This is a genomic window from Streptococcus sp. zg-86 (assembly GCF_017639855.1).
Classification (GTDB): domain Bacteria; phylum Bacillota; class Bacilli; order Lactobacillales; family Streptococcaceae; genus Streptococcus; species Streptococcus zhangguiae.
In genome coordinates this window covers 519,043-574,823 of sequence record NZ_CP072115.1, presented here as the reverse complement: position 1 = coordinate 574,823, position 55,781 = coordinate 519,043, and the positions used below count along the sequence as shown (strand labels likewise).

Genomic DNA, 55,781 nt, shown 5'->3' with positions numbered 1-55,781 from the left:
TTTATACCTTATCAGAAGAAGCTGCGGCTACTTTACGAGAAGTAAAATCATCTGGTCACCGAATCATTGCAGTAGGTACAACTTCGATTCGCACCCTAGAGACGATTGGAAATAAATTTGATGGAGAGATTCAAGCAGACTCAGGCTGGACCAACATTTTTATCAAACCAGGCTATCAATTCAAACTGGTCGATGCCTTTTCAACCAACTTCCATCTACCGAAATCAACCTTGGTTATGCTAGTATCTGCCTTTGCTGGACGTGAATTTGTTCTTGAAGCATATCACCATGCTATTTTAGAAGAATACCGCTTCTTTAGCTTTGGCGATGCTATGTTTATCAAATAAGCAAAATCTCCCTCGCACATTTGCAAGGGAGGTTCATTTTTTCTTATCAACTAGCTAACTTAGAACGCTAATCATATTGTCGTAAGAAATCTGATAATAGAGCTAGACCTGTTTTCAAGGTACTAGCTTGTGTACAGTAGCCTAAGCGAGCATAGCCAGGCCGATCAAAGCGGTTGCCAGGTACTAATAAGACACCTTTTTCCTGCAATAAGCGCAGACAGAACGATTCGATTTCCTCAGGAATATCCAGCTTAATAAAGGATACTGGAACAGCACTTGGATATACCAAACTGACACGTGGCTCTTCTTCCACCCAATCTCTGACTAGCTGTAAGTTTTCTGCTACAATGGCTTGATTTCTCGCTAATACTGCATCTTTATTCTGTAGCACATAGCTTGCAAGAGCATCATCCACCATCCCTGCACAAATCATGGTATAATCACGGTATTTTCGAAACAAATTGGACAGGTCATCATTTGCCACAATCCAACCAACTCGTACCCCAGCCACAGAATAAGTCTTTGACATGCTGTTAACTGAGATACCTTTTTCATATAAATCCACAATGGCTGGCACATCATAACGCGAATCCAAGGGTTTATAGACTTCATCAGACAAAATATAAGCTCCCACTTCTTGAGCAATGGATACCAGCTCCTCTAAAAATGGGCGTTCCATGACAGCACCAGTTGGATTATTGGCATTATTGATGCAAATCATCTTGGTATTTGGACGAATCATGCTACGTAGCTCATCCAAAGAGGGTAACCAGCCTTCCTCCTCATGAATCTGCCAAAGAGAAACTTCTGCCCCTAGCGATTTCGGAATATCATACAACTGCTGATAACTAGGATACAGCGAAATGACATGGTCCCCTTTTTCAATCAAGGCGTAAAGGGCCAAATGATTGGCTCCTGTTGCTCCATTTGTCTGAAGAATTTGGCTCGTTGCTACACGTTGATAGAGTTTTGCAACCTCCTCCTTAAAGGTAGGCGAACCCTCAATCCAGCCATAATTCAACTTCTTCTGTAACAATTCTCTCAAAAATTCTTCCTGAGAACGTCCGCCCAAGGCTAGAACTTCTGTGACTGTCAGCGAGTCAATCGAACTCCCAGCAATATCATAGACCGCCTGATTTTCCCAATCATTTAACCATTCTTCTACACCAAATGCTGCAATCTCCATACGAACTCTCCTCTCCAAAAGACTTACCATTCTAGTGTATCATATTTATGCAAAAAATGATTAAAAAAACAGTCCAGCGGACTGTTTTTTGATCGTTCTCATCTTATTTTGCTGCTTGGTACAATTCGTTGACCTTGTTCCAGTTGATGATTTCAAAGAATGCTTTGATATAATTTGGACGAACATTGCGGTAGTTTAAGTAGTAAGCATGTTCCCATACATCAAGCGCCAAGATTGGTGTCAAACCATTCATGATTGGTGTATCTTGGTTTGCAGTTGAAACAATTTCTAATTTACCTTCTTTATTGACAACCAAGAAAGCCCAACCTGATCCAAAACGAGTTGTTGCTGCTGTTGTAAAGGCTGCTTGGAAATCGTCAAATGAACCAAATGTAGTGGCAATCTCTGCTGCTAATTCAGCTGGAACTTCTGTTTTGTCTGGTGACAATAATTCCCAGAAAAGAGCATGGTTCAAATGACCTCCACCATTGTTAATCAAGGCTTGGCGAATATCTGCTGGGATGTTTTCTACATTTGACAGCAAGGCTACCAAATCTTCACCAATTTCTGGGTGTTTTTCAAGGGCTGCATTTGCATTCGCAACATAGGTTGCATGGTGCTTATCATGGTGCAATGTCATTGTTTCTGCATCAATATGCGGTTCAAGAGCATCATAAGCGTATGGTAAATCTGGTAAAATAATTGCCATATTCGGCCTCCTTTAATCTTCTATACTAATCATTTTACCGCAATTTGAGAGCCTTTTCAATTTTTTTGTCTGAAATCATGTACTGGCAATTTTTAATAAAGCAAGATCAAATAGGTAATCCTTCTCAAATAGTCCTTGCTTGATTTGATAGTCCGTTTCAATCAAAACTTGCATTACTTTTTTGAGAAAAGAAAGAGTGAGCGAACGCGAATCGCGCAGGGCAAATTTCACTTGAAAAGGATTGATTTTCCGGCCTGCTATCTCTGATAATGTTGCAACAATCTGCTGTTCTCCTTGTCCTTCTTTTTGCAATAACTGTACCTGCAAAAAAAGCCGAAATTGATTGAGCAAGATCGCAATTAATTTAATTTCATCTTCGCCTTGTAAGCGCAAATCACGAACTAATTGCCTAGCTGGATCAATCTTACCTTGCAGAAGAAGTTGGCTCATATCAAATATATTATCCTGTAAGGTCTTAGGAATAGCTTGCTCAATATCATCTAAACCAATCTGACTACTGCCCTTATAGGACTGCAAAAAAGCGAGATTCTTGTGCATCTCAGCAAAATCAAGATTTGACTTCATCAGGAGCTGTTCAAAAACGTGATTCTCCATGCTAAGACCCATTTCTTTCGTTTTTTGCATGAAAAATTGTCGAAATTCTACTTCTTTGAGAGCCGTTGCTTCCAACACAAGACCATCTCGTTTTAAGAGTTTTACTAGACGGCGTTTGCTATCTAATTTTCCTGTGGCAATAATAATCAAGCGGGTTGTTTCAACTGGCTGAACAAGATACGCCTCAAATTGCTTGAGTTCTTCATCACTTAAATAGCGTTTCTTATCTGTCGTTACGTCTGCAAAATAATCTAATATGACAATTTTTTCATCCGAGAAAAAAGGCAAGGATACCAAATCAAGTTCCACCTGAGGATAGGCTATCTCTGACATATCAAAATAAGCATAGCTCAAATCACTACTGTCAAAACCAATTTGTTTCAGTAGCGCTTCTTTGGCCAATTGAAACTGGCCAACATCTTCTCCCGTTAGGACTGTCACTAAACCCAATCTTTCCTTGCTTAATTTCTGAATCTCATCAATAATGGTCATGGCTTCCTCACATTTCTTTTCTTTATTATATCAGAAAAACAAAACAGGTGCTATATTAGGCTTAAGGGGACTTCTCCCCGATTTTTCCCCGACCTTCTGGACAAGGTCTTTTCTTCTGCAAAAAAAAGAAGCTGGGCAAAAACTAGCTGCTCATATATAAAAAACGAGCAATTCCAATTAGGAGTTGCTCGTTTTCCATTTCATGCTTTATAATTATAATAACCACAAAACAACTAGAAAGGCATGAAAATGTATAAACAGTATAACACAAATCAGCTTAGTTTGGAATTAAATATTGCTTGGGACTTACCTGCTACGCATGAGGCACGTCTGATTAGTCAGTTTGTGGATACTATTCCTCAATCCGTTCTCCTAGAAGAAACTTCCCACACAGGTCGTCCTGCCTTTCATCCAGCTATGTTGCTCAAAATGACCCTATTCGCCTATGCTCGCCAAGTTTTCTCTGGTAGAAAAATCCTCCAAATGAATGAGGAAGTCATTCCTATGAAATGGCTGAGTCAGGATACCTACGTCTGTTATCGAACCATAAATAGTTTTCGGGCCTCTACACACGCCAACCAGCTTATCAAAACTGCTTTCATCTACTTCACTCTCCTCCTCAGAGAGAATGGATTGATTGAAGATAAAGCTCTCTTCATTGACGGGACTAAGGTAGAAGCTGATGCCAACAAGTACTCCTTCACGTGGAAAAAGGCCGTTGAGCGCTATGAAGATGCCTTGAATGGAAACATTTCTGCCCTCTATGACAAGCTAGTCCAAGAAGGGGTGAATACTGCCTTGTCCAAGGAAGAATGTCTCACTAGCGAGGGACTAAACCAACTCCTACAAGAGACCGAACAAGTACTAGATGAGTTGGAAAATGCTATCTCACAAGAGCCTAAAGTCATTAAAGGTGGATCGACCAACAGACAGAAACGAAGAAGAATTAAGAAACTTAAGAGAAAGTTGAAAGAGGATTTTCTTGTTCGGAAACAAAAGTACGAACGAGATAAACAGATTTTACAAGAGCGAAATTCCTATTCTAAAACAGATCCTGATGCGACGTTTATGAGGATGAAAGAGGATCATATGAGGAATGGTCAGCTCAAACCTGCTTACAACCTTCAACTTGGTACAAATAGCCAGTTTGCCTTAGCTTACGGATTGTATCCGAATCCAACTGACACTCGTACACTCAAACCTTTTCTTCAATCCATCCAAACCTTAGAACTCTTTCAACACATTGTCGCGGATGCAGGTTATGGTAGTGAAGAAAATTACAGCTTTATCGTTGATGATCTGGAGAAAACGCCTCTAATTCCCTACGGAACATATCAGAAAGAGCAGAAGAAAAGCTACAAGAAGAGTGATGCCAATCCTGAAAACTGGACTTACCTAGAAGATTCTGACCAGTGGATAAAACCAGCTGGAGTTGTCTACTCGTTTAAGAATTATTCACGAAGAACGGAAAAGTATGGATTTGAGAAAGATAGTAAGATTTACGAAGCTGATCCTGTACAAGCTAGTGAAGAGTTAGACCAATTAGCACGGACAGAGAAAGGAAACCTCAAACAAATTCAGTATAATCCTACGTGGAACTATTTCAAGAACTTAGTCAAAGAGGAATTGACAAGTAAAGAGGGAGCCCGCATTTATGCCAAACGCAAGGTGGATGTCGAACCTGTATTTGGTAGGATGAAGGGTGTTTTTGGCGTGCGCAGAGTGCATGTCAGAGGTCAAAAAGTGGTTGAAACTGAGATAGGATTCCTCCTAATGAGCATGAATCTCACGAAATTGGCTAAGAAATTAGTCCAAGATAATAGAGATAAAAATAAAAACACAAATAGTTCGGCTGGATTTCATCAAAATCAGCTTGAAGCTATCTGTGTTTTTTATTTACTGGCTAGTTTTTGCCCAGCCTCCTCCGTCTTCTGAAATCCCCTCTTGGTGTACCGTGACGGTAATCGGTGTCTTACAAAATTGGGGTAAAACAAGCTGTGGAAAATTCATCAGATTGCCCTCCCCGTTAATCCTGTCTGTCGCAACAGTTCGTAGGTACTGCGGTTCATAGCGATACCGTTCATAGTCACTACGTTCCAACTATCTCCGAATTGCATTGACACACCGTTGATACTATAGCTAGAAACTGCGGTCGCAAGCAAATCCGCATTCTCGACCTCAAAATCAAGCAATTGACAACAGACCTTTTGAATCACCGACTGTTGAAAAGGCGTAAGATTCTCAAATCCTACGCCCTTAATTCGGTTGAAAGTCAGGCTGTCAACCTTGTCTGCCACTTGAGCCAGTCGCTTTTTTAGGTCGTCACCTTGATAAGTGCCAAGGTATTCCGTGGTGTAGTAAGTCGCATTTGCATACATCCTACTCACCAGCTTTATCAACTTTATCTGCTTTATCAACTTTATCTGCTTTGTCGGCTTGCTTTAGTTTCTTGATTTCAGATTTCAATTTCTTATTTTCTTCAACAACCTTGTCATATTCTTCAGCGCTGATAGCCTTACCAGCGCCCGATTTTACGACTTTACCGTCTTCCAAAATATCAAATCCTTGTGCTACGTACACTTCAATTTGACTTTTATCAATGTCATAGACCTTGTTTCCTTTTTCAGCTACATATGCCATATACTATACCTCCTTTACGCTTTTGCGTTGATATAAATACCTGTCGCTTTGTTTTTGATAAGGAAGGCATCCATGTAGAAGCGAGATTGCAAGAGGTAGTTATCCGCAGTACGTGAATCATGACCAGGTGTGAAGACCTTGATGTAAGAATATTTCTCACGAGCAATGACACAAGACGGATGAATCAAGATGAAGTTCATCTGTTTCGCATCTGAAGCAGGTACACAACCGTCTGTGTAGTTGTATTTGGTCTTCATACGTGCAGACGGTACAACCTTGATTGTCACATCGTCAATGTCGTAGATAGAGCGATTCACACTTCCGTTTCCACCTGTCACGCCCAAGACACGCTGTAAGTCTTTGGCTTGCTTGAAGAGCTTGTTCACGGCTGGAGTCACATAAAGCACACGGCCTTCTGCTGGTACAGAAGCCTCATCCATTTTTTCCATGGCGTCGTCAAAGAGCGTCAAGATGTTTTCAGCTGTCAACTCATCAGTTGCGACTGTCGCACCGTTAGAAGCATAAGTCGTTGCTTCTTGATAGAGCTTAGAGTAGATATAGCTGTCTTTTTCAGGGATACCTTGTTCTGTCTCGAGCGTATTTTGAATGTTTGCCATAGCTAAAATCAAGTTAGTTTCATCCACGTCCATTGGGTCAATCGCAAATTCAATATCACGGTCGTGTTCGAGTTTCTTTGGCTCCCATTCGTTGCTTAGGTTACCTGAGTTGTAGCCTGTCGTAGCTCGTGAGTGATCCTTATAGCCAGATACCGTAATGCTTGGCAATTTAATGGTCTGTGCGTTCATAAAAGTGACTTGCGGGTTTGATAAGAACAAGTCATGAGAGGTCAACTCTCGTGCATATTTTTGTTGTAGTTCAGTACGGAACTGTTCAACGTAGTTGTAAACTGTCATGTATTTTCCTCATTTCTATTTGTTTCCAAAAGCGGCACTTAATAAGTCCGATGTGGTCGTTTGTTGGGCATTTCCTGTAGACCCAACTTGGTGAAAGCCGGTTGATTCTGACTTTTCAGGTTTCAGCGCGGGAACGTCTTCCAGCACTTTTGCGATAGCTGCCTTGAAGTCCTCTGCTTGTGATTCAAGCGTTAGGTTCGTTGTATCTGCGAGCTTGAGCACATAAGGCAGACTAGATGTTGGCAGTCCAGCTTCAACCGCTGCTAGTTGTAAGCTCTTTTCTAAAGTGGCTTGCAAGGCAAGTGATTCAGCTTGTTGGACTTGTTTCTGAAGGCTTGCGACATCTGGCATTGAGTTAGCTTTCTGCGTCTTAAAAGCCGTGATAGCTTCTGCGACTTCTTCACCACTCAAGCCCTGTTGTTTGAAGTAGTTCTTCAGAACTGTATCTTCTGCAACCTTCTGCTTGCCTTCGACAATGCTTGCGATTTTGTCATAATCAATCTCAGGAGTGCTAGCGGGTTGAGATTGAGCTGACGAGTCTTGACCACCGCTAGACCCTGTGTCTGTTGGTGCGTCGTAGAAAAATAATGGTTTTGCGAACATAGCGTTCTCCTTTCAGTTTTCAGGGTGTCTCCCTATTTCAGTTATTGGCACTGGTGTCTCCACGTAGTTTTACGCCTTCGGGCAAAAGAAAAACCGCATGAGCTTCATACGGTTCGATTATTTCCGTTTGTACCACGGTTTTTTCATGCGTTTCATCTCATTTTGAAGAAAATCCTGATTATCCGAAAGCATTTTCGTCACCTCACGAAAATGGTCTAACTCCTTATTCGTTCCCTCAGCATTTTTAGAAACCTGCACCTCCAGCCGTTCGGCACGACTAACCATCTGCTTTTGCGCCGCTTCAAGCAAGGTCTGCCGAGCTAGTAACTCTGCGTTTTTGCGTTCTAGTTCTGCCACTCTCTTTTCAAGAGCTGGCAATAGATATTTCTTTTTCATCCGTTTATTCATTTTGAATCTCCAAATGTTTCATATATGTATTTAGCCAAGGCTATAATAAAAACAACTATAAGTCCTATCAGAATTACAATCCAAGCAATTCCTAATAAAAAGCCAATAAATTGCCAAAGTGTGTATAACATTTCTCCTCCTTTTGACCACAAGAAAAGCACCTAGATTGTTCTAAGTGCTTGGCTATTATAACAATACTAATTCTTTTCCAACTATATCAGGAAAATTTTTATACTGAACAGATAAATCCTGTCGGAGATTTTTCCCGGAAGGCATTGTCACAAGAGCATCCGAAAAAACAACACCATCTACAGATACATCTGAATGGTTTCTGAAATCGTCAGGAAGACTGCTGTCCAAACTAATGACTAAACGTTTGCCTAGCTTGAGCACTTTAGTGATTTTCATCTTGTAACCTCCTTATCTCTTGTTCATAGTAAGCAATATCTTTTTTGACTTGCTCAATTTCAATATTTGGCAGTTTATAACGCTCTGCTTCTTGAATAGATTTTCTTTTGGCAGAAACTTCATTCAAAGCAACACTAAGAGCGGAACCATCATTTTCTCCTCGAAGATACTGCTCTGCATGCTCCAATTCTTCGAGTAAAGCAGAAATAGAGATATTTTCTCTCATAACGATAGTATAGGCATCTAATGTGACAGCCTCAGCGTTTTTCTCGTTTAGATAAATAATCGCATCCTCATCAAAAAGAAATTCTCCACCCCTTTTTCTAAACTTCCGAGACAAACGATTCATCTGTTCTTTGGAAGCTATTGACATTTTCGTGTGGTCAATAGCCTTCTTACGCATCATGCCATCCATATTTTTATTATACACCTCATCATCAAGGTTATCAAGCGATTTATCAAGATTATAGCCCTTTTCTTTCTCGAAGGCTTCCAACTTCTTACGAGCTAAAACCGTCTGCTTTTTCCACACTTCTTCCCTAGCGGAATAATGACGGACATTGTCGGGGTCTAAACTATGCCTAGCCAGTCTGCCAAAACGCCCTTTCTGCCGTTCCGCATACTGCGCCTTATTTTCTAAACGCTGTCTCTCTTTGATGTCTTCTAATTCAGAGCGAGTAAAAGTCTTCTCAGGTTCTGAGCTGATACCGGGGAAATAGGTCGTGTGCTTGTCTTTGCATCGTGGATGGTAGAGGCCTGCTGCCATGGCAGAACTAAGAAGCGGATACGATCCGTCAGATGCCTTGCCGCCGCTCCACACATCATCAATCAAGACCTTACCTTCAAAGGGCATACACAAAGGACAAGCATTCGTTCGCTTGTTTAAGATAACGGTGCTAATCCCCCACTCTTGGCGCTTCACGCCTTCGCCCATCAAATAAGCACGCTTAGTCGCTGTCCTGACTGCCATTTCCGCATAGGATACAATATTAACCAGCGTGCCGTTCTTATACTGGATACAGGTAATTCCCCGACTGAGAAAATCTTTGGTCGCCATGTCAATGGCTTTTTCGTAGGTAACTGCGCCTGTGTTAGCCGCAACCTGCGCATCAAAGATAATCCGTCTATACTGGTCATCTGTGTAGCGTAAAATCGCATGTTCTGCGACCTTCATATCATACTCAATCGCATTCAAAAGAGCGTTCAACTTGCGCTCGTTGATACCAAAGAACGACCCAGTAAGTCCGTCTCCGTGAGGAGATAAATCAAGTCCTTGCTTAATCGCTTCTAAGATAGCCAATTCTTCGCTATCCATGCCCTCACGATGTGCAACTTGAATAGCTGAAGCAATCCGACTGTTGATTTTCGCAAACTCCTTACCGTATTTCTTCGCATTAGATCGCTTGAAGCGCTGAAGCTCCCTTAGTTGTGCTACCTGCCACTGCTCCCACTCAAAACCTTCTGCTGATTCTTCTGCTTTGTGGCGTTTGAGATTACGGATCATGGACGAAAGTAGCTCTTCTTCGATTCTTTGAAAGGCTTTCGATACATCATAAGCCATTTTGGTATACCTTAAAACCTTTCGCCTTGAAACTGCGGACCTGTCGTTTCAGGGCTGTACGACTTTGAGAGTGACTGTTTAACATCTCCACTTTGTTGTCTTTTTCGACTGCGTAGATGCCAAAAGCGATGTTCTCACTCGCTATCTTCAACAGGCCCTTGACTTCCTTTCTTGACATCTGGTATGTCTTCGGACCTATCGTTACTATTTTCAAGGTCATTTTCTTCCTCCACTTCAAAATCATCTAGTGATTCATTTAAAAAAGGTTCTTCTGTTCCCGCAAAGCCCTGTTCTGCTTTCAAGCGAGCTACTTCCTCAGCTTTCCATTCTTTGTCCTTAGAATCACCGTACAATTCTTCTACGCTAGCTTCAATGGACATAATGCCACCAGTTTTAGCCTTGGCCACCGTCTCAACCTGACTTTCAAATGACGGATTGGCGTATTCTCCAAACGGTACTGTCACATCGACCTCTTCAATCGGTGATTTCGTAGCTATGTTCTGTGAATTGATAACCATACTAATTAAGCGTGGCAAGAACTCTTCTAAGGCCGTCACAATTGCATTGCGGGTGTAGAGTGTTGCTTTCTCTTTCTCACGTTGGGCTTCTGCGTTGTCTAGTTTCTTAACATCAATCCCGAGAGTTGACGGGCTGATGAGCCCCTGCAAAGCTAAATCAAGAGCTGTCACATACGTAGCTAAATAACTGTCATGCGGAATAGCTGCCTGTTGCAATTCAATCTGATTCTTAGCACCTTCACGCATATCCGCATCAGTTCTAATGAATCGATTATCAAAGCTATTCGGCTTCATGATTGCGCCAGTATTTGGATCACGAGGGATAAAACAGTCTGGGATATATTGCTTAGTTCGTCCTGCACGAAGCGCATCTATCCACTGACTCCAGGCTTCGTCTAAACTGTCAAAGCTATCCGCCTTTCTGTCAAAAATAGACTGCCCTCGACCTTCCCATTTGTTCGATGAGAAGATTGCAAAAGGTACACAAAGCATGACAGATTCATCAAACGTGTAGTCTTTTAAATCTTTCGTGTACTCCGTTGAACCCAACGAGCGCAACGTGCGACCTTCGTACAGCTCTGTCTTGATATACCCATAGCCATAGGTCTCAAGAAGCATATAGTGCTTATTCCGCTCCGTAAATGGCGTTTTAAATACCACTTCTTTCAAACGACCACGGTTGTAAACAATATCCACACGATCCCCTGTTACCCATTCAACAATTGGTAGCTGACTAACTTCCTTATCAAAAGAGATGCGAAAGGCTCCGTCTCCAACTACCAAAGATTCCTTAATAGCTTTCTCAAGTTGCTTGTTAAAGGCATTATCTTCGTCAATCTCTTTCCACAAGGCTTCATGTTGTGGATTAGTAAATTCTAGGTCGTTGAGGTCCGCCATAGTGATATCCGCTAACCTGTCCACAATCAGCCCTGGAATACCCGTGTGTACTTTTCGAATCTCCATACCTTGTGAACTTTTAGCACCCCAAAACAACAAATCCGCATTCGGTAGTTGTTCGTAGAGTTGCGTTAATTCAAACGAATCACCCCTATACCAAATCTTGTTTTTCAGGGCGTTTGATTCAAAGGTCAGCGCTTCTGTGATTGTAATCATCTGCGGTTGCGCAGACTCAATCTGTAAGAAATTCTTCAAACCGTTTCTAATCATGTCCATTAGTCCCAAATCTTACTCCTTTCGTCCGATTAAAGTTGCGTAGGGAAGCCACGCATATTGGCAAGCGTTGATTGTATGGTCGTTTGCGTCTTCTGGTTCGTCCTTATCCTCTTTCCAAGCATAGGTTTCTAATTCATTGATGTGATGGATACAGTGGTCGCATACCAGGTAATTCCCTTCCGCAATCCAACCTAGTTGAAAATTGATACGGTCAACAATCTTTGTTTTCTTGTAGGCTCCAATGAAATTGTAGATTGATCCATGCAATTGCTTGTGCTTGTTCATCTCCGTAATTGTCGCTTGGTCTGCGCTATCAATAAAGACATCACGCAAGAAGCCAAAACGTCCCACATTCTTGTCTAAGAAAGCAATGAACTTCACCACCGTGTCTGACGGCGCAATCGGTATTTCTCGTTCTGCGTTGTTGTAGACTTCTTCATCGAGAATATAGACTGCTCCAGCATCCGTAATTCCTAGGAAGTACATAGCAATTGTGTCAGGACTCTGCGATGAATAGGCTGTATCAAGACCTGCGCTAAACTTGACAAAGGTCTGCTTCATGGCTTCTGACAAAGTGACAAGATGTTTCTGTCTATCAAAATTCACAAAGACAAGACCTGTCGCTTTTCCTCTCAGTCCTAAAATCTTGTTCTTGTAGAGCTTCGTCCCAACGGGTGCTGAACGTTTCTTCTTTTCGATGTCTTCTGCGCTCAAGCTCTTGTTATCGTTGAATGTAAAAAACCAGTAGCGCCATGTCGGCACTTCTGGTTCAACTAAGTCTTTCATGATTTCCTGCGGAACATCATCTGCATATTTTTTGTAAGGACGTGAACGATTGATGAACTCCTTGTAGACCGGCAGATTAGGATTGTCCGGATTCAATGTCGCCATAAGATAGTCATTACGAGTGGACAGCTCACGGACAAATTCAATGTCTGCGGTGTTCACCTCATCAATATAGACACAGCCATACTGACCACCAAGAACCAGCTTCCACTTTTCTTTATTGTCATATCCGAGAACGTAGATAATCTTGTTCTCAAACTTGATATGCGGTAGTTTGAAATCCTTATCACCGTTCCCAAAATAAAGGGCGTTTCTATGAATGTCTAAAATACCGTTGTCTTGATTGATGATGTTCTTTTCTGCGACCCCAACAGTCTTAGCAGCGATGATATGGAATTTCTTTTTGCTTCGACTGACCGCCCGCATGAACTTAACGCCGACCCCAACAGTCGTTTTACCGGCCGCCGTCGTGCCTTCAAGAAAATCCGCATCCACATCTTTGAAAGTATTGCAAAAGTCAATGTATTTCTGTGACAAAGGGAAATTACTCTTCAAGACCGCCACCTCCCAGCTGATTAACGATATCATCGAATTTTGGAGATTCAGACACGATTACATCCGCCTCAACCTTATCTGTCCACAGTCTGTAATTTTTCCCCAATAGCTCTAAAGCTTTATTTCTATCGCTATTCTTTGTAGGGTACTCAACTAATTGCGGAACTTCGTTGTAGACTTTTACAGTCTTGCCCGTGCTTGGGTCTGGAATCAATTCAGCGACTTTTGTAGTCACCACTATAGTTTCCTTAGCTTGACCAGAAGCTATTTCTGAAAGCATGACCAAGACCTGTTTTTGCGTTAAAATCTTTTCATCTTGCAATTCTTCCATGCGATTTTTGAGATATTCAGAAATGCCAACATTTGCCAACAATTTATGCGACTGAGCTCTTGCATAATTCTTACTATACCCAGCTTTTATTGCAGCTTCCTCTGCCACTCCACAGATGATGTACTCATCTGCAAATCGTCTTTGTCTCTCATTCAATTTTCCACCACCTCCAATCAAAAAAGCCACACGCTTGTGTGACTAAAAGCACTTTATAATTTCTCTAAAATTTTAACTCCTACTATTTTCTCTCTTAAGGGACTTGTTGGATCAAAAACTATCTTTTTGCAACAAATGTAACTAACTTTATGCAATACTCCTGATTGCAAAAATTCTGGATAACGTAAATCTTTTGCAACTTCAAAATTATACTCATCCTCATCAAAAGACTGATTATCTGAGATTTTTATTTTCCCTGTATAACTATGAGAGTTTAACACTGTTATTTCACCGACTATCTCAAACGTCTCCTCCGTCAGATAGGAACGCTTTTTAAATAGGTTCGCATTCTCAGAATCTAATGTTAGCTCCCCTAAATCAGAAGCAAAATTAACGGTCTCCACCTTTGGATTGATAACTTTAGCTAACTCTGCAAAGTTTGGTGCTAACTGTTTTCCTAGTTCTGGTACGTAATTTGGATATTCGTAATAATTGACAGTTACATCATTACCGTTATTTACAACAACGACTGCCTTATCTCCATTATTTTCAATCTGCACACTTTTCCCCTCCCTCTTGGCTGCGGAAACTCTTTTTAAAAAATCGAAAGAATTCAAAATACACTCCCAAACCAAATCTCCGTGATCTCCAACCATTGGAACCAACGGCAATATGTAAGTTTGACAAAAAAGAATAACATCTGCCTGAAAAGAGCCAGGTCTAATATCTGCTATGTAGACCCTAAAATCTTCAGAATTCTCTGTAGTCATTCTATTCTGATTCGTTAAAAATAAGTAGGTCTTCTGCGATAACTTCTCAAAATTTTGCAATGATTTTATTAGATATTTTAATTCATATCCTTTTTCATCGTCCATTGCCTCGCCTGAAATATGCAAAGTAATCCTTTTTTCGCTTTCTGAACTCATATTAATTTCTCCAAATACTTTTATCACTTTAATAATACTATTAAAAAAGCCTTTACTCAATAGCATAAGAGGCTTTTTTGATAAAAATATGGAGTTTTGCATAAAATACAACGGAGAGTGCAGGATTCGAACCTGCGCCTGCGCCGTGAAAAGGCGATGTCTTAACCCCTTGACTAAGCTCTCCAAATGGCCAGAGCGCCATACGCTTCCTGACCTAATCCTATGACAATACCATTTTATCACCATAAATGGTCTACAAACTTCAGGCCAACTCTGCAAAAACTAGGTTTCATCTGCAATTTCTACAAGTAATACACCGCCACGGTATACTTCTGCGAACTCTATCAGCGCAATGGATAATGCGTGATAGTAACTCCCCTCGCTCATGAATAAACCATGATAGATTTCAAAATCATATTTAGGACGATTACATAAAAATTTCTCATACAAAATCCGCCTATGATACGGATCAAGCAGATGCCCTACTGCATACTCGATAGCTTCAAGCTCTGCTAGTGCATCTACCTTACTTATCGCCAACCGCTCAACTGGACGGCTCGGCGTGCTATGCGACTGTCTCGGCTCAAAGGAGTACGTAGCAGTAACTTTCTGACCGTCAACATCGCCTGCAATCCTGCGCCAACGTGGATATTCTTTCAGCTTCCTCTTAGCATTTCTGATTGTCTGTTTTTCATCAATCTCTGGAAAAAAAGTCACTCTCGCTCTCTCCTTTATGATATAATATTGATAAGGTTATTATTCACAAGGAGTCAGCACTTGCTGGCTTTTTTGTTTTCTTTGATAACTATACCACGGGAACTTCAGCACCATCTTCCCACGTTCTGACAAGACTTTCCCTGCCTCTTTTTGCTTCGGTGTTGGCTTCAGCTTCGGTTGCCTACGTTCCCACTCCAATCTTCTTGCTTGATTGTAAAGCAGGTCGATTTGAGGGACATAGCTATCTCTGACAACTCGACCAAATTTCCAAGCAGAAATAGTAGTCTGTTTTACGCCAATTTTGTCTGCGAGTTGCTGTTGCGTCCAGTAGTTGACTTTTAGAATGTACTCGATTTTCTCAGCTGTTGTCATCTTCTACCTCCACGATAAACGGATAAAACCACGAACGCTTAGAAAGCACTTCAGTAAGCACTCTATCTTTTAACTTAGTCAGCGGGATTTTAACAATCTCAAAATTTTCTTCATTTAGTTCGCCGTCCAACACCCCAAAATCCCATCTGATTAAGACACTATCTAGACTATCATGGATGAGCGCTCTCTTGTGTGAACATCGAACTGCGCCTTTGCCACCAAAATTTGATACATAAGCACCTGTTTTTTTGCGTTGTATAGCAAAAACACTATTCATCACTCCACCTCCTCAACTTCCGCACCATCACAATCGAACACCCAGCCAAATCCAGCTTGTTCTAATTCTTGTTTAGTGAAAGACTCATCGCATTTTTCATCAACAAAGAAGATTTTTGGTCCTAATTTTTTAAACGTCAATGGCTGACTTCCGTTGTTCGCAATCTTAACCTTGTATTTCTTCTCCTGTTCAACCTCAACCGCATCCAATCCATTTACAATCAATGTTGCAAGAGCAAGCTCTCTCTGACAATTCGTCTTATCATCATTGTCATATAGCCAAATCTGTAGTTCCTCAGCCTTGTCAAAGTCATTTTCAAAGTCAGAACTATAGAAATCGCAAAACCACTCATCAAAACCAGATAATTTGTCTTTATATTGCTCATAGTAGTCTACTGCTACTTGTGACACTTTGACTTTCTGCGGTTCATCGGGTTCAAGGTGTTCCGTCGCACAAGTAATTGTCGCTCCTTTATCAGTTTCGACTTCTGAAAATTGGCAACCACCGTATCCCTCAAAGTTGCGAACAACTACACCCCGAGTGATAACTCTGTCCCCTGTTTTAATCGCTTCTTGTTTATTCATCTGTTTTCTCCTCGATAATATCCAACGCCTCCTCGACACTTCTAGCCACTCCTGCTAAAGCGCCAAATAAGCGCATTCTTTCTATAAATTTTTCTTGCTCAGGTCTGATGCGACCTGATTTATTTTTTACTTCAATAAAAAATATCTTTCCGTCTGATTTAAAACCAAATAAATCTGAAAAACCTTTCGGTAGACCAGTGTCGAAATAGCGACCGTCCGCCATACGAACCTTTCCGACGTTTGCACGGAAACAAACAATATGTCGTCTCGCTAGCTCCATACGGATGGCATTTTGCACATCATGTTCCGAAAGTGACATAGCTGACTTTTCTTCTCGCTGATTCAACTGTACGTTCAAACTCCTCTCTAGTAAAAGTATCGCGACCCTTCACAGTACCAATAATAATCATTAAATTATCAATCGGATGTCCGTTTTCAAAAGCCCAACAAGCTGCTTTAAACAAATCATCATTGCGATTCATACACGTTCCTGATGTAACACGCTCATATGCTTCACGACCTTCATGTGTACCATTATTGGACGGCGTTGGTAATAATTCGCTGAAATACTGCGTGACAATGTGTTGCTTCGGCTTGAATGCTTGTTTTTCAAATTCTCCTTCATAGTACGGTAGACTATCAACCGCCTGTAAGACTTCTCGACCTTCTGACGGGAATATTTTCACATAGTTATTCTCGTGCGCCTTAATATCAATCCCCTTCATAATTTTTGGTTTTTGCCCATATGGAATATCATTGCGCTTTTTAAACAATATATGCATACCACCGCTGGCTGTGACTTCGATAAAGGTCTTACTGAAATTGTCAAGCAACTCCTCTTTGTACTCGCTGTTAAGCAACGAACTGTATCCATCTAATCCGTTGTTATATTGATCAGTCGTGGTGATTCGTAAAATATCCGCCCCACATGTTTGAATTAACCATTTAAGCCCTTTTGCTGTCGTTTCATCAAGTTCATGTGTATCGATATCAATTGCCCAAACCCCACGCATGAGAAGTGCATAATCACAATTTAGCCAATTAACCGATTTGATAATCTCTTCTGTAATTTGAATATCCTTGAATTTTATAATCGGACTACCAGTTTTTCGACTTAACGGAATAACCTGGTATCCTTTTTTTAAGAAATTTAATGCTGTATCATGATGTGCCACTCTGTAACCTCCGTAACCTCTGTAACCTCCAAAAATTCAGTAATATCAAGGGTTTTCGCCATATCGGTTACGCAGTTACGCAGTTACAGACCCCCCTACCCTTATATACTATATATAAATAACTTAAACAATTATTGTCTTTATTGAGTTGGTTTGTAACTGCGTAACCTTTTAAATTTTAACGGTGAAACTCCTTGTCCCCCAAGGGATTGAGGTGGTTACGCACCTTGCCATTAGGTGCGTAACCGTCTGTAACCTCAAATGACAAATTTATCAAAACGTTCCTGATTTTCAACGACATAGCCTCTAACAGCCTTACCATTTATTTTTTTTGATGTAGCTTTGACTCCGATTTCTGATAGTGCATTGCTCAGTTTAGCGTTGTTTCCGCGATACACCGCAACCGACAGGTCAACCACTTCCTTGTTTCCAGTACGCTGAACGAAATCAACTTCTTGCAACGAGTTAATAAGCGCAACTTGGAAATCATCTAAATCTATATCGTTAATAACTTCTACATTCTTCCATAGATACATTTCACCCTGTTGCTTAAAATATTCCATGGAGTTAAGTAGGAAACCCAAACTACCTTCGATTTTCGGAGACTTATCTCGATTCGTAAATGCTCGCCAATATTTTGCAAATATCTCTTCACGCTCAAAATCCGTCTCGCCTTCTGGCCTGTCCTGATACTGGATGAGAATCTTACGGCCGTTCATCTCATCAGATAACGCAACTGTTCGGTTTGTGTCTATGCATAGTACGCTTGACAGATTAACCAAGGATTGGTTTTGCCCAATTGACCGAGCAACATGCGTTTTTTCTGTTGCAATAATCTTTAACACTCGTTCCATAGCAAGACCTTGTATGTCGCCTTGTTCTGTCGCGAGTGCCATTTCTCCACCTGAGAACATCGACCACGCTTGCAAAGCTTCAAAACCGTTTGATTTTAGTGTGTCTAATTCAACATCAATTTTCTTGAACAATCCTGACAGCGCTATATGTCGTAACCCCTTCCCTGTTCGAACCCCAGACTTTGAGATAAAGAAATTTGTTTTCGGTCGGATTCCACACGCTACTTGAGCCATGTAGTAAGCTTGGAGTTGTGCATTATGAAGCGATTGATGGTCTGCGATGACATATTCAAGAAATTCCTGTGCAATTTTTTGTGAATCATATGCATTGGATAATTTCACGGGATAATGTTTGAAATACGATACATTCTGCTTAGGCGGTTCGTGTAGCAATTCATTCAATTCTAAGTCAATGATAAAATCTTGCCCAGCTATTTGATAGAGCTGGATATAATTGACCGGTTTCACATTCAAATAGTGATGAATCCCAGATAAAATTTCTATGATGTGGTTCGCGTCCTTGAAACCATACTTTGTTTGCAACGCATATTCATCTAGTAATCTGAATTGTCGATTGCTGACATCGTATAGAAATCCATCAATAATCGAATACTTCCCAAGAAGATAGTCGATGACGAGTTTCGCAAACGGCGGGAAATTATTTTCAGCATAATAAGTAACTCTAGCTGGACGATTGTCCGTTTCCTGAGTCATTTTGACTTCTCCGTAAATAAAGCGATAGGTTTTTCGTCCGTCGCTTGCGAAATACCCGATGTCTTTCGGCTCGACATTTGTAGATTCAAAATAATAGTAAACCTGGTTTTTATCATCCACATAGTGGACTTTGTATAACTGTTTTTTTAACTCCGCTTTTAATACCGATTCGCCAAATAGACTAGAACCCCAGTCTATTTGATAGAGCAATCGGCTAAGCGAATCGGATAGTCCTTTCATAGTGCTCCTTTAATGATTAAAACGGCAATCCATCTTCATTGATAGTTGTGGACGCTACATCTGTTTTTTCTTTCCAAACATGGTGACAAGCTGGGATGTCTGTAGGATTAGTAAAGCGAACTTTTGGATATTTCTCGCCGTTATATTCTTCCAGCTTCACACGAATCTTAGCTGTACGACCTTTAAAGTCATTGAGAAACGCTTCAAAACTATCATAATGCTTCCCTTCAGGAATACCGAGCGCTTTAGCTTTCCCCATTAGAATACCTATATGGTACTTCCCTGTCTGTGACGATTTATATTGTTCATCCCATAAGTGGGCATTTTGCTTTTCCTGCTGTACGTCATTGCGAACCACGTAGTCAATTACAACGCGCATCTTATCGTTTTTATTCTTGGCTTCATACGCATCGAAAACAATCATTTCATAGTCTTGTTCTTTAAAATCTGAAAACTCTTTTACTTCTGAAAAATCTGTTGTAAATCCCATGTGTTAATACCTCGTTATAATTTTATTTTTCTGTTTTTCTACCCACTTGCGGGCATTTTGATATTCTCGACTAGAAACACCAGTCATTCGAATAATATCATCGTCTGATACACGCATTTTGGCGTTGCCGACATAGTAAAACAATAATGTGTATAATGGTTTGCCACCATTTACTTTGGCTCTTGCTTTTGCAATCTGCCAGTTTTGCGACAAATCCGAACCATATTTACAGCCTGCAGTCCGCATTAACTGAAACTCTTGTCGCTTAATTTCAACTAGTTCGGCTTCAATGCGTTCTTTCTCAGCTTGTTCTCGCTCGCCAAAATCGTATCCACATAAATCGCAGACCGATTGAATCAAAGGCCACATCGCAGAACACTCTGGACACTGCTTAGCTTGGATAATATTGTCTGATTTCCTAGCTTTTTTCCAACCACCTTTAAAGTAAGCTTTCCAATTATGCGGTGTGTATGGCAGACTATGTATTTTCCAATTGACCACGCAGTCTATAATAGTCGCAACCTTACCTGGTTTATACCGCATAGATCGCATAGACTGTTGCAGATAAAGAACAAGTGATTTAGTTGGCCTGCATAAAATCGTCACTGAACAATCCGGTACATCGAAACCTTCACTGATTAAGTCGACATTACAGAGAACTTTAATCTCGCCATCTCTAAAACCCTGCATGAGCTTCTCCCGTTCGATTTTTGGGGTTTTAGAATCTACATGGACTGATTCTATACCTGCTTCGTTGAACTCCTTAGAAAAGCTCTTAGACGCTTCTATTGAGTGGGCGTATAAGATAGCCTGTTGACCATCTGCCCTCTTACGATATTCACGAACAACATCACCATAAATTGCCTTACCAAATGCTTCGTCAATCGAGCTGTTCGTATACTCACCATTTCTGGTTTTAAGCTTTGATGTATCAATAGCCAATAGGCTGTAGTATCTGCAATCTGCTAAACGTTGATGATCAATCAGCCATTGCACTGATTTTCCTTCAACCATGACATCGTATGTATCTGTAAAACCGGCACCTGACATTCGCCACGGGGTTGCAGTAAACCCAAGCCGTGGTACATCTGAAAAGTAATCGTAGATTGTTTGGTAGGTGCTCGCTTTTCCGTGATGTCCCTCGTCTGTAATAATGAGAGTTGGTTTTTTAAGAACAGCTAATCTATTTTTAGCTTTTCCAACCGTCAATAGAACTACTTGCGATAAATTGACTCCATGAACTGTCAAACTATGTGTTATTTGTTCAATCAACTCTTTACGATGAACTAGAAATAGGACCGTTCCGCCTTTATCTGTCGCACGTTTAATAATTTCCGAAATCACAACGGACTTACCGCTCCCAGGAGGGCTGACAATCATAACATTTTTGTCAGCTATATGGTTGCGTGCCTGTGCGATTAGGTCTAACTGATAATCAAATAATTCGTAAGCCATTAGTCATCACTCCCTTCAAAGCTGAACAACTTCTCTATCGAACAAGCTGTACGACCATCTAAACGATTTTTAGCATATGTTCCTTCTGAACCCTCTAAGACAACCCCACGATTACTTGTCTTGCTGTTGATAATGATACGACCAACAACATCTGTTAAACCAAGTAGTTGATTTAGTACATTAGACCGAATCTGCGGGACGTACTGTGTAATTAACTGACCTGTATCTAGCGATAACTCCCTCGTATCCTCCCAAGCAGTTACAAATATATTAATTTGCTTAGAATAGACCGCTGTCAATACTCGCAAAAAATAATTTGTCCATTGATTGTAATGTTGTAGCTCGTTTGAAATACCATTCTTCGATGTCCTTCCTGCTTCCACAAACCAATCAGATTGAAAACTGGTGAGGTTATCAATGACAAGATTATCGTATTCTTCCAGTACATCATCAACCTCTTTTAAAAATACATTCATAAACTCAGAAGGATGATTTCGATTAAATTCAATGACATCAATATTTTCTGCACCACCAAGAACCTTGCTTGAATGGTCCATATCAAGGACTAATGTTCTACCTTTCAAGGTTTTAATTACACTTGTCTTCCCAAGACCTGGCTTTCCGTATAGTAAGACACGCCAATTTTTGGTCCGTTCAATTTCTGTCGCCTTCGTAATCTTCATATCCAATCCTCCTCGCTCAATGTCGCACAATCCCAATTGCGGATAATATCTGCTACTGCTTCTTCTGTATCATAAGAATGTTGAATTTGTTTGCGCTTTTCATCAAATACTGGTTTTAAAGGAAGTTCTGCAACACCAGATTGATACTCTTTCAAAACAGAAGCAATCGCTTCGCGAATGTTAACCGTTAATTCCTCAAGAAACCTTTTCTCCGAAATCAGAATCTTCGTCTTAGGAATAGGTACAAAGCCTGTGGCTTGGGTGTCAAATTTATCGTAAGAGTGCATTTCTACGATGAGTCGTTTGTTTTCTGTTACATAAAACTTCATAAATCCTCCATAAAATAGTCCTCTAAAAAACGGATGTATTCTGTTAAATAATCCATTTGTTCATGTCGATAACCTAATTTCAAGGAAAATATACAGCGAATAGCTTCATCGCGTAACAGGATAAATTCCTTTACTCCAATAGGCATATCATCATGCATTAGCTCTATTAATTCATCTTGTGTCATAACTTTGCAATCTCCTGTAACAACGAACGAATTTCCTTGCAATTCAACCGAATCTGATTGCTGTCCGTTTCCCGTCGATTTGCACTACGCAATTGCTCGACAAGCTCTAACAAGACCTCTTTCGTATAGGTTAAAAACTCTTTCTTTTCTTCATCAGCTTTATAATAAAACTCATAATCAAGTGAACCGTCCTCTTTACGAACGCAGATTTTGTATTGGTTAATATCCCTATAAACATTTGAGCGAACAAAACCTTCTTCCAAATTTAGCGCCTCAGCTACTTCTTTATAGGTCGCATCAGGATGTTCACGATAATAAACGCGGATGCTCTCTGCTTTACTCATACCACCAAACCCCTCTCTCTGTCTCGAATCATTAGCACTTCGTATTGCGACATGCTTTCCAGCTCCTCACGCTGTGCTTTTGATACGGATAGCCCCTGTAACTTCACATAGCGTTCAATCTCATCAATAACATTCATTTTTCCAATCATTATCTGATACTCCTTTCCCAAATCGAGCTTTTAGCTCCTCGTTGTAAATTTCTTCTCTAAACTCATCTGAGTTCATCTGTTTTGTCAGCTTAAAACCGTATCGAATAGCCATAAAAGCTACCACCGCCATTGCATAAAATCCGATTGTAATCATTTCTTTAATTTCCTCAGTTTCTTCCTGTTCGTCTCAAGTTCGTTCTTCCACTCCAAACTCCCTCTATAATCAAGGTATCGCTTGAACACTTTAGCATCTACTAATCTTCCGTGATCCGACAGGAGCACACTCCAGCGTGGAATATCCTTCATTTCTCGTCTGCATGTTCCTGCGTGTTCCGGTGTAATACTAAAGGTCTTAGCAGCGGTTTCATCACTTAACAGAAGCGGTGTAATAATAACTTCTTTAACTAATGTCACTTCCATAGCTTTTTATCCTTTCTTGTGATATAATTTAAGTAAGTAAATTTTGGTAAGTCACTGTTCCCGCAGTGGCTTTTTTATTTTCTAAATTCATCCAAACTGACATCTAGTGCGTCAGCGATTTTCACCATGTTCCTGAACGAAATTCGTTCGTTACGCATGTTTTGAATAGTGTTCCTGTGAATGCCTGTCATTTTAGATAATTCAACCATTGTCAATTTTTTAGCTTTCAAATGTTTTTTTAGCACTTCCCACATAAGATTCCTTTCTAAAATACACTTTATACGGTAATGAAATAAAATTGTAATACTATATATTGTGCATTCTGATATAATATTCTTAGATTAGCGACCCTTACCAACGAGTTAATCTAAAAATCTAACGAAAGGAGGAAATAATTATGGATAAACAATTTAACGATTTTCTGAAACAACTCACGCCTGAAACAATTTCAAGTATTGTTAATAAAGCACAGACAACACTTGATGATAGTCGAGAAGAATTCAAAGAAAATCCATCGACAAACCTCGGTAACCAAGTTTGCGTCATCTCAACGTGGATTTCTCTTGGTCTGCTTGAAGAGTACCACGAATGGCTCCAGAAATAGCTCTGGCCACTTCTATTGGGTCTATTGCAAGTGCGATAGACCTATTTTTCTTCCCCCTATACGGATAATGCATCGGTCTCATCCCTTCCCTCCTTTCCTACCCCACCAGCTCATTCACCGTACAGCCCAATTCACGAGCCACCGCCTTTGCCTGTGGGAGTGTTAACGTCCGCAAATCATTCTCTACACGAGATAAGAATGCGTAATCTAATAGCGTCTTCTCCGCCAGCTCTCGCAAGGACATTTCCTTGTCCTCTCGCAGCCTACGCATGCGCTCACCATAAGTCATATCTGCCCTCCTCTCCATTAGTTAAGTTTGTTGTGTTTGTCAACAACAAACTTTGATAAATGTAGTTTATCAAGCAAATTTTTTTGAAATGGTTGGATTGATTAGTTTTGTACGAATTTTCGTATGTAAAGTTAAAATTTTTTATCCTGAAATACTTCCTTCAGAAAACAGAAAGACCATATCGTATTCAGGAAAAAATCTAGTCTGTATAGCTAACGCTTCTCCAAATTTAAAATCTGATTTTCCGTCGATTTTATCTCTGATAGTCTGATATTTCACGCCCAAAAAATCTGCCATATCCACCAAAGTTACATTTTTTTCCTGACGAACTCTTTCAATATTTAACAATAACCCTCACTCCTTTCTTTTTCAAAATGTGATATAATACAGTTGGCACTAACGATATCGCCTTAGAAAAGGAGGTACCGCTTATGTGCGATTTCATCATATTCTTACTTACCGCAATCGTTGACGCTATTGTCAGCTGGTTGGTGGCTCGCTGGTTAGACGACCACTTCGGCAAGTAATCACGGTTAGTGTCTTCTAACCCACAACAAAAGCCCCTAGATTGCTGGAACAGTCTAGGGGCTTTGTGTAGCACTAATCTTAGTGCGATTTCATCTTCCCCTATATTATCCCACATACGAATGATGTTGTCAACAAAATCGTCAGATAAACTTGATATACGTCCATAGAAAGACAATCCAGATGATCGCAACAACTATCCAACCGATATTCAACCAAAATCTCTTTTTATCTTTCATTTTGGCTAGAGATATGCTATAATCAAAATACGCTAAAGGGTTGGGGCTTTCGCCCCTCTGCTTTAGTCTTTTAGTAGCCACTCTAGGATTTTCATGATGATTGGTAGAATCCCTAGAGCGATTTGAACTTTTAGCTCTTTTGCTAAAGGTTCTTTTTTTGCTCCTCGCCGTCGTTTGTACTTCCGACTCAGCATATCTCTTTCCTCCTTTCCTTATTTCTGAATCTATTATATACGAATTTTCGTACATTGTCAACTACTTTTTTTAAAAAATTTTATGTTTTTTTATTTTACATACGATTTTTCGTATGATATAATGAAGAAAAAGGAGCTGGACTGATGAATGAAACTGAATTAAAAAGAATGATTGAGCACCGTTATAACAGCGTCCGTGCATTCGCTTTAGAAAACGAAATTCCTTACACAACAATGCGTTCAATTCTTGAGCGTGGTATTATGAACGCAAAAGCTGAAACAATATTTAAGATATGTGCGGCGTTAGGAATTAAACCTGAAATATTCGCCACCTCACCAGACGCAAAAAATGGCACCGTACAGGCGATAAATGATAAGGTGGTACAATTACACCCCGAACGCCAAGAAAACGTGCTAGGCTACGCTACGGAGCAATTAGAGGAGCAAGAAAAGGAGGAACAACCACCTTTAGAGATTAACGAACCACTCTTTGAGTATCACGTCTTCGAAAAACTCTCAGCTGGGACTGGAGCAACTTACTGGGAAGACCGCAACTACGACACTGTCTATTTTGACAAAGAAATCACCCACGACCTCGCAAGTTGGGTCTATGGCGATTCCATGGAACCAAAATACCTTGACGGCTCCATTGCCCTCATCAAAGATACAGGATTTGACTACGACGGTGCAATCTATGCCGTAGACTGGGATGGACAATCCTACATCAAGAAAGTCTATAAAGAAAAAGACGGCCTCCGCCTCGTCTCCCTCAACAAAAAATACGCCGACAAATTCGCCCCCTACACCGAAGACCCACGTATCATCGGCAAGGTCGTTGGTAACTTCTTACCGATGGAGAGATGAAAAAGGATGGAGGAATCATGAATAGCAAGCCAAAGTTATCATTTGAAGGGTTACTAGGTAAATTTGCAGAGAAAAAGATTGATTTTGGCTCTTATTCGAAAGACGAAATTATCGCTTATCTTAGAGAACGAAGTTATTACTACAAAATTTCAAGTTATCGAAAGAATTTTCCAAAACTACCTCAAAATAAGGGATACGACAAGCTAACATTCGACCATTTGGTTGTCTCAGCAAATTTAGACGTAAGGCTTAGAGAATATTTGATGAATTTGACATTGGATATTGAACACGCAACTCGAACTAGACTGATGACGATAATGACAGACATGAATGAGATTGAAGGCTATGAAATAGTTGAAGATTTCCAAGACGAATATCCTGAAAGATTTGCAGAAATATTAGAACGTTTCAGACACAACGATTATAAAAAAGATATGTTTGAAAAACGAACACAAATCTCTGTATGGGTCCTAATGGAAATTATTGATTACGGTACCTTGATTCAATTTCTTCAATTTTTCAGTACAAAATACCCAAATCCACCTGAAAAACTATATACACCTCATCATAAATTTATCAAAAATATAAGGAACTCCTGCGCGCACAACGATGTATTTTTGATAAATATTTTCGACCAATCATATAACGTTCCTCGTCCAGCGGCTGCTATCAAATCTTTCGCTTCAGAAATGAATATTCTGCCAGCTTTGGTCAGATATAGAAAAATAATTGATATTGTCGTACTTTTCTATATTCATAAAAAAATATGTTCTGACAACTTAAACGGACGCCGATACCGAGAAGGACGATTGATTATCGAAAAATACCAGGAAAATAACATACTTTTGTCACATTCAACATCAATCGCAAAATTATTTCAATCAGTTTTAAGTAAATGTGTTGACTTTTTACAAAAATCATAATAGAATGATTATGAGGAAACAAGGTTTTGCCCTTGGCTCGCATTATCGGGTTATGGAAAAAAGTCAACAGAAATGTTGGCTTTTTTCTATTTACAGAAAAAAACTCCCCACACTCTCTGCTAGCAAGCTTGGGGAGAAGAAGACCCACGCATTATCGGAAAAGTCATCGGTAACTTCCAGCCGATGGAAAGATAAAGGAGAATACTATGGACATTTTTAATACAACAGGCTTCAAAAAGACTGACAAAATTGGCCCTCTTGAGATTGACCGTCTAAACCGAGTATATCGAGTACACGGAGCATCAAAAATGCAGAAATCAAGTATAGTCGGAGGGACAGCCAAAGCCGTAGCTAAAACAACATTAGCCATCGGAACAGGGGGGCTTTCCTTGGTTCCTGGATTTTTAAAAAAGGACAAAAACGATACCGACTGGTACAAATTTGAAGATTTAGTATCGTACGATTTAATGATTAATAACCAAGCCGTAGTTTCAGGAGGTGTCGGACAGGCCTTAATTGGTGGCGCACTTTTCGGTGGATTCGGAGCAATCGCTGGCGGCATCACCGGTACTCGCAAGACCACCACAAAAATACTTAATATGACTGTTCGCATCACCTCGAACGACTTTAGCAAGCCTGTAGTTTTCATCGATTTAATCAAAAAGCCAATAAAAAATACTTCTAAAGATTATAAAGAAGCCATAGAACAAGCTCAACGGATACTAGGCGCATTGGACGTTATTACGCATAATTCATAATACAGGACTACATTTCCGAGTAATCGGAGTTGTGTGGAGGTATATAGGGAAAATTAAAAACCATAACAGACGAAGTCATGGTTAAAGAGGAATATTACGGGTTGATTGAATAGAAAGAGGTTGTTATGACATCTATACCATTGAAAGAAAATCTATTTAGAGAAAAGATGACTGCTGTCAGAATAGTTCATGCTGAAACAGGACAACTGCTAGGTTCAGCAAATTCGATGGACTTTTATCCCAATACACTATCTTTATTTGCTATCGTTGATTTTTTTAAAATTAAACCTAGAACGAACTATGTGCTAACAGTAACCGTAATTTTACCAGAGAACGGAGCAAATTTATTATATGCCACACGAGTTAATCTTGAAGAAGAAAAGATTAACTATAGAGATGAGCAAGGGTATGGGTTAGCAAACGGAAGTTTTGATTTTCAACTTAGTCTAAATACCAAAACTGACTGTTTGCTTCTTTTTTCGCTCATTGATGAAGAGGGTAATGAACTCGACACAGCGTATAACTACTTTAAATTTATCTAGGAGAGTTAGTATGGAACTACCTGAGGAAAATATAAAACAAAAAGTAATCCAATGGTATACTCATTTTGATAAAAACGAGTATAACGATATTTCACCCTCCGCTTCTCTATCTAAAACTGTACCCAAACAGATTGAAAGTGATATAATGGAATCAGAAGAACCACAGGAGGAATCTATTATGTCACAAGAAACATATAGCAAATCTGAAATAGATTTAAAACTAGAAAAAGTCAGTTCAGATGTCCAACACGGATTCGAAAAAGTAGATTTGAAATTTGAACAACTAAGTCAAAAAATGGACGATGGGTTTAAACAAGTTGATTTAAAATTTGCACAAGTTGATTTAAAATTCGATAACTTCGAACGTCGCATCGAAAACATGCTGTTGAACCAAGAAAACAAAAGGCTTGATGAACAAGCAAAAAACAAGCAAGAATTTATGTACTGGGCTATTGGTATATTAGTAGCCTTAGCTGGTATAGCATTCCCAATCTGGTTCGGTAAATAAAAAACTCCCCACACTCTCCTCGACCAAAATTTGAGTGTAGGGAATATCTCGTATAGTAAAACCTGCTTTGCAGTAGGTCCCTTTACTATACCCATTTTATCACAAAAAGGAGGTGATGCCAACCCTCTCCGTTGAAAAAGACCTTGTCCAGAAGTCGAAATATTCAACAAAGGAGAACAACATGAAATATACAAAAACAAAATACCCAAATATCTTTACCTACGAGACAACAAAAGGCAAACGCTACTACGTTCGCCGTGGTTATTATCTACAAGGGAAAAAGAAAGAGGCTACCAAGAGTAATCTCAAAACCCTACCAGAAGCTCGTACAGCACTAGCTGAGATTGAACGCATGATTGAAAACAATGAGTTCGCCTACAATAAAAATCTTACGGTCGATCAATACTGGGGCATCTACTCCGACAAAATGATTGAGACAGGTCGCTGGGCACCAGATACAGAGTGCAATAAGTTCAACATCTACAACAATCATTTTAAAGAACGCTACGGCTCTATCAAGCTCAAAAACGTACTCAGAGATGAATACGAACTCTATATCACAAGTCTACTCAAATCCCTCTCAAAGCACACGGTTCGGCAAATGCACGGAATTTTCAATGCACTCTTCAATGACGCAGTTACCTGTCAATACTTGGACAACAATCCTATTGACGGCATTTACGTTGGCGACAGTGCTGTTACTCCCAAAAATAAAAGACTGTCTCTTGCAGATTTTAAAACATTCGATACAAGCGCAAGAGCCATCTTAGATGATTATAACTACACCATCGTTCGATTGACCTATTTTGGACTTCGAAGAAGTGAGGTAGTCGGCATAAAGTTCTCAAATCTTAACTTGCGACAAGATGGGCGTTACGACATACATATCGACGAAAGCCGCACTCGATTAAGAAATGGAGACAAGAAAATGAAAACTCGCTCTTCTAATCGAATGATCACACTGGATATTGAAACCAGCGAATTACTCTCACAAGCTGTCGAAACATCTCATAAGATAGCGTACAAATACAAGATGATTCTGAATAAAGATGATTTCATATTCAGAACAGATTTCTCTTATTGCAAAAATGAGAACAGAGGCAAAGCAATTCCATGGTCTAGGGTAGGCACCCTATTTCGCCAAGTCGAACAAGAAACAGGACTACACATCACTCCTCACATGATGAGACACTTTTTTGCCAGTCAAGGTGTGATTGCTGGCGTGCCAGTTGCTCACATGGCTGCAGCGCTTGGCCACTCAACAAACTACATGACTGCAAAATACACTCACATACAAGATGAAATTTCTTCATCAGTAACAGACAGTTTCATGAGAGCAATCCAATAAAAAAGCCGAGGAGTTCCCGACAAACTCCCCGACTAACTACCATTTTTCCCCTATTTTAACCTTTTTACAAAAAAGATACAAAACGATTAAACGGCTATAATTAAACGATTTAAAGCTAATCAACTAGAAAAAAATCGTATAATTTCATTATATCAGAAAAAACGCCCATTGGACGTTTTTTCACAAGCCTAAGAACTAGAGCGAGAAAAGATAAAAGAAGTAAAAAGGCTATTTTTCTTAATCACGACTGCCACTATTACATTTTAATGAAATCTCTTTCATAAAATGAGAATAGATTGTAAGTAGTTATCCCCCAAAATAGAATTTACGAAAAATATCAATTCCATTAAAAACGAAATCATGGAAAAGTAGCCTATCAGCCACAACCAAACCGGTCGAAACCAGCAAGAAGACCAAAATTCGATTCGGCAAAAAAGCTTGCATAAGATGGTTGATAGAAATAAGCACTATCTCTAAACCTATCATTCCTAAAAACATCCAGCACAGATAGTGAAGATTCGGTACAAACTGTACCCAAATATTTTCCTCTTTTAGAAAATGTAAAAAAAGCCCCTGTTCTTGACGTGACAGCGCAATAATGCCATCCTGCCAAGCTCCAATCCCATGAACTATAGATTGAACGATAAAAATTATCATACCGAATAAAACTGTTGTCGCACAAGCAATCAATAGTCCTTGCAACCATTTTTGAAGCAAAATCCCTCGTAATGGCACTGGTTGCGTACGGTGAAAAAACCATGTGTTTCTTTCCACCTCAACTGCTTTTCCACGACTGCCTAGCCAAACTGCCAACAATACAATACCAAGATAAACAGGTCCGTCTACAAAGGTTCTCAAAATTCCTATTCCCGAAAAATCTCTCGAAACTCCCCAAGCAACATCTTCTACTGGAAAGTTTGCATCATTGGTAGCAAACCGATTTTCTAAGTCTTCAATAATGATTTCCTTCCCTCTTCTACTTGCAGGAACCCCCGCTTTTTCCAACTGCTCCCAATAGTAGCTACTTATCTCATATCGGGTCTGATAGCGCCGTAAATTCTCCAAGGTTCGAGTCGCGCCAATATCTCCCTCATAAAAGGCTGTTTCTTCTCCTTTTAGCAACGTTTTCTGAACAAACTGTAGATAGCCCTTATAAATACTTGGTAGCTTTGTCTGATTTTGATAATAAGCCTGATAAATACGGTTGAAAAATTCCTGCTCTTTTTCTTGCATCTTACGACTAGTAACCAGCCTATTCCATTCCTTTTTATACGAATCATCTGTTTGTGCTAACTGTTGGTACTGGTCGATTTTTGCATCTATTTCTCGATTAATGAACTGTTCTCTCTTACTAAATGTCGCAACTAGCTCCAGACTTTCCCTTTCTTCTTTTGCTACCTGATTTTTCTGAAAAGTTGTCACAATGGAAAAAAGCACAGCAAGTAGCAAAATCCCCAGTCCCCAATAAGATAGAGAAGACGTTCGCAGATACTGTAACCATTCAAAAGACCAGGAATGAGACAATTCAGGAGTTTCAAACTGGTGTTGCTGAGACATAGAGAGTTTGAATCGCCTCTTATCTGCAAATAGATAAAAAAAGATGAAACTAAGTAATTCTATGAATACCAAGCCGTCAAATTGCAGCAAAACTGTCCGCAAATCAGACCGTTGTAGAAAAGCAGGACCGGATAGAATCATTGAAAAACCGCTAACACCTTCTGATCCTCTTGCTAGAAGAAAGACTAGAAAACTAGTGCAAACTAAAAAAATTATATCTTTGCTGCAAGCATATGCTAAAATAGCAATCATTAATCTTAGGCCAACCATTATCATGAACCATATGGCACATAGGCCGAGGAGGTAGAGCCAAAGGGGGATAAGTTTCTCTTGTCCAACTAGTTTCACTGGTTCCAAAAAATCGGACCACTGAAAATAGCCGTTCACTAAACCATGTCCTATCATAATCAGCCCATTTGTCGCTAAGACCACAGTTACCAAGGAGATACTGGCTAGTATCCTGCGAATATCCTGTAGGCCACAACTGTCTATTTGCACAAGCTGCCACCGTTTGTAGGCCTCCCTGCGATCAAACATCTGAAAAACGAGAAAGAACATTCCAACTAAGCAGATTCCCCCAAACGAAAAGAGTTGTTCAACAGATTTTTGAAGCATTCTTCCTATAGACCAGCCTTTTTCTTCGGGTTCATCAGCTAGACTGTGTTTTACCAGCCAATCATTCCAAACTTTCTTCTCCTGCACTTCTTCCTTGGTCAACGAACCAAACTGGAGAAAGCTCTCTTCATATTTCTCAACTAGTCGTTCCAAATCCTGATACATCTGCGTACGGTGACGAGGAATTCTATCGAATCTTTTCCCTTTTAAGACATCTTTAAGCGTCTCAAAGTCGCTCAAAATTCCGACTTTTAGTATCTGTTCTTCTGACTGTTCATCCATTTTTAGATTTGTGAGAACAGTACCGATATTTTCCAGCTCTGTTGTATAAGTTGAAATGTAATCATTTCTGTTTCTCTCCCTCTGAAAAATAGGAGAAAGCAGTAGACCCATACTAAGAAAAACGAAAAACCAGCAAATACTAGAGGAAAGGATTTTTTTCATCTCAAACCATAGTTTCATCAGAATTCCTCCTCTCTGCTACATAGAGAGTTCGATATAAACCTTCCATATATTCCGATGTTTTTGATAAGGATTTAACCTTAGAAACAGGAATTTTCTGTAAAAATGGTAGTATATTTTCTTCTGCAATAAAGACTTCCCTCATCGTCTGGTCTACTTGTTGGACTAACATCGTTGGAAATAGATTCAAAGCCTGCATCAAATCAGGGCAATCCTCCACCAGTAGCTGATAATCATAGGCCATCGTTCGCACTTCTTTTTCAATCAACTGAGTATCCTTTAAAAAATAAATCTGATGAGTTAATTTCTCAATTTCAGACAAATGGTGTGATGACAGTAAGATAGCCGTTCCTTTTTCTTGCAGTTCCAGTAACATCTCTCGCTGTTGAATAATATTTGTTGGATCAAGACCTACATGTGGCTCATCTAATAGCAAAAGTTTCGGTCTTGGTAAAATCGCCATAGTAAATAAGAGCTTTTGCTTCATCCCCATGGAATAGCTAGCAACTCGTTTTTTGACATAATGACCAATCCCTACTCGTTCAACCAACTCTTTCATTTTTTGCTTAGGAATCTGGTGCAATTTTGCCACATAACTAAGATGATCATAACCTGTTAATTGGGGATAGAGAGATTCTGCACTCAGCATAAAGGTTAGATCCTGAAAAATCTCTTGTGATTGGTTAGATAGGCCATTGATAGCCACATGTCCCGTATCTGGTTTTTCCAGGTTCGCTAAAATATTTAGTAGTGTCGACTTTCCTGCACCATTTGGCCCCACCAAGGCAGCCAATTCCCCAGCCTTCACCTCAAAAGAAACATAAGACAGAACCTGATGATTACCATAACGCTTTGAAATATCTCGAACTTCTAACATACAAGCCTCCTATGAAAAGAGGAGCATACCTGCCCCTCTCCCTATCATTTAAAAACTGGAACGGTTCGGGTAACTCCAAAGTCTGTATCTTCAATAATACCAACATAGCGGTACTGAGGACGCCCATTTACTATTCTCTTATCCCCTGTGTTTTCAAAACGTACAGGAATATTAAAACCGGTCACATTTTTCATGATACGTATAAAGGAATATTGATCAAACTATTCCCAATTATCAATAACTCTGGAACAAGAAAGTGTACTATACTCAGCAGTTGAGGCATTTACCAGCAACAAATCTGCGGATACTACTATAGTACCAGAAAGGCTACTCACTAGAGCTAAGGCAAGTAAGTATTTTATACATTTTTTTATCAGAATTTCTTCCTATTTTTTAAATAACTAGTACAATCTCCTCAAAATAATAATCTCTCTTTTCTACTAAATAAATTAGAGATTGCCACTGTCATGTTTACTAAAATAAAATGATTCCTTTTTAATCATTGTGTACAATTTTTTACTCCAGTTTATTCATATCATCCTTCAATTACTAGTATAGCACAAAAAGAATACGCTCTCAAGTTATAGCATTAATAAATTTGCACATTTGTTGATGAACATTTTTCAAAATGAACTATCTTAAAAATCTATGTCAACTGACATTCTAACCCCACTATCTATCCAAAAATCTGAGTATTTCATTACTCAACTTTTTTTGAAAGAAAGGTCTTAGCAGTTCATACACTTCATCTTTTTCATAAACAATCTCCGGCTTTCAAAGACAAGAAGGCATTATTCGAATAGTAAACGTTAATTATGAAATAATCCAATCATCAAATGTTTTTGATACATTTAACACTTGGTAAAATTGCAATTTCATTTATCCTACAGATATAGTCGTCTACTTACCTCACCGTCTCAATCCGCCATTTTTTCCAACCCCTAAAACGAATAGCACCTTGCTCATCGGTTCGAAATACTTGTATCTTCCGTTCTTGAAAACGAGCTAGGGTTTCGTAATGCGGATGTTTATAGCGGTTATGTTTCCCAGCAGAAATTAAGGCTATCTTAGGAGAAATATAATCCAAAAACTCTGGATAAGATGAGCCCCTCGATCCATGATGTCCAACTTTCAATACATCCACTGGTAGCTGAGGATAACATTTCATTAATGCTAATTCTCCATCTTCCAAATCTCCTGTAAAGAGAAAACGTGTCTGTAAAAAAGAACCATACAAAACAATCGAGTCATTATTCCCACCATCCCCTTTTTGCTCAGGATAAAGGACACGTAAAAAGCCGTCTCCTATCGGAATTGTATCTCCTATCCTCACTAGATGAGGTCGAATCGCTATTTTCCTTAATTTTTCTGTCAACTCCTTACTGGCCGCACTCCCTTCAGAAATATAAATAGCACCAATATCCATTTTTCTGGCAAGATCCACTAAATCTCCCATATGATCTGCATGGGCATGTGTCAAGACCAAATAATCAATCTTACTCACACCTCGACTGTAAAGATAGGGAATCAAGGTTCGCTCTGCATTTGACTGACTTTCCTTCCGCTGCCACTCTTCTTTTGAAGCAACACTCAGCCTACCGCCTACATCAATCAAGACTGTCCGCCCCCTAATATCCCTCAAAAAAATACTATCTCCCTGCCCAACATCAACAAGAGTGACTTCATTTTCAACGGGATGTTTGATAATGAAAAATAGCAGAGCTGCTAATCCGATAAGAAGCAGACAGTATTTCCAACTCTGATACCTATCATATAGTAATAATAAGACTGCCATCAAAAGTAGCAATAAAACAGCAGTTGGTTTCCCAAAAACGAATGGTTTCAGTCCCAAATCTGCCACCCAATGAATGCACATTTCTAACCAGACAAAGAAAACATTAAACTGTGTCATTGGTATGAATGGCGCTAGCAGAAATACGAGACTCAGTCCTGGCAATAAGATACTATCAAAAACAAAGGAAAAGAGAAAAGTTAACAGAATCGATAAGGGTTGAAAACTATAAAAATAGTAGATGAGTAGGGGTAAAATTCCAAGCGAAATGGCTAGACTCTCTACTGCTATTCGCTTATAGTATGTTAGATCTTCAAAATCAAAAACCGTTAATAAAAAGGCATAGGCAAAACTAAGAATACCTCCTGTAGTTAGCAGAAAATGAGGCATAATGAAAAAAGAGACAAGAATCGTACAGGCCATATTGTCTAATTTACGAACACCTAGATTAGCCAAGATTTTTTGCAAGAGAGAGCGATTTACTGAAATGGAAAAGCCTGTCAAGCCAGCATACACAAAGGAAAAGGGGATTTGCATCCAATCGACTATCTCCTTTCGCAGACCCAATCGCAAGAAAAGATAGCGAAGCTTATCTATAAAGAAGCCCACTTGCATGCCAGAGAGAGCAAATAAATGAATAATTCCTAAACTAGAATACAAGTCGCTCATTTGGTCAAACTCCTTGTCCAACTCTCCAAACAACAGCCCAGTCATGTAATGTCGCATCGGATTTGGAAACTGCTCCTTGATATACACCAATGCTTTGCGCCGAAGTACCGATAGCCAATCCAAGGGATTCCAAGAAAAGCGCTTTTGTATTTTTATGATGTGGCTAATCTTGACCGTCCGATAAATCCCTTGTGTCCTTAAATAATCTCGATAATCAAATCCATTAAAGTTTCGCTGTCCTTCTGGTTCAGATACAGTTGCTTCCACTTCTAGGTCCACCAAACTTGACAAATGCTTAAAATAAGCCTGCTCCTTCTCACTTTTTAATTGATAAAAAACAGTATACAAGCGCCCTGATGACCTTGCTCGAAAGGTCAGGCTGTCGCCATTGACTTGAATGGTGTCTGGTTTAACCAATAGTTGACTAACTTCTGCCGGAGCTGAAGCTTCATCCATTACAATTTTAAAACGTTGAAAACCAAATAGAAGCAAAAAACACGCTAAAATAGGTAAAAGTTTATAGGTAACTATCTTCCCTTGTCGAAACCAAAGAAGGGTTATCAAGCCACCTAACATGAGCATGGTTAAGACGGAAAAACGATAAAGGACAAAATAAAGAGCTAGTAATAACACCGCTAAATGAATAGGTGCAATGGGCAAGCGTCTAATCAACTGTGACATACGGACGAATCATCTCCAATCTCTTGCCACCTATTCCTGAAACATTCTTCAAATCATCAACCGACTGAAAGGGACCATTACTCTCACGATAGGCAATAATATCTGCAGCTCGCTTAGCACCAATGCCTGAAATCGTCTGCAGGTCTGCTTCTGTTGCAGTGTTCAGATTGACGAGACTTCCTTTTTCACCCTTATCTCCGTTTGCTGAAGAAGCAGGAATAAGCGAAATAGCTTCCTCCTTGGTCGCTACATAAACGACTCCCTCATCACTTAACTTCTGAGCCAAATTGATAGACTTGGAATCGGCTGTCTCTGCCAAGCCTCCTGCCGCTTCTACAGCATCATGGATGCGACTTCCTATCGACAAATGGTAAATCCCCGGCTTTCTGACCGCTCCCTTGACATCTACTACAAGCTGCGATTCTGAGTGGGAACTAGAGGGCTGTTCAACAACTTGCTCACTACTAGTTGCTAACTCCGTTAAACTAATTTGCTCTTCTGTATGAGCTGTTTGTCCCATCACAAAAACAGTCGCTATCGCTACTATGATTCCAGACGGCACTACAATTTGCCATTTATAGTCACGTAGAATCTGTATCCATTTTTCAACCATATACTTACCTCCACGTACTTATTCGCAAAAAGAGATGAAAAAAACTCGTTCGAAACGAGTTTTTTAGTTGTTTATGCATCCAAATTGGTAGCTGGCTGCCAAACAAAACTGGCAAGGTAGCTAAAGAGATAGGTCAAACCTAGAACCACTGCTACTAGAATCAATACTGGAATACGATAGATAAAAGTCCAGTAGCCCAAGCGTTTCTTGCCTGTCTGGGCAGCACGTGCGAGGGCATCCAAGCGATTAAATTCTGACTCAATACGATGAGTGACTTCTGCAATTCCTGCATCGTCAAGGCGTTTCACATCCGAAATATCAATCGGATTACCAAAAGCAACGTCAATGCGATCCCCTAATAAAAGATTTTTCACGGTCATTGGTCCAATATAGGTGGCAGGCATAATTTTAACTTTCGCTGTCTTCGCAATGACAGCAACGCCCCCTTTTAATTTGGTAGAATGACGGGTTCCAGAAGGGAACATGACCAAGGAACGATTGCTTTTTTTCAACATCTTGACAGGATATTTAATCGCTGCTGTACCTGGGTTTTCACGATCAATAGGAAAGGCACCGCATTTGCTAATCCACCAGCCAAATCCACGATCCTTGAACAATTCTTTTTTTGCCATAAAAATAAATTGTTTGGGAGCTGAAGCATAGCCTAAAAAGACTGGATCCCAGAAGGTTCGATGAGGCGCTACCAAGATATAATTTTCATCTTGGGGCAAGATTTTCTCACGATCATGATAATGAATATTGCCATTGACAGCCCACAACAAAAAGACTAACAAACTGCGTAAGTAGGAATAAAACATTGTACTCTCCTTTGCTGATTTCTCTTTTATTATACCATATTTTGAAGACCTGAAAAGATTTTTCATCCGCTGTGACAATGTGCTATAATAGTTTTATGGTAAAACACACTTTGCAAGCTGGAGAACGCATTGATCAACTGTTCTCCACAGATGTTAAAATTATTCAAAATAAGGAAGTTTTTAGCTATTCGATTGATAGTGTTCTTTTGTCACGTTTTCCAAAACTCCCTAAAAAAGGACTAATTGTTGATTTGTGTAGCGGAAATGGTGCTGTCGGACTCTTTGCATCAACTCAGACCAAGGCAAAAATTACTCTAATTGAAATCCAAGAACGATTGGCAGATATGGCGAAGCGCTCGATTGCGCTCAATCAGCTAGAAGATCAGGTCGAGATGATTCACGATGATCTCAAGCACCTGCTCAATCATGTCCCACGTTCGCAGGTCGATTTAATTCTTTGCAATCCGCCTTATTTTAAGGTCGAACAACAGCCTAATCTGAAAGCGAGCGAACATTACCTATTAGCTAGACATGAAATCACGACCAACCTTGAAGAAATTTGTGCGGTGAGTCGCCATGCCCTCAAATCAAATGGACGATTAGCTATGGTGCACCGACCAGAGCGTTTCCTTGAAATTATTGATACTATGAAAGCCTATCATCTAGCTCCCAAACGGATTCAGTTTATCCATCCCAAGGTAGGTAAGGACGCCAACATGCTGCTGGTTGAGGCCATTAAAGATGGTTCGTTAGAGGGGTTAAAAATCCTGCCACCCTTAATTGTTCATGAGGAAGACGGTCGCTATACGGCAGAAATTGAGGAGATCTATTTTGGCAAAGGCTAAACATTATATGTACGTGGTCATATGTGCGGATAATAGCCTTTACACCGGCTATACAACTGATATTGACAAGCGGATTGCAACCCACAACAGTGGTAAAGGTGCCAAGTACACCCGCAACCGCAGACCTGTTAAACTACTCTATCAGGAAACCTTTCCCGATAAATCAAGCGCCATGTCAGCAGAAAGTTTCTTCAAACGCAAGACACGCCAGCAAAAATTGGATTATATTGCAGAAAACCTCACTCCTAAAAAAGAGTGAGGCATTTTTATCATCTCAAATAAGTATAGGCAACGCAGTCTAGCTCATCTACTGCCTTAAATCCTAAGGATTCGTAGAAAGCCATTGTCTTTTCTTCTCTGCCTGTCAAGAGATGCAGTTGGTAAATATCAGGATAGCTGGCTAAAAGCATTTCCATCAGCCTTCGTCCAATACCCCTTCGTTGATAGTCTGGTAAGACTAGAATATCTTGCACAAAGAGAATGGAAGCAGCATCTCCCACAGCTCGTAACAAGCCTACGAGCTTTTCTTGATCAAAGACTGCAATAACTAGTAGGCTGTTTGCTAAGGCCTGTTCTAACATCTGAGGTTGATTTGTATAATTAGTCCATTCAACTGCTCTGTAAAGCTCAAGAACGGATGACATGTCTAATTTTGCTTGTTTCACATAGGTAATCATCATCTTCTCCTTTTCTTTTATATGATTTTAGAAAGAAAATGCTGTATCCAAATTCCTGATACCCATAGGAACCTCCTTATTTACTGGTATATAATAGCCATTTATTGCTTACTATCCTACGAGACTACGAACCATTTGACAAAATAATCGTCTCTAGCAACTCTTCTTCCTCTCTAATTCGACGCCACAAAGTAAGAGTATAAAAAGGTGCAAGAAATAGTGCTGTTAGCCATGAGTGACATAGGAGGGTTAGACCGACTAGTTCCGGAATAATATTCAGATAGTAATTAGGGTGTTTGATGATGCGAAAGAGCATGTGGTCATTATAAGTATGTCCCTTAGCAATCATTAACTTCACTGTCCAAATCTCTCCCAAGATAGACTGTACAAGATACAACATACACATGGAAAATACAAGTAAGCCAATCCCGATTATCCCAATAAAATCTAAACGGATATGTTGGACAAAAGCCATTATGATACTAAAAAGATAAAATAAAATATGTAGAAGAGTTAAATATTTAGTATTTTTAACTCCATATTCTCTTCCACCATTCTTCAAAATCATTCGTTCATGCTGAACAGAAATCTTTAAAAACCATAGTCGTAATAAAAATACAACGACAACAATGCTAATAACCACTATATCTTCTCCTTATGTTAATAGATTATGCCTTTTATTATAAAAAACAAAGATTATAGGGTCAATAGCTTCCGTGTATTTTACATCTTAAGGAGAGAAACTATAGATTATCTATAGTTTTTTGTACCTCTTGATTTATACCTATTTACTGACAATTACGATAACCTTTTACTCCAACACGAATACTCCAGATTATGATTACGGCTGTAAACAGCAAGCCAACAATGAAGGAGACAATTGGTTCAAAAAATAGACTAAGGAGAAGAGCGACTGCGCCTCCTATAAATAGATAGGCTGCTCTTTTACGATCTACCAAAGATTGAGGAGCTGTCATACCAGGTACATCTTTTGGCATGTAATTCCCCATAATCAGATATACTCCTGCTAAGAAAGCGACGACTAGGCGGCGAATATCTACCTGATTGCCTAGATTGTACCACAAAATCGTCACCATTACAAGGATAGTTAGAATGGGCATCATCCATTTCCCTACCTTAACAACAGGAACCTGACCATTTTTAGTGACATCAAGAGCGATGCACAAGAAAACATGAAAGAGAAAGGCTAGTAAAGGTATAAAAATCAACGACATCCATTTGCTACTTGTTTGATTTGCAACGTTATCCGCTCCAAAATGAGTATGAAGTACAGCTGGTAGTTGTCCATAGTAAAGGGAGACAAGAACCAATGGTATCAAGAAAAGAGAGCTTGTCACAACGAGCATTTTCCAATCAATTTTTTTCATCTGTTTCTCCTCCAAAGCTAGCAATCCAAACTAGCACTTCTTCAAATATGGTGTAATTCAGCCGATAATAAATAAAATTTTTCTGCTTTTCTTCTAAAATTAAGCCTGCCTTTTTCAAGACGGATAGATGATGCGAGACTGTTGCGCCACTCAAGTGAAAGAGTTCTACAATCTCACCCGCAGATTTGGGGCCCAACTTCAAGCTATCTAAAATCTGCCTCCGAATGGGGGCCGAAATCGCCTTTAAGGTTTCTGATAAGCCCATGTTGTCTCCTTTCACATTCTATTTAGAAATATTTCTAAATAGAATGTTACTCCTTTTGCAGTGTATTGTCAAGAGTTATTTAGAAAAAAATCGAAATAGAATATAAAAAAAGTCCCAACTATTTTTAGCTGGGACTTGCGTCACTATCTATTTGATAAGGCGATTAAGTGCAGTCAAGATAAGAATTCAATTTCAGAGAAACTAGCTGCGTCAGTTGAAGATTAACTACTAATTGTAGATAAACTGGTCACATCAACAGCTGGCGAAATCCACTGGATGAACCTCGCTTTAGAATTTCTGGGCTCGGGCTAAAATAATCCACTGATTTGTTAAGATAAACTGGTCCACTGGACAGCTAAAGAAATCCGCTAGATGAACCTCGCTTTAGAATTTCTGGGCTTGGGCTAAAATAATCCACTAATTGGTTAAGATAAACTGGTCCACTGGACAGCTAAAGAAATCCGCTAGATGAACCTCGCTTTAGAATTTCTGGGCTTGGGCTAAAATAATCCACTAATTTGTTAAGATAAACTGGTCCACTGGACCAGTTTATTTATCTCCCTTATTGCGGATGACGAATCCTGTTTTTTTCTCGCTGGAGATGCGTTTGCGTGGTTTTTTATTGTCTTTTCCAAAGCGGTCACGGTCATTAGAACGGCGTTTTTCTTTATAATCTCGGCGGCCACCATTACGACGGTCATCTCCACGGCGGTTGTTTGAAGATCTGCCACCTTTACCAGACGACTTGCCTCGTCCTCCGCCCTTATCACCTGGGACATACTTAAATGGTAATGGTTTTTCACGCGCAATTTCTACTTCTGGCATGGATTCAGGATCTTGTACTGTCAAGCTCAAGATGTACATAGCCAATTCTTCTGGTGAAAATTCGCTAGCTAATTTGATTGCATCTTTCCCAAATTTATCAAAGTTTTTGCGGATACTTTCATTAGCAAAATCACGTTCGATTTTCTTAAGCGCAATCTTTTTCTTAGCCTGAAAGGCCTCTTCTGCTGTTGCAGGTTTCATGCCTGTCATGCGTTTTTTAGTCAAATCTTCAATAATCTTGAGATAGCCCATTTCATTTGGCGATACAAAGGTAATGGATTGACCAGATTTTCCTGCACGACCTGTCCGGCCGATACGGTGAACATAGCTTTCTGGATCCTGCGGAATATCATAGTTATAGACATGCGTCACGCCTGAAATATCTAGACCACGGGCTGCAACATCCGTTGCAACAAGGACATCAAGACCGCCCGTTTTGAAATCACGCAGAACGCGGAGCCGCTTGCTTTGATCCAAGTCGCCATGAATTCCTTCTGCACGAAAACCTCTGATTTTCAATCCACGGGTCAATTCATCCACACGCCGCTTGGTCCGACCAAATACAATCGACAATTCTGGCTGATCGACATCCATGAGACGAGTCATGGTATCAAATTTTTCCTGCTCTTTAACACGAACATAGTATTGATCCACTAATTCCGTGGTCAATTCTTTGGCTTCAATCTGAATATGTTCAGGATTTTTCATAAATTGAACGCCAATCCGCTTAATCGGAGCTGGCATAGTCGCTGAAAAGAGAAGGGTCTGGCGCTCTTCTGGAACACGAGAAATAATAGATTCAATATCTTCCAAGAAGCCCATATTTAGCATTTCATCTGCTTCATCAAGGATAAGGGTTTCCACATGATTGAGTTTCAAGGCCTTGCGTTTAATTAAATCAAGAAGACGACCTGGCGTTCCAACTACGATGTGCGCACCTGTTTTCAGTGCCTTGATTTGTTTTTCAATACTCGAACCACCGTAGACTGAGCGTACTTTGACCCCCTTACCTCGTCCAAAACGGAAGAGCTCTTCCTGACTTTGAACTGCTAATTCGCGCGTTGGTGCAATCACTAAGGCTTGCACAATCTGCTCATCTGTGCGAATTTTTTCAAGAGTTGGCAAACCAAAGGCAGCTGTTTTTCCTGTTCCTGTCTGTGCTTGACCAATAACATCTCTTCCCTCAAGGGCAAGGGGAATGGTCTTCTCTTGAATGGGGCTGGCTTCCACAAACCCTGCTGTTTCAATTTCTGCTAGCAAGTCAGCAGATAACTGTAATTCATTAAATTTCATCTATCCTTCTTTCTAAGAGAGTGGAACCAAAAGACATTTTCTCTTTACTGTCTCACCTCCGCAAGATTGACCAAGTTCTGTAACAGACTCGACAATACTACTTCCAAATGCCTTTTAATAATGCTATTTGGAAAGGTAGAACAGATATTCCACTCTTAACACCAATGGGACCTCAGCCCTCGTCTAAAAAAGAAAAACTGTCTGCGTAGGACAGGTTTTTTTTAGACATCACTCTAGTGCAAGAAGTGGAGCTAGATTTCCCAAAATTACGATTTGTTGTTTGCAACTTGTCTAGTATAACACAAAGCTAGCCCAAAAGATAGTGAAACCCATTATTTTTTTCTCCTCCCCTTTTTATCACCTCCTGAAGTTGCTTTCAGAAAAGATGCGAACACTTTCTTTTTAGCTATAAAAGAGTGTAGAGAAAGACAAAAGCAATCTAGCAAAAAAGGCTCTACTTGATACCTATAGTAAAAATAGAACTAGAGAAAAACTAGTCCTATCTTATTTTTTATTGGCGACCCATTTTAAGAGTTGGGCTAATACAATCCACAAGACAATACTGATGATAACAATATACAACCAAGCATGGGTATTTTCCATCCACGGTAACGGAACATTCATACCAAAAAATCCTGTAATCACCGCTAATACCGCTAACAAAATAGAAATAATAGTCAGCAATGTCAAGTTATCATTTAGGTTATTATTCAAGACATTATTGTAGGAGCTAGACAGCTGTTGCAGGACTTGGGAAACCAAGTCTGTCATCGCAACCAACTGACGAGCTTCAATCATGGCATCTTCAAACTGTTCGTTTTCGATTTCATCAAATTCCCTATAAATCGCATGACCCTTGATATGCTCCAACAGCATCAAATTTTGTTTAGAAGCTGCTAACAGATAGACCATACTAGTTTCTAAGTCAGATAAGGCAAACAAATTCTTTTTCGTTGTTGTTTGGCGCAACAACATATTAATGTCATCCTTGGTCTTGTCCATTTTTTCAATGACAGGATAATAGGAATGGCTAATCAGCTCGATACTGGCAAAGAGAAATTTATAGACCGTTACTGGCTCGTGGTGTTCAATATAGCGAACCATGTTGCTTGTCACATAGGCATTGTCTTGATTGGTGATCGTAATGAGGCGATTTTTTTGCACAATAAAGGTCATGGGAATTGTTTCGTAGTAGTCCTTTTCCCGCTCCAAATCAAGAACATTGTAGATAAAGACAACGGTCCCATCTTCACGATTGTAGTCCATATGGGCACGTTCATTTTTATCGAGGGCATATTCAATCGTTTCGGTATCAATCTTGTATTTTTTGTAAATCTCTGGCGATTGGCCTAGCGTTTCTGCATCCAAATTGATCCAGGACATGCCATTTTTTAAACTTTTTTCAATAAACATTTGACAACTCTCATATTTTTCTTCTGTCCTATTATACTATAAATCCTGCTATAAGTAGAAAAAACAGGCTGCCTTTAGAGAAAAGTACAACGTTTCAATTTCTAAATTACACCAATAACCCTCAACCAAGAGATGATTGAGGGCATTTTTCCTATTTTAGTTTAATACCGCTTCAGCAAGAGCCTGCTGAATGGCAATGACGCTTTTATCACTCTTGAATTGGAGAATTTCGGCAGGTTCTATACTAGATGAAATCCAGATTTTCAACTCAGCATCCAAATCAAAATGCCCAGATGTTTCAACTTCAAAACGAGAAATGGAACGATAGGGAATAGATTTATAGGAAGTTTTCTTTCCGGTCATTCCTTGTTTGTCTACCAAAATCAAGCGCTTATCGGTAAAAACGATTAAATCACGAATTAGGCTAAAGGCTTCATTTACCTGTTCTGTCGGCAATAAAACTGCCTCTAGTTGTGCTTCTACTCTTGTTGCATCCGTTTGGCCAGCATTCCCCATTAAACCAGATAATAGTCCCATATCAAGCCTTCTTTCTTACATCTTTTCTTCTAGTACCACATCTGGATACTTGTCCGCAAACCAACGGAGGGCAAAGTCATTTTCAAATAAGAATACAGGATGATCAAAGCGATCCCTGGCAAGAATATTGCGGCTAGACGACATCCGCTCATCCAACTGGTCTTGGGCAATCCAACGCACGGTCTTTTTCCCCATTGGAGTCATCACAACTTCTGCATTGTATTCATTTTCCATGCGGTGTTTGAAGACTTCAAACTGGAGTTGACCAACAGCCCCCAACATATACTCGCCTGTCTGATAATTGGTATAGAGCTGAATGGCCCCTTCTTGCACCAACTGTTCAATTCCCTTGTGGAAGGATTTTTGTTTCATCACATTTTTAGCAGAAACTTTCATGAAAATTTCAGGAGTAAAGGTTGGCAAGGGTTCAAATTCAAACTTGTTTTTTCCAACCGTTAGCGTATCACCGACTTGGTAGGTTCCTGTATCGTAGACCCCAATAATATCACCTGCTACTGCATTTTCAACATTTTCACGCGCTTCTGCCATAAACTGGGTCACATTAGACAGCTTAGCTTTCTTACCTGTGCGAGTCAGATTCACATCCATCCCACGCTCAAATTCACCAGAAACAATGCGGACAAAAGCAATGCGGTCGCGGTGGCGAGGATCCATGTTGGCTTGAATTTTAAAGACAAATCCTGAAAAATCATTGGACAACGGTTCCACGATTTCTCCGTCCGTTTTCAAATGCCCATGCGGTTCTGGTGCGAATTGCAAGAAGGTTTCAAGGAAGGTTTGCACCCCAAAATTCGTTAGGGCCGAGCCAAAGAAAACAGGTGTTAATTTTCCTTCTAAAATGGCACTTTCTGAAAATTCATTTCCCGCTTCGCTCAAAAGTTCAATGTCCTCTAAGACTTGAGCATAGAAAGGATTGCTTCCAAAGAGCGCTTCTCCCTCATCAAAACTGGCAAAGCGTTCCTCACTACGATAGAGTTCTAACCGCTTGTTATGCAAGTCATACAAGCCCTCAAACGATTTTCCCATACCAATTGGCCAATTCATTGGAAAACTTGCAATCCCAAGAACTTCTTCCAATTCTTCCAAGAGATCAAGTGGCTCACGACCGTCACGGTCCAATTTATTAATAAAGGTAAAAACAGGGATATTGCGGTGTTTTACGACTTCAAATAATTTCTTAGTCTGAGCCTCAATCCCCTTTGCGGAGTCAATCACCATGACCGCCGCATCCACCGCCATTAGTGTCCGATAGGTATCTTCTGAGAAATCCTCGTGTCCTGGGGTATCTAGGATATTAACCCGCTTGCCATCGTAGTCAAACTGCATCACAGAAGAAGTCACTGAAATTCCCCGCTGTTTCTCAATATCCATCCAGTCAGACTTGGCAAAATTTCCTGTCTTTTTTCCCTTAACCGTACCAGCTTCACGAATTTCCCCACCGAAGTAGAGCAACTGCTCTGTAATCGTTGTTTTCCCCGCATCCGGGTGGGAAATAATGGCAAAGGTACGACGTTTTTTTATCTCATCTTGTAATGTCATCTTTTTTTCTCCTTATCATCCTTGTATCTATCTGCGTTTCTTACTTCCTACATTGGATGTCTCCTTTTCTCTAACCCATCTAGTATAGCTAATTTCAAGGATTTTTTCAATCATTTCAGCACATTTCTCACGACAAACGCATGAAGAAAATCATTCGTTAAAAAAGTTGTGAAAACAGCAAAACGCCTACTTTGATAACCTTATTTTAAAAAAATTCGAAGGATTTTCGAGAAATTCTCTAGTTTTTCATCCTTTAATACTACATGAAAGTTTCGCTTTCGGCAATTACGGGTCTGAGTTTTCAATATTTCAGAATAAAAAATCATATTTTAGAAATAATTTGGAAAAATTTTCTTCATGCGTTTGTCGTGCCGATTTCTATTCACTCAGTTCCTTCATTTCTTAAAATTCCAGTCAATCAGCTCAATGTTCATAGAAGAACGAATAGTCACTACTTTTCATGTGTCATTTAAAAACAAATGACAAATCGCTAAAAACCGCAGAAAGTGGGCTTAATAGCCTTTCTCTGCGGTTTTTGATATCTAAAATTCCAACTGGGAAAATTTTTTACGACTGATGTGCGTCAACACTAGCACATAGAAAAGAGTGACAATACTTGCTCCAGCTATGGCGAGAAGCGCAGCCCGACTGCCTGTCCAAGCCATTTTCTGATAACCTGTCGGAAAGAGGAGACCAATGGGACCACCCGTTGCCGTCGTAATCAGCATGACAATGCTTAAGGCAATAGCGCTTACCAGCGTTGCTCCTGTATTCCAATAAAAGCAAAGTACGCTAGCAATCGTCATCGAAACGACAGCTTTTAGGCTGATGGCGACAAGTACCGTCGCACTCGCTAAGGTATCGGCTAGGATACTATTAAAAAATGCTGCTGTCGCAAAGTCCATGTGAATCACACGAGTATAGAAAACACCGAGCGAAACTAGGAAGCTAATCCCCAAAAAGACAAGAATTATCACAATCAAACTCCAATACTTGGCCCAGAAAATCTGCTTGCGATTGAGGTCCTTGTAGAGAAAGAGAGTATGGTCATCCACTTCTCGTTTAAAGACTGAGATGGTTAGGAAAAACAGAGCCATCGTGGGTAAAATCAAAGAATCTGTTCCTTCAAAAAACATGCTCCAAAATTCGATAAAGGGTAGCTTGAGCCCTTCCTCTACCTGAATCTGATAAAAATTAGAATCGCCAAAGAACGACGCAACCAAATAGATCAGAGGAAAACAAGCAAAGGCAAGGTAAATCTTCGTTTCTTTGCGCTTCCACACAGAGTCAAACACGGCTGGAAAGAGGTTTTTCATAGGATTATCCTTTCATAAAAATTTCTTTGAGGTGATTTTCTTTAATAGCAAGTGAGTTCATCAAATTGTGACGCACCAGAAGATCAAAGATTACATTGAGAGATTCCTTATCTGTTGCAGTCGAAATCTCAAGCACCTGACCATCCAAGGTAATGTCTTCAGATAGATAGTCCGCAAGTACACGGTAATCGCCTGCTGGGTCTAGGTTCACTAAGACACTCGGATGTTCTTTTCCGTCAAAGGCATCGGCCAATTTCCCATCTTCGATATAAACATAACGATCACACAGGGCCTCGAGCTCCCCTAACTGGTGGCTCGAAATCAACATGGAAATCTGACGCTCGCTCGACCATGTTTTCAAAATGTCAATCAATTTTTGCACCCCGATAGGGTCAAGGCCAACAAAAGGCTCATCTAAAATCAGAAAATCTGGTTCTGCTACTAAAGCAATCGCAAGGGCAGTCCGCTGTTTCATCCCAAATGAGAAACCTTTAGGCTTGCGATTTCGAGCTTCCCACAACTCGACCAATTTCAAGGTCTTTTCGATATTGGGATACAAGTCTGTCTTACCATGTAGTTTGAGGTAGAATTTCAAGTTATCGATAACAGACATTTCAGGATAGAAAACGGGATCAATCATAATTCCAAAATCTGTCAAAACATTGTCACGGCTATTGATATCTTCACCATTATAGGTGATTTTCCCGTCCGTTGGTTTAAGGGATTTAGCCATGAGTTTCATCAGCGTGGACTTTCCAGCTCCATTTTTTCCAATGAGACCCACGATTTCTCCTTTTTGGATTTCCATAGACACATTGTCCAAAGAATAAAAGTCATTTTCTGCAAATTTTTTAGATAATTGTTCGATTTTAAGCATGATAATCTCCTTTTGATATAGTCAGTTCATGTTTAGACGATTCAACGTCTACTAAAATTCAATTTTTTGGAACTTCTTGATTCCCTTACTATAAAAATACGCAAAATAAACAAGGGACAAGCTAGTCATCGCTAGAAAAGGTGGGAAGAAGCCCTTCCCAGCTAGAATGGTAAGATAAGCGATGGGAGCAAGATATTTGAGCCCAATCCAGAGTGGGGCTGTCATGATGAAAAGATTAAAGAAAATCCCAGCTAAAACAGCAGTAATAGCTTTTGAGCTGATCGATACCATAGCAACCACTGCGATGGTGATCAGGTTCACTAGAATGATGCCAAGAATCCCTAGAATGTTGAATTGTAGGCTAGCAGAGTTACTTGGAATCAGGGCTACTCCATAGTCATACTTGGGCACTAAAAACCCATAGTAAGCAATCAAGGTAGCACCGCTACTGAGTAGCGTATACAAACCGTAGATCCCCATAATTCCTAAAATTTTAAGATGAAAAATCTTACTCCTACTGATATCCTTGTAGAGAAAGAGAATCCCTGAATCAATCTCATCACGAAAAACAGAAGAAATAACAAGGGCAAAGACCAAGACTGGGAGCAAAATGGTGTACTGGGCTTCCAAAGTCGCGTGTAGAAAGGCTAGAAAACTCTTGGTAAATTCCGTACTTTGCAAGGTGATATAGGGCATGATAAAAACAATCACGAGTGGTAGCAGACTAAACGACAAGAACAGTTTGACATCTCGTCGATTGATGATGGAGTTGAAAATAGACTGAAACATGGACAGTTGTCCTCCTCTTAGTTGAATGATTCCTATCTTTCAGGGCTTCTCCCTTACTGATAAATCCAGTATACACCAAACCACGCTCAATTGTTCACCCATGTCGTGAATGGTCTCTCAGATATCTTGAATGGTCATTGTGCCACGGGGCATTATACCAAACACCATCAATACTCATCAAAAATCAAAATCTGACGTCGGTAACTCACCTTACTGAATTCTATTTCTACCTACTATTTCGTTTTCTTGTCATGATTTTTATAGAGTATAAAAGCCCACGACTAGACCTGAATCGTGAGCTATTAGTTGTTTCATTTCCCAAACCTTATTTCTTGGGAGAACCTGTAATTTCCGCTGTTGGTCCTGAGGGAAACCGTAGGATAGTGCTGGAGAATATTTTTCACATTAGCCAGACCGATGCCCCTGTCTTTTCCTTTGCTTGATGTTCCATAACCATAGATTTCTTTGGTATTGATTCGTTCTTCCTTGGTGCTATTTTCAATGATAAGAATTTTCATCCCTTGCTCTTCAAAATAGACAAGACTCAAATTCGGACTTTCTGCCTGAGCAGCGGCTTCGATGGCATTGTCAAGAAAAATGGAGACAATGGTCATCATCTCAATCGGCTCTATCCGAGGAATATCAATTGGTTCTACAATTTCGACTGCCACATCAATTCCTTGTTTTTGTGCGGCAATGAGTTTAGAAGAAACAATACTCTTCATCGCATCATTTTGGAGATTGACCAGATTTGCGACATCGTACTTGCTCTCATAAAATTGCTTGTCTGAGTCTGCAATGACTGTCTGATAAATTGATTCAACCAGATCTATATCACGATTTTTAATCGACTCCTGTAGACTAACTAAAAGATTGGTATAGTCATGGCGAAAGCTGCGAATTTCTTTATACAGGGATTCGATATGGTGACTGTAGGCATTCATGGCTTGTAATTGGCTGTCTTTTGCCTGCTTTAATTCCTCTTCTTGCCATTCCTTGACCGTATAATTTAAGTAAAAGAGCAGCCCCATAAAGATAAAAAAGTAAAGAATGACCACATGCCATCGCATATCCAAACGCAACATATCTATCTCCCTATTTCCGACACCTACTTCGGTAATCCGTGTGAAAATGCGAATCAGTAAGCTATAGAGAATCATAGAAGTATTCAATAATAAGACGACATTGCGCAACTTTTTTTGCCGTAAAGCGTCTTGAATTTGCTTAAAATCAATGCGTAATCCCCTCATCAACAACCAATAAAAAGGCTGCAACAAGACTAACATGAGATACTGTATCCACACACTAGAGAGTAATGTTTCAAAATTCCAACCAAGGAGAAACTGCAGATAAGCCCCAATCAGCCAATTAAATAATTCATAGACAACAAAGGGGAACAGTCCATAAAAGAGAAGGCTAGACTTCGACCCTCGATAAGCAATACTTCGTAAAACGACAATCAATAAAAAAGGGGAAAGCAGCAAATCTATAATCACAGCAACAAAAGGCGTAATGGAAAATAATAGGACATACACTAAAGGATAGCCTAACCATCGTTTAAAGCCCAGCTTTAAACCGCTAATTTCCTGTAAAAAGAGAAGCTTGATAAACCACTCTAAATAAAGTAAAAGATGCCATGGCAAGGTTGATACACTCATCATCTCTCAATTCTCTCCACTAAACCTTTTAACTTCAATCGCGATACGAAACAGCTTTCCTCATTTTCAAAATAGACTGTAAACTTGGTACGATCTATACTGACAATATTTCTAGGATTGACCACATACGAGCGATGAGCTTGGTAAAGTCTATTATCCGATTTAGCAATTTCTGATAGTTTTCCGTAAAATTCCATGTGTCCCTTTTTCGTCGTTAAAATGACCTTGTGAGCCGTCGGTGACGTTTCAAAATAGAGAATATCTGAAAAAGGCACTTGAAAATTAGAATGCTCCGTCCGAAAGACAAAAGCATCATCTGCCACCTCACTGTCCAAATTTTCATAGGCATGAACCAAGACATCCCCAATCGCTTCTTGGAATTCCTCATCAGATAAGGCTTTGTCGATAAAATCCAAGGCTGATACACGATACTTATAGGTGATTGGCATAAACTCTGAGTGAGTCGTCACAAAAACAATACTGGCCTTGGGATCTTTGGCGCGAATGTCCCGCGCAATTTCCATTCCTCTTTTTTCTTCACCACGGATTTCAATATCCAAAAAGAAAAATTGATGATTTCCCGTCTCCTGAATTGCCTCTAGCAATTGCTGGGGCTTTCCAAAAATTGCTAGCTTTTGATAACCTATATCGCCCTTTTGAACACAAGCCTGAATAGCCTGTTCCAAACGTGCCTGTTGTACAAAATCATCTTCTAATACAAAGATGTTCAACATCTGCTCTTCCCTCCCATTTTCTTTTTAACTATTCTATCTAAAAATACGTAAAGTCGCAAGAGCATAGCCATTCGTGACAACTGAGCAACCGTTTATGACATGCAGTTCTACTTAGCCTCCTTGTTTGCTACAATTAAAACAGGCATTCTTAGAAAGGAGAAGCATGATTTATCTCATTCAACCCAAACACTACCCACCATCCCTTTACCGATTGCTACGGAATATTATCGAGCAAACTATTCCTCAAGAAACTCTGATAGTTCAACATGATAGTAACATTTCTACGATAAACAATCTCTACTTTATCATCTACGATAGTCAGATCCCAACTTGGAATGGGCTTACTCTCGCACGCGCTATCCGTCAGCAAGACCGACTAGGTCACCTCATCCTCATCAGCAACGTCCTTGATTATCAAACCTTTTTTCGCTCCCATATTGGATTTTTAGATGTCTTGGACAATCATCAAATCTCTTGTGCAGAGCTTGAAAGTTATCTAATACTCGTCAAAAATCAAAATCTGACATCGTTAACTCACCTTGCGGAACCCTAATTCTACCGGAGGTTTCGTTTCCTGATCAGATTTTGACTTTCATAGAGTATAAAAGCAGACGAATACTAAAAAATGAGAGTGGAACTCAATCGTGATTTCGTAGAAAGCGATTTTGTCTCACTCCCCTTGCAATTGAGAATGGTGAAAGTTTGGAAATAAGGCTAGCGAAGAATTGTTCGCTAGCCTCTTCTACTAGACTGATCTTGTGACAAAAGTCTGATTAGAAAAGTAAAAAGCGAACAAAAGAAGAGTTAAAATCTTAAAATTCTCTCTTGGTTCGCTTTTCGTATATATTTTAGTAAAAGAGATTATATGAAATTATAGAATTTCTAATGTGAAAATCTTTTTGTCCCAATCTCGTTTTACAAACCAGGCAATCCTCGCTTTTTGATTTCCAAGCTCAGGTATCAATCGTCACTCCCCTGACTATTGATATGCGTCAAACTGTTAAAGCTATAAAAGAAGCGAGACTGTACACTTCTGTCTCAGCCTCCATAATCTTGTTTTTCTACTTGATGAGCTGCCTGCACCACACGAAATAATTTAGATAAGGCAGTTAAAATCAGCGTGAAGAGAATGGATTCAATCAAGTAATTCTTGACAAGTCCAAAATCGCCTAGTAAGGGTAACTTGCGTAAAAAGCCATAATCTCCACCGGTTACCACATCTACTATCAGAATAAAGGTATTGATACCGAATGTCAACATCGCAATCTTTTCTAAGGTTAATTGGTAGGTAGACTGGCGTAAAAGATAGTTCAAGGCATTTCCCAAGAGAGCTAAATGACCCACAATAAAGGAAAAAATCGTCACATGAAACCAAGGAAAGGGATCAAACACTGGATACACCAAAGCGCATATAGAACCAAACACCCCCATCAAGGAAAAATATTCCTTATAGAATGACTCATCTCGTGCGAGCAAAAGCACAAGCATTGCCATCCGGCAATGATAAAGCGGTAGTGCCTCAGAAAGTGGTGCTGAAATCGCTAAATACCAGCCATAGAGTAGAACTAATTGAAGCACTTGAAATCCCTTAAAAGTTCGCTGCCACTTCTGATTTTCATGATACTTGATAGCACCATATAGCACTAAAATCAGACCTAATACTAAATACAAATGTTCAGAAAAGCCAATTTCAGGTGGAAAACTAGGCTGATCCGTAAAAAATTCTTTCATATTGCTTTTCCTTTTACGAACTGAGAGAAAACTCCCCATTCGCCTTCATCTTATCTGATGACAGATAAAATAGCTCCTATACTTGCTTATCTGTTCTCTAGTGCTACTACTAGCTGATCAAGGTGCATGGAATTACTGCCTTTGAGTAAAACCTGATCATGAGCCCCAACACATTCGAGGACACGCGCAACAAGCTCCTCAAACTGGTCTTCTGCTTCATTTTTCCTAAAGAAATACACTTTTCCAATTGGAAACATCTGGGAAGCCAATTGAGCCAAGCCTTCTATATCTTGTCCGTAGAAGAAGAGCGTGTCTAGAGAATCTGGCGACAGACTGGTTATCATTTTTTGGTGCAGAGCAACAGACTGGTCACCCAATTCTTTCATATCCGCTAAAACGGCAATTTTTTTCCCATTATCATTAGCTGGAATACTTGAGAAGGTTTCTAAAATCAACCGCATGGCTGTCGGATTGGCATTGTAGACATCGCTTAAAATATCTGCCCCATTTCCCGCTTTTTTCCATTCTGTTCGGTTACGAGTCAGTTGTAATTGGGCTAAAGCCACTTTAATCGCTTCATCTGAAATACCGAGACATTTTCCCACATAGCTTGCTACCATAGCATTGGTAGCATTATACTTACCCGTTACAGGGAGGGTGATGGCACCGTCAATAAAGTTGGTTGTAAACGTCAGACTAGTTTTATTTTCTGACAAGCTGGTGAGATAAATCTCTCCTCCTTCTCCAAAGCGAACAAGCTGCTGCTGGCTAGGAAGGTAGGCGTCCCCGATTGAATCATTTGGTAGCAACAAGGTTGCTCCAGCTGGCATTCCATCTGCAATCTGTAATTTTCCTTGTGCAATCTGCTCTCGTGATCCAAAAAATTCCAAGTGAGCTTCACCAAAGAGTGTAATCACAGCAAGACTGGGCTTTGCAATTTCAGACAAGAGATGAATATCTCCTAGATGATCCTGTCCCATTTCAAGAACGAGTTTTTCAGTATTGTCCGGCATATGAAGAACCGTATAAGGCAATCCAATTTCATTATTGTAATTCCCTTGGGTTTTATAGGTCACAAAGGTCGTTGCTAGAATATCGTGAATCATATCTTTCGTCGTCGTTTTGCCATTTGAACCTGTCACAGCTATCACTTGGACCTGCATTTTCTCAAGGTAGTAAGCCGCCAAAGCCTGAAATGCAAGCAGACAGTCTTCAACTAAAATATGGGGAGCCGCTACTTCTTTTTCAGAAAAGGTAATGGCACAGCCATTTTCAACAGCTACTGGAATAAAATCATGACCGTCTCTTGCTCCCTTTAACGGGACAAATAAATCCCCTTCGACTATCAATCGGCTATCAAATTCAACCTTATTCAGCGGGCCATCTTCATATACTGTTACATCATTTTTTGCTCCGACAACACGGGCAACTTCATAGATTGTTACTTTCATCTTTTTCTCCAAAAACGCTCTTGTCTAGCCTAGTTCTTTAAGAACCTGTATTCCCAAATCGTCGAACTATAAACAAAAAGAGCCTGCACTCTTTTCATTATATCATATTTTCGGAAAAGGCTCTTATCGAACCTGAGTTAAAACACCGTCTTTCATTTCATAGACCTTATCGCATTCTTCAATCATTCTGTGATCGTGGGTGACCATGATAATGGACTTATGGCGTTC

Annotated in this window: 66 protein-coding genes, 1 tRNA gene and 1 pseudogene (2 of these 68 only partly in view); 12 read left to right on the top strand and 56 right to left on the bottom strand. The window is 39.8% G+C overall.

The features are described 5' to 3' along the window. Window positions 1-347, top strand: the end of a protein-coding gene (queA, locus tag J5M87_RS02960; RefSeq protein WP_154608676.1) for a tRNA preQ1(34) S-adenosylmethionine ribosyltransferase-isomerase QueA. 682 nt of this gene lie to the left of the window's left edge; the window shows 347 of its 1,029 coding nt (coding positions 683-1,029); its start codon lies off the left edge, out of view; its stop codon occupies window positions 345-347. A 67-nt stretch (window positions 348-414) separates the two neighbouring features. Here queA and J5M87_RS02955 read toward each other — a convergent pair whose 3' ends face one another. The 3 genes from J5M87_RS02955 to holA form a co-directional block, all read right to left on the bottom strand. Further along, window positions 415-1,533, bottom strand: coding sequence for an aminotransferase (locus J5M87_RS02955; protein WP_154608675.1), 1,119 nt, complete (start codon window positions 1,531-1,533; stop codon window positions 415-417). A 103-nt stretch (window positions 1,534-1,636) separates the two neighbouring features. Further along, window positions 1,637-2,242 (bottom strand): superoxide dismutase SodA, encoded by a 606-nt coding sequence (sodA, locus tag J5M87_RS02950; RefSeq protein WP_154608674.1) that lies wholly within the window; start codon window positions 2,240-2,242, stop codon window positions 1,637-1,639. A 75-nt stretch (window positions 2,243-2,317) separates the two neighbouring features. After that, window positions 2,318-3,349: a DNA polymerase III subunit delta gene (holA, locus tag J5M87_RS02945; protein ID WP_154608673.1), complete on the bottom strand. Its 1,032-nt coding sequence runs from the start codon at window positions 3,347-3,349 to the stop codon at window positions 2,318-2,320. Between the two features lie 249 nt (window positions 3,350-3,598). On the opposite strand from holA, the pseudogene J5M87_RS02940 reads away from it, so the two are divergent. Then, window positions 3,599-5,159 (top strand): annotated as a pseudogene (locus tag J5M87_RS02940) (IS1182 family transposase); the annotation flags it as partial. A gap of 199 nt (window positions 5,160-5,358) precedes the next feature. Here the strand turns inward: J5M87_RS02940 and J5M87_RS02935 are convergent. From J5M87_RS02935 to J5M87_RS02795, 30 genes are all read right to left on the bottom strand, one after another. After that, window positions 5,359-5,727, bottom strand: coding sequence for a head-tail connector protein (locus J5M87_RS02935; RefSeq protein WP_154608254.1), 369 nt, complete (start codon window positions 5,725-5,727; stop codon window positions 5,359-5,361). Between the two features lies 1 nt (window position 5,728). Beyond that, window positions 5,729-5,989 carry a hypothetical protein gene (locus tag J5M87_RS02930; RefSeq protein ID WP_154608253.1) on the bottom strand — a complete coding sequence of 87 codons (261 nt, stop codon included), beginning with the start codon at window positions 5,987-5,989 and terminating at the stop codon, window positions 5,729-5,731. 14 nt (window positions 5,990-6,003) lie between these two features. Then, complete coding sequence (locus tag J5M87_RS02925; RefSeq protein ID WP_154608252.1) at window positions 6,004-6,903, bottom strand: capsid protein; 900 nt, start codon at window positions 6,901-6,903, stop codon at window positions 6,004-6,006. A gap of 15 nt (window positions 6,904-6,918) precedes the next feature. Next, window positions 6,919-7,506 (bottom strand): hypothetical protein, encoded by a 588-nt coding sequence (locus tag J5M87_RS02920; RefSeq protein ID WP_154608251.1) that lies wholly within the window; start codon window positions 7,504-7,506, stop codon window positions 6,919-6,921. Window positions 7,507-7,623: 117 nt separating this feature from the next. Further along, window positions 7,624-7,914 (bottom strand): hypothetical protein, encoded by a 291-nt coding sequence (locus tag J5M87_RS02915; protein WP_154608250.1) that lies wholly within the window; start codon window positions 7,912-7,914, stop codon window positions 7,624-7,626. Next, window positions 7,911-8,045: a hypothetical protein gene (locus J5M87_RS09850; protein ID WP_258232206.1), complete on the bottom strand. Its 135-nt coding sequence runs from the start codon at window positions 8,043-8,045 to the stop codon at window positions 7,911-7,913. Before J5M87_RS09850 ends, J5M87_RS02915 begins: the two co-directional genes overlap by 4 nt. A 55-nt stretch (window positions 8,046-8,100) precedes the next feature. Further along, window positions 8,101-8,322 carry a hypothetical protein gene (locus J5M87_RS02910; protein WP_154608249.1) on the bottom strand — a complete coding sequence of 74 codons (222 nt, stop codon included), beginning with the start codon at window positions 8,320-8,322 and terminating at the stop codon, window positions 8,101-8,103. Continuing rightward, window positions 8,309-9,883 carry a phage minor capsid protein gene (locus tag J5M87_RS02905; RefSeq protein ID WP_154608248.1) on the bottom strand — a complete coding sequence of 525 codons (1,575 nt, stop codon included), beginning with the start codon at window positions 9,881-9,883 and terminating at the stop codon, window positions 8,309-8,311. Before J5M87_RS02905 ends, J5M87_RS02910 begins: the two co-directional genes overlap by 14 nt. A gap of 134 nt (window positions 9,884-10,017) precedes the next feature. Next, the gene (locus J5M87_RS02900) at window positions 10,018-11,574 is read right to left on the bottom strand and encodes a phage portal protein (protein ID WP_154608247.1); all 1,557 of its coding nucleotides are present in this window, start codon (window positions 11,572-11,574) and stop codon (window positions 10,018-10,020) included. Between the two features lie 12 nt (window positions 11,575-11,586). Continuing rightward, window positions 11,587-12,897, bottom strand: coding sequence for a terminase (locus tag J5M87_RS02895; protein ID WP_230082361.1), 1,311 nt, complete (start codon window positions 12,895-12,897; stop codon window positions 11,587-11,589). 7 nt (window positions 12,898-12,904) lie between these two features. Continuing rightward, on the bottom strand, window positions 12,905-13,402 hold the full coding sequence (locus J5M87_RS02890; protein WP_230082360.1) for a terminase small subunit: 498 nt from the start codon (window positions 13,400-13,402) through the stop codon (window positions 12,905-12,907). 53 nt (window positions 13,403-13,455) lie between these two features. Next, window positions 13,456-14,328, bottom strand: coding sequence for a hypothetical protein (locus J5M87_RS02885; RefSeq protein WP_154608245.1), 873 nt, complete (start codon window positions 14,326-14,328; stop codon window positions 13,456-13,458). A 111-nt stretch (window positions 14,329-14,439) separates the two neighbouring features. Next, window positions 14,440-14,512, bottom strand: a tRNA-Glu gene (locus J5M87_RS02880). A gap of 98 nt (window positions 14,513-14,610) precedes the next feature. Then, window positions 14,611-15,045 (bottom strand): ArpU family phage packaging/lysis transcriptional regulator, encoded by a 435-nt coding sequence (locus tag J5M87_RS02875; RefSeq protein ID WP_160463205.1) that lies wholly within the window; start codon window positions 15,043-15,045, stop codon window positions 14,611-14,613. 39 nt (window positions 15,046-15,084) lie between these two features. Further along, window positions 15,085-15,417 carry a helix-turn-helix transcriptional regulator gene (locus J5M87_RS02870; RefSeq protein WP_154608244.1) on the bottom strand — a complete coding sequence of 111 codons (333 nt, stop codon included), beginning with the start codon at window positions 15,415-15,417 and terminating at the stop codon, window positions 15,085-15,087. Beyond that, complete coding sequence (locus J5M87_RS02865) at window positions 15,404-15,694, bottom strand: hypothetical protein (protein ID WP_154608243.1); 291 nt, start codon at window positions 15,692-15,694, stop codon at window positions 15,404-15,406. The genes J5M87_RS02870 and J5M87_RS02865 overlap by 14 nt, the downstream gene beginning before the upstream one ends. Further along, window positions 15,694-16,278 (bottom strand): DUF1642 domain-containing protein, encoded by a 585-nt coding sequence (locus J5M87_RS02860; RefSeq protein WP_154608242.1) that lies wholly within the window; start codon window positions 16,276-16,278, stop codon window positions 15,694-15,696. The genes J5M87_RS02865 and J5M87_RS02860 overlap by 1 nt, the downstream gene beginning before the upstream one ends. Continuing rightward, complete coding sequence (locus J5M87_RS02855) at window positions 16,271-16,597, bottom strand: VRR-NUC domain-containing protein (protein WP_154608241.1); 327 nt, start codon at window positions 16,595-16,597, stop codon at window positions 16,271-16,273. The genes J5M87_RS02860 and J5M87_RS02855 overlap by 8 nt, the downstream gene beginning before the upstream one ends. Beyond that, window positions 16,578-17,453: a bifunctional DNA primase/polymerase gene (locus tag J5M87_RS02850; protein ID WP_160463206.1), complete on the bottom strand. Its 876-nt coding sequence runs from the start codon at window positions 17,451-17,453 to the stop codon at window positions 16,578-16,580. Before J5M87_RS02850 ends, J5M87_RS02855 begins: the two co-directional genes overlap by 20 nt. Window positions 17,454-17,710: 257 nt before the next feature. Then, window positions 17,711-19,261 carry a phage resistance protein gene (locus J5M87_RS02845; protein ID WP_154608240.1) on the bottom strand — a complete coding sequence of 517 codons (1,551 nt, stop codon included), beginning with the start codon at window positions 19,259-19,261 and terminating at the stop codon, window positions 17,711-17,713. A gap of 16 nt (window positions 19,262-19,277) precedes the next feature. Further along, complete coding sequence (locus J5M87_RS02840; protein ID WP_154608239.1) at window positions 19,278-19,751, bottom strand: DUF669 domain-containing protein; 474 nt, start codon at window positions 19,749-19,751, stop codon at window positions 19,278-19,280. Window positions 19,752-19,754: 3 nt separating this feature from the next. Continuing rightward, entirely contained in the window at window positions 19,755-21,206 is a 1,452-nt protein-coding gene (locus J5M87_RS02835) for a DEAD/DEAH box helicase (protein ID WP_154608238.1), read from the bottom strand. Further along, window positions 21,206-21,889, bottom strand: a complete 684-nt coding sequence (locus J5M87_RS02830) for an AAA family ATPase (protein WP_154608237.1) — start codon at window positions 21,887-21,889, stop codon at window positions 21,206-21,208. The genes J5M87_RS02835 and J5M87_RS02830 overlap by 1 nt, the downstream gene beginning before the upstream one ends. Then, a complete protein-coding gene (locus J5M87_RS02825; protein WP_154608236.1) occupies window positions 21,886-22,218 on the bottom strand; it encodes a hypothetical protein in 333 nt (110 codons plus the stop codon). Before J5M87_RS02825 ends, J5M87_RS02830 begins: the two co-directional genes overlap by 4 nt. After that, complete coding sequence (locus J5M87_RS02820) at window positions 22,215-22,403, bottom strand: hypothetical protein (RefSeq protein WP_154608235.1); 189 nt, start codon at window positions 22,401-22,403, stop codon at window positions 22,215-22,217. Before J5M87_RS02820 ends, J5M87_RS02825 begins: the two co-directional genes overlap by 4 nt. Then, a complete protein-coding gene (locus tag J5M87_RS02815; protein WP_154608234.1) occupies window positions 22,400-22,747 on the bottom strand; it encodes a hypothetical protein in 348 nt (115 codons plus the stop codon). Before J5M87_RS02815 ends, J5M87_RS02820 begins: the two co-directional genes overlap by 4 nt. Next, on the bottom strand, window positions 22,744-22,896 hold the full coding sequence (locus J5M87_RS02810) for a hypothetical protein (RefSeq protein ID WP_154608233.1): 153 nt from the start codon (window positions 22,894-22,896) through the stop codon (window positions 22,744-22,746). Before J5M87_RS02810 ends, J5M87_RS02815 begins: the two co-directional genes overlap by 4 nt. Beyond that, window positions 22,871-23,050: a hypothetical protein gene (locus J5M87_RS02805; RefSeq protein WP_154608232.1), complete on the bottom strand. Its 180-nt coding sequence runs from the start codon at window positions 23,048-23,050 to the stop codon at window positions 22,871-22,873. Before J5M87_RS02805 ends, J5M87_RS02810 begins: the two co-directional genes overlap by 26 nt. Further along, window positions 23,047-23,316, bottom strand: coding sequence for a hypothetical protein (locus J5M87_RS02800; RefSeq protein WP_154608231.1), 270 nt, complete (start codon window positions 23,314-23,316; stop codon window positions 23,047-23,049). Before J5M87_RS02800 ends, J5M87_RS02805 begins: the two co-directional genes overlap by 4 nt. Window positions 23,317-23,390: 74 nt before the next feature. Further along, window positions 23,391-23,570 (bottom strand): helix-turn-helix domain-containing protein, encoded by a 180-nt coding sequence (locus J5M87_RS02795; protein ID WP_154608230.1) that lies wholly within the window; start codon window positions 23,568-23,570, stop codon window positions 23,391-23,393. A 143-nt stretch (window positions 23,571-23,713) separates the two neighbouring features. Between J5M87_RS02795 and J5M87_RS02790 the strand changes: the two genes are divergently transcribed. After that, on the top strand, window positions 23,714-23,920 hold the full coding sequence (locus J5M87_RS02790) for a hypothetical protein (protein ID WP_154608229.1): 207 nt from the start codon (window positions 23,714-23,716) through the stop codon (window positions 23,918-23,920). Between the two features lie 97 nt (window positions 23,921-24,017). Here J5M87_RS02790 and J5M87_RS02785 read toward each other — a convergent pair whose 3' ends face one another. Both J5M87_RS02785 and J5M87_RS02780 read right to left on the bottom strand, forming a co-directional pair. Beyond that, window positions 24,018-24,191 (bottom strand): helix-turn-helix domain-containing protein, encoded by a 174-nt coding sequence (locus J5M87_RS02785; RefSeq protein ID WP_230082359.1) that lies wholly within the window; start codon window positions 24,189-24,191, stop codon window positions 24,018-24,020. Between the two features lie 159 nt (window positions 24,192-24,350). After that, window positions 24,351-24,506: a DNA-binding protein gene (locus J5M87_RS02780; protein ID WP_068994103.1), complete on the bottom strand. Its 156-nt coding sequence runs from the start codon at window positions 24,504-24,506 to the stop codon at window positions 24,351-24,353. Between the two features lie 805 nt (window positions 24,507-25,311). On the opposite strand from J5M87_RS02780, the gene J5M87_RS02775 reads away from it, so the two are divergent. The 6 genes from J5M87_RS02775 (at window position 25,312) to J5M87_RS02750 (ending at window position 30,110) form a co-directional block, all read left to right on the top strand. Next, entirely contained in the window at window positions 25,312-26,031 is a 720-nt protein-coding gene (locus J5M87_RS02775) for a LexA family transcriptional regulator (protein ID WP_230082358.1), read from the top strand. Beyond that, the gene (locus tag J5M87_RS02770) at window positions 26,028-26,954 is read left to right on the top strand and encodes an Abi family protein (protein ID WP_230082357.1); all 927 of its coding nucleotides are present in this window, start codon (window positions 26,028-26,030) and stop codon (window positions 26,952-26,954) included. The genes J5M87_RS02775 and J5M87_RS02770 overlap by 4 nt, the downstream gene beginning before the upstream one ends. A gap of 206 nt (window positions 26,955-27,160) precedes the next feature. Continuing rightward, complete coding sequence (locus J5M87_RS02765; RefSeq protein ID WP_154608228.1) at window positions 27,161-27,712, top strand: zinc ribbon domain-containing protein; 552 nt, start codon at window positions 27,161-27,163, stop codon at window positions 27,710-27,712. Between the two features lie 125 nt (window positions 27,713-27,837). Further along, window positions 27,838-28,254 (top strand): hypothetical protein, encoded by a 417-nt coding sequence (locus J5M87_RS02760; RefSeq protein WP_154608227.1) that lies wholly within the window; start codon window positions 27,838-27,840, stop codon window positions 28,252-28,254. A gap of 10 nt (window positions 28,255-28,264) precedes the next feature. Beyond that, entirely contained in the window at window positions 28,265-28,762 is a 498-nt protein-coding gene (locus J5M87_RS02755) for a hypothetical protein (RefSeq protein ID WP_230082356.1), read from the top strand. Window positions 28,763-28,943: 181 nt separating this feature from the next. After that, the gene (locus tag J5M87_RS02750; protein WP_154608226.1) at window positions 28,944-30,110 is read left to right on the top strand and encodes a tyrosine-type recombinase/integrase; all 1,167 of its coding nucleotides are present in this window, start codon (window positions 28,944-28,946) and stop codon (window positions 30,108-30,110) included. A 306-nt stretch (window positions 30,111-30,416) separates the two neighbouring features. Here the strand turns inward: J5M87_RS02750 and J5M87_RS02745 are convergent, their stop codons facing one another. The 5 genes from J5M87_RS02745 to J5M87_RS02725 all read right to left on the bottom strand — a co-directional run bounded on the left by J5M87_RS02745 (window position 30,417) and on the right by J5M87_RS02725 (window position 38,194). Beyond that, window positions 30,417-32,744, bottom strand: coding sequence for a hypothetical protein (locus tag J5M87_RS02745; protein WP_154608225.1), 2,328 nt, complete (start codon window positions 32,742-32,744; stop codon window positions 30,417-30,419). Next, entirely contained in the window at window positions 32,728-33,621 is an 894-nt protein-coding gene (locus tag J5M87_RS02740) for an ABC transporter ATP-binding protein (protein ID WP_154608224.1), read from the bottom strand. The genes J5M87_RS02745 and J5M87_RS02740 overlap by 17 nt, the downstream gene beginning before the upstream one ends. A gap of 904 nt (window positions 33,622-34,525) precedes the next feature. Further along, entirely contained in the window at window positions 34,526-36,763 is a 2,238-nt protein-coding gene (locus tag J5M87_RS02735) for a DNA internalization-related competence protein ComEC/Rec2 (protein ID WP_154608223.1), read from the bottom strand. Beyond that, entirely contained in the window at window positions 36,747-37,376 is a 630-nt protein-coding gene (locus J5M87_RS02730; protein WP_154608222.1) for a helix-hairpin-helix domain-containing protein, read from the bottom strand. Before J5M87_RS02730 ends, J5M87_RS02735 begins: the two co-directional genes overlap by 17 nt. 71 nt (window positions 37,377-37,447) lie before the next feature. After that, window positions 37,448-38,194, bottom strand: a complete 747-nt coding sequence (locus J5M87_RS02725; RefSeq protein WP_154608221.1) for a lysophospholipid acyltransferase family protein — start codon at window positions 38,192-38,194, stop codon at window positions 37,448-37,450. Between the two features lie 95 nt (window positions 38,195-38,289). On the opposite strand from J5M87_RS02725, the gene J5M87_RS02720 reads away from it, so the two are divergent. Beyond that, window positions 38,290-39,039 carry a tRNA1(Val) (adenine(37)-N6)-methyltransferase gene (locus J5M87_RS02720; protein ID WP_154608220.1) on the top strand — a complete coding sequence of 250 codons (750 nt, stop codon included), beginning with the start codon at window positions 38,290-38,292 and terminating at the stop codon, window positions 39,037-39,039. 7 nt (window positions 39,040-39,046) lie between these two features. Then, a complete protein-coding gene (locus tag J5M87_RS02715) occupies window positions 39,047-39,298 on the top strand; it encodes a GIY-YIG nuclease family protein (protein WP_230082364.1) in 252 nt (83 codons plus the stop codon). A 10-nt stretch (window positions 39,299-39,308) separates the two neighbouring features. Here J5M87_RS02715 and J5M87_RS02710 read toward each other — a convergent pair whose 3' ends face one another. The 13 genes from J5M87_RS02710 to J5M87_RS02650 form a co-directional block, all read right to left on the bottom strand. Beyond that, window positions 39,309-39,716: a GNAT family N-acetyltransferase gene (locus J5M87_RS02710; RefSeq protein ID WP_154608263.1), complete on the bottom strand. Its 408-nt coding sequence runs from the start codon at window positions 39,714-39,716 to the stop codon at window positions 39,309-39,311. A 124-nt stretch (window positions 39,717-39,840) separates the two neighbouring features. After that, window positions 39,841-40,359: an isoprenylcysteine carboxylmethyltransferase family protein gene (locus J5M87_RS02705; protein WP_160463208.1), complete on the bottom strand. Its 519-nt coding sequence runs from the start codon at window positions 40,357-40,359 to the stop codon at window positions 39,841-39,843. 145 nt (window positions 40,360-40,504) lie between these two features. Further along, a complete protein-coding gene (locus J5M87_RS02700; protein WP_154608218.1) occupies window positions 40,505-41,104 on the bottom strand; it encodes a DUF1648 domain-containing protein in 600 nt (199 codons plus the stop codon). Continuing rightward, window positions 41,091-41,369: an autorepressor SdpR family transcription factor gene (locus J5M87_RS02695; RefSeq protein WP_154608217.1), complete on the bottom strand. Its 279-nt coding sequence runs from the start codon at window positions 41,367-41,369 to the stop codon at window positions 41,091-41,093. Before J5M87_RS02695 ends, J5M87_RS02700 begins: the two co-directional genes overlap by 14 nt. A gap of 549 nt (window positions 41,370-41,918) precedes the next feature. After that, window positions 41,919-43,487, bottom strand: coding sequence for a DEAD/DEAH box helicase (locus J5M87_RS02690; RefSeq protein ID WP_154608216.1), 1,569 nt, complete (start codon window positions 43,485-43,487; stop codon window positions 41,919-41,921). 504 nt (window positions 43,488-43,991) lie between these two features. Then, window positions 43,992-44,900 carry a magnesium transporter CorA family protein gene (locus J5M87_RS02685; protein WP_154608215.1) on the bottom strand — a complete coding sequence of 303 codons (909 nt, stop codon included), beginning with the start codon at window positions 44,898-44,900 and terminating at the stop codon, window positions 43,992-43,994. Window positions 44,901-45,056: 156 nt separating this feature from the next. Next, window positions 45,057-45,437: a PH domain-containing protein gene (locus J5M87_RS02680; RefSeq protein WP_154608214.1), complete on the bottom strand. Its 381-nt coding sequence runs from the start codon at window positions 45,435-45,437 to the stop codon at window positions 45,057-45,059. A gap of 15 nt (window positions 45,438-45,452) precedes the next feature. Next, window positions 45,453-46,997 carry a peptide chain release factor 3 gene (locus J5M87_RS02675; protein ID WP_154608213.1) on the bottom strand — a complete coding sequence of 515 codons (1,545 nt, stop codon included), beginning with the start codon at window positions 46,995-46,997 and terminating at the stop codon, window positions 45,453-45,455. Window positions 46,998-47,539: 542 nt separating this feature from the next. Further along, window positions 47,540-48,313 (bottom strand): hypothetical protein, encoded by a 774-nt coding sequence (locus J5M87_RS02670; protein WP_154608212.1) that lies wholly within the window; start codon window positions 48,311-48,313, stop codon window positions 47,540-47,542. Window positions 48,314-48,317: 4 nt separating this feature from the next. Next, a complete protein-coding gene (locus J5M87_RS02665) occupies window positions 48,318-49,190 on the bottom strand; it encodes an ABC transporter ATP-binding protein (protein WP_154608211.1) in 873 nt (290 codons plus the stop codon). Window positions 49,191-49,241: 51 nt separating this feature from the next. Then, a complete protein-coding gene (locus J5M87_RS02660; protein ID WP_154608210.1) occupies window positions 49,242-49,979 on the bottom strand; it encodes an amino acid transporter in 738 nt (245 codons plus the stop codon). Window positions 49,980-50,290: 311 nt separating this feature from the next. Further along, the gene (locus J5M87_RS02655; RefSeq protein ID WP_154608209.1) at window positions 50,291-51,640 is read right to left on the bottom strand and encodes a sensor histidine kinase; all 1,350 of its coding nucleotides are present in this window, start codon (window positions 51,638-51,640) and stop codon (window positions 50,291-50,293) included. Beyond that, window positions 51,637-52,371 carry a response regulator transcription factor gene (locus tag J5M87_RS02650; protein ID WP_154608208.1) on the bottom strand — a complete coding sequence of 245 codons (735 nt, stop codon included), beginning with the start codon at window positions 52,369-52,371 and terminating at the stop codon, window positions 51,637-51,639. Before J5M87_RS02650 ends, J5M87_RS02655 begins: the two co-directional genes overlap by 4 nt. Before the next feature lie 163 nt (window positions 52,372-52,534). Here J5M87_RS02650 and J5M87_RS02645 point away from each other — a divergent pair, with 163 nt between their 5' ends. Then, the gene (locus tag J5M87_RS02645) at window positions 52,535-52,924 is read left to right on the top strand and encodes a hypothetical protein (protein WP_154608207.1); all 390 of its coding nucleotides are present in this window, start codon (window positions 52,535-52,537) and stop codon (window positions 52,922-52,924) included. A gap of 485 nt (window positions 52,925-53,409) precedes the next feature. Here the strand turns inward: J5M87_RS02645 and J5M87_RS02640 are convergent, their stop codons facing one another. From J5M87_RS02640 to J5M87_RS02630, 3 genes are all read right to left on the bottom strand, one after another. Beyond that, entirely contained in the window at window positions 53,410-54,102 is a 693-nt protein-coding gene (locus tag J5M87_RS02640; protein ID WP_160463209.1) for a YwaF family protein, read from the bottom strand. Window positions 54,103-54,188: 86 nt separating this feature from the next. Beyond that, window positions 54,189-55,553: a UDP-N-acetylmuramoyl-tripeptide--D-alanyl-D-alanine ligase gene (locus J5M87_RS02635; protein WP_154608205.1), complete on the bottom strand. Its 1,365-nt coding sequence runs from the start codon at window positions 55,551-55,553 to the stop codon at window positions 54,189-54,191. Window positions 55,554-55,676: 123 nt separating this feature from the next. Beyond that, window positions 55,677-55,781, bottom strand: the 3' portion of a protein-coding gene (locus tag J5M87_RS02630; RefSeq protein WP_154608204.1) for an ABC transporter ATP-binding protein. Its footprint extends 564 nt past the window's final position; 105 of the gene's 669 nt are visible here — the last part of the coding sequence; its start codon lies off the right edge, out of view; it ends in the stop codon at window positions 55,677-55,679.

Excerpts from the sequence above, each read along its gene's own strand:
- J5M87_RS02730 (WP_154608222.1), bottom strand. The coding sequence starts at position 37,376 with ATGGTTGAAAAATGGATACAGATTCTACGTGACTATAAATGGCAAATT.
- J5M87_RS02865 (WP_154608243.1), bottom strand. The coding sequence starts at position 15,694 with ATGAATAGTGTTTTTGCTATACAACGCAAAAAAACAGGTGCTTATGTA.
- J5M87_RS02920 (WP_154608251.1), bottom strand. The coding sequence starts at position 7,506 with ATGTTCGCAAAACCATTATTTTTCTACGACGCACCAACAGACACAGGG.
- J5M87_RS02795 (WP_154608230.1), bottom strand. The coding sequence starts at position 23,570 with ATGTGGGAAGTGCTAAAAAAACATTTGAAAGCTAAAAAATTGACAATG.
- J5M87_RS02700 (WP_154608218.1), bottom strand. The coding sequence starts at position 41,104 with ATGAAAAAAATTGATTGGAAAATGCTCGTTGTGACAAGCTCTCTTTTC.
- J5M87_RS02690 (WP_154608216.1), bottom strand. The coding sequence starts at position 43,487 with ATGAAATTTAATGAATTACAGTTATCTGCTGACTTGCTAGCAGAAATT.
- J5M87_RS02915 (WP_154608250.1), bottom strand. The coding sequence starts at position 7,914 with ATGAATAAACGGATGAAAAAGAAATATCTATTGCCAGCTCTTGAAAAG.
- J5M87_RS02715 (WP_230082364.1), top strand. The coding sequence starts at position 39,047 with ATGTACGTGGTCATATGTGCGGATAATAGCCTTTACACCGGCTATACA.
- J5M87_RS02765 (WP_154608228.1), top strand. The coding sequence starts at position 27,161 with ATGGACATTTTTAATACAACAGGCTTCAAAAAGACTGACAAAATTGGC.
- J5M87_RS02820 (WP_154608235.1), bottom strand. The coding sequence starts at position 22,403 with ATGACACAAGATGAATTAATAGAGCTAATGCATGATGATATGCCTATT.
- J5M87_RS02740 (WP_154608224.1), bottom strand. The coding sequence starts at position 33,621 with ATGTTAGAAGTTCGAGATATTTCAAAGCGTTATGGTAATCATCAGGTT.
- J5M87_RS02930 (WP_154608253.1), bottom strand. The coding sequence starts at position 5,989 with ATGGCATATGTAGCTGAAAAAGGAAACAAGGTCTATGACATTGATAAA.
- J5M87_RS02910 (WP_154608249.1), bottom strand. The coding sequence starts at position 8,322 with ATGAAAATCACTAAAGTGCTCAAGCTAGGCAAACGTTTAGTCATTAGT.
- J5M87_RS09850 (WP_258232206.1), bottom strand. The coding sequence starts at position 8,045 with ATGTTATACACACTTTGGCAATTTATTGGCTTTTTATTAGGAATTGCT.
- J5M87_RS02665 (WP_154608211.1), bottom strand. The coding sequence starts at position 49,190 with ATGCTTAAAATCGAACAATTATCTAAAAAATTTGCAGAAAATGACTTT.
- J5M87_RS02825 (WP_154608236.1), bottom strand. The coding sequence starts at position 22,218 with ATGAAGTTTTATGTAACAGAAAACAAACGACTCATCGTAGAAATGCAC.
- J5M87_RS02680 (WP_154608214.1), bottom strand. The coding sequence starts at position 45,437 with ATGGGACTATTATCTGGTTTAATGGGGAATGCTGGCCAAACGGATGCA.
- J5M87_RS02735 (WP_154608223.1), bottom strand. The coding sequence starts at position 36,763 with ATGTCACAGTTGATTAGACGCTTGCCCATTGCACCTATTCATTTAGCG.
- J5M87_RS02685 (WP_154608215.1), bottom strand. The coding sequence starts at position 44,900 with ATGTTTATTGAAAAAAGTTTAAAAAATGGCATGTCCTGGATCAATTTG.
- holA (WP_154608673.1), bottom strand. The coding sequence starts at position 3,349 with ATGACCATTATTGATGAGATTCAGAAATTAAGCAAGGAAAGATTGGGT.
- J5M87_RS02870 (WP_154608244.1), bottom strand. The coding sequence starts at position 15,417 with ATGACAACAGCTGAGAAAATCGAGTACATTCTAAAAGTCAACTACTGG.
- J5M87_RS02840 (WP_154608239.1), bottom strand. The coding sequence starts at position 19,751 with ATGGGATTTACAACAGATTTTTCAGAAGTAAAAGAGTTTTCAGATTTT.
- J5M87_RS02935 (WP_154608254.1), bottom strand. The coding sequence starts at position 5,727 with ATGTATGCAAATGCGACTTACTACACCACGGAATACCTTGGCACTTAT.
- J5M87_RS02900 (WP_154608247.1), bottom strand. The coding sequence starts at position 11,574 with ATGGACATGATTAGAAACGGTTTGAAGAATTTCTTACAGATTGAGTCT.
- J5M87_RS02835 (WP_154608238.1), bottom strand. The coding sequence starts at position 21,206 with ATGGCTTACGAATTATTTGATTATCAGTTAGACCTAATCGCACAGGCA.
- J5M87_RS02800 (WP_154608231.1), bottom strand. The coding sequence starts at position 23,316 with ATGGAAGTGACATTAGTTAAAGAAGTTATTATTACACCGCTTCTGTTA.
- J5M87_RS02745 (WP_154608225.1), bottom strand. The coding sequence starts at position 32,744 with ATGAAACTATGGTTTGAGATGAAAAAAATCCTTTCCTCTAGTATTTGC.
- J5M87_RS02725 (WP_154608221.1), bottom strand. The coding sequence starts at position 38,194 with ATGTTTTATTCCTACTTACGCAGTTTGTTAGTCTTTTTGTTGTGGGCT.
- J5M87_RS02785 (WP_230082359.1), bottom strand. The coding sequence starts at position 24,191 with ATGCGTAGGCTGCGAGAGGACAAGGAAATGTCCTTGCGAGAGCTGGCG.
- J5M87_RS02810 (WP_154608233.1), bottom strand. The coding sequence starts at position 22,896 with ATGATTGGAAAAATGAATGTTATTGATGAGATTGAACGCTATGTGAAG.
- J5M87_RS02675 (WP_154608213.1), bottom strand. The coding sequence starts at position 46,997 with ATGACATTACAAGATGAGATAAAAAAACGTCGTACCTTTGCCATTATT.
- J5M87_RS02760 (WP_154608227.1), top strand. The coding sequence starts at position 27,838 with ATGACATCTATACCATTGAAAGAAAATCTATTTAGAGAAAAGATGACT.
- J5M87_RS02955 (WP_154608675.1), bottom strand. The coding sequence starts at position 1,533 with ATGGAGATTGCAGCATTTGGTGTAGAAGAATGGTTAAATGATTGGGAA.
- sodA (WP_154608674.1), bottom strand. The coding sequence starts at position 2,242 with ATGGCAATTATTTTACCAGATTTACCATACGCTTATGATGCTCTTGAA.
- J5M87_RS02925 (WP_154608252.1), bottom strand. The coding sequence starts at position 6,903 with ATGACAGTTTACAACTACGTTGAACAGTTCCGTACTGAACTACAACAA.
- J5M87_RS02655 (WP_154608209.1), bottom strand. The coding sequence starts at position 51,640 with ATGATGAGTGTATCAACCTTGCCATGGCATCTTTTACTTTATTTAGAG.
- J5M87_RS02770 (WP_230082357.1), top strand. The coding sequence starts at position 26,028 with ATGAAAAAGGATGGAGGAATCATGAATAGCAAGCCAAAGTTATCATTT.
- J5M87_RS02695 (WP_154608217.1), bottom strand. The coding sequence starts at position 41,369 with ATGGGCTTATCAGAAACCTTAAAGGCGATTTCGGCCCCCATTCGGAGG.
- J5M87_RS02860 (WP_154608242.1), bottom strand. The coding sequence starts at position 16,278 with ATGAATAAACAAGAAGCGATTAAAACAGGGGACAGAGTTATCACTCGG.
- J5M87_RS02660 (WP_154608210.1), bottom strand. The coding sequence starts at position 49,979 with ATGTTTCAGTCTATTTTCAACTCCATCATCAATCGACGAGATGTCAAA.
- J5M87_RS02720 (WP_154608220.1), top strand. The coding sequence starts at position 38,290 with ATGGTAAAACACACTTTGCAAGCTGGAGAACGCATTGATCAACTGTTC.
- J5M87_RS02885 (WP_154608245.1), bottom strand. The coding sequence starts at position 14,328 with ATGAGTTCAGAAAGCGAAAAAAGGATTACTTTGCATATTTCAGGCGAG.
- J5M87_RS02805 (WP_154608232.1), bottom strand. The coding sequence starts at position 23,050 with ATGATTACAATCGGATTTTATGCAATGGCGGTGGTAGCTTTTATGGCT.
- J5M87_RS02755 (WP_230082356.1), top strand. The coding sequence starts at position 28,265 with ATGGAACTACCTGAGGAAAATATAAAACAAAAAGTAATCCAATGGTAT.
- J5M87_RS02670 (WP_154608212.1), bottom strand. The coding sequence starts at position 48,313 with ATGAAAAACCTCTTTCCAGCCGTGTTTGACTCTGTGTGGAAGCGCAAA.
- J5M87_RS02650 (WP_154608208.1), bottom strand. The coding sequence starts at position 52,371 with ATGTTGAACATCTTTGTATTAGAAGATGATTTTGTACAACAGGCACGT.
- J5M87_RS02815 (WP_154608234.1), bottom strand. The coding sequence starts at position 22,747 with ATGAGTAAAGCAGAGAGCATCCGCGTTTATTATCGTGAACATCCTGAT.
- J5M87_RS02775 (WP_230082358.1), top strand. The coding sequence starts at position 25,312 with ATGAATGAAACTGAATTAAAAAGAATGATTGAGCACCGTTATAACAGC.
- J5M87_RS02790 (WP_154608229.1), top strand. The coding sequence starts at position 23,714 with ATGGATAAACAATTTAACGATTTTCTGAAACAACTCACGCCTGAAACA.
- J5M87_RS02905 (WP_154608248.1), bottom strand. The coding sequence starts at position 9,883 with ATGGCTTATGATGTATCGAAAGCCTTTCAAAGAATCGAAGAAGAGCTA.
- J5M87_RS02710 (WP_154608263.1), bottom strand. The coding sequence starts at position 39,716 with ATGATTACCTATGTGAAACAAGCAAAATTAGACATGTCATCCGTTCTT.
- J5M87_RS02635 (WP_154608205.1), bottom strand. The coding sequence starts at position 55,553 with ATGAAAGTAACAATCTATGAAGTTGCCCGTGTTGTCGGAGCAAAAAAT.
- J5M87_RS02645 (WP_154608207.1), top strand. The coding sequence starts at position 52,535 with ATGATTTATCTCATTCAACCCAAACACTACCCACCATCCCTTTACCGA.
- J5M87_RS02830 (WP_154608237.1), bottom strand. The coding sequence starts at position 21,889 with ATGAAGATTACGAAGGCGACAGAAATTGAACGGACCAAAAATTGGCGT.
- J5M87_RS02640 (WP_160463209.1), bottom strand. The coding sequence starts at position 54,102 with ATGAAAGAATTTTTTACGGATCAGCCTAGTTTTCCACCTGAAATTGGC.
- J5M87_RS02855 (WP_154608241.1), bottom strand. The coding sequence starts at position 16,597 with ATGTCACTTTCGGAACATGATGTGCAAAATGCCATCCGTATGGAGCTA.
- J5M87_RS02780 (WP_068994103.1), bottom strand. The coding sequence starts at position 24,506 with ATGGCAGATTTTTTGGGCGTGAAATATCAGACTATCAGAGATAAAATC.
- J5M87_RS02845 (WP_154608240.1), bottom strand. The coding sequence starts at position 19,261 with ATGAAAGGACTATCCGATTCGCTTAGCCGATTGCTCTATCAAATAGAC.
- J5M87_RS02750 (WP_154608226.1), top strand. The coding sequence starts at position 28,944 with ATGAAATATACAAAAACAAAATACCCAAATATCTTTACCTACGAGACA.